Source organism: Actinomadura sp. NPDC049382, assembly GCF_040677125.1.
GTDB classification, from domain to species: domain Bacteria; phylum Actinomycetota; class Actinomycetes; order Streptosporangiales; family Streptosporangiaceae; genus Spirillospora; species Spirillospora geliboluensis.
Map to the genome: position 1 here is coordinate 1 of NZ_JBFARO010000050.1, position 55,884 is coordinate 55,884.

The window sequence follows — 55,884 nt, forward strand, 5'->3', positions numbered from 1 at the left end:
CCCGCGCGGCTGGATGTCGCGCGGTTGGCGCAGGGTGGGGATGTGCCTGCGGTGCTCGGTGCGCTGGTGCGTCCGCGTGCCGTCCGGCGCACCGCCGCCACAGGCGGTCCTGCGGCGGGTGGGCAACGGTTCGCGGGGATGTCGGCGGCCGATGTCGAGCGTGAACTGCTGGAGATGGTGCGGGCCCACGCGGCGACGGTGCTGGGGCATGCGACGCCGGAGGCGGTCCGTCCGGACGCCAAGTTCAAGGAGCTGGGTTTCGACTCGCTGTCGGCGGTGGAGCTGCGCAACCGGCTGAGCGCGGCGATCGGCCGACGCCTGTCCGCCACGGCCGTCTTCGACCACCCCACCCCGGCCGCGTTGGCGCGCTATGTACGCCGTGAACTGCTGGGTGAGGCGGTGCTTGCCGCCGAGCCCGTGGCCGTGGCGGCGGCGTTGGACGAGCCGGTCGCCGTTGTGGGCATCGGGTGCCGCCTGCCGGGAGGTGTCCGGTCGCCCGAAGAGCTTTGGGAGTTGGTCGCGTCCGGCAGTGAGGCGATCTCGGGGATGCCGACCGATCGCGGCTGGGACGTTGACGGGCTCTACGACCCGGATCCAGGACGTCCAGGCAAGACCTATGCCCGCGAGGGCGGGTTCCTCTATGACGCCGGGGAGTTCGACGCGGGGTTCTTCGGGATCAGTCCGCGTGAGGCGACCGCGATGGATCCGCAGCAGCGGCTGTTGCTGGAGACCGCGTGGGAGGCGTTCGAACGCGCGGGCATCGACCCGGCCACGCTGCGGGGCAGCTCGACGGGCGTCTTCGTCGGCGCCGTGTCGCAGGACTACGGCTCGGCGCACGACACCGCCGGATTCGACGGGCACGTGCTGATCGGCAGGACGACCAGCGTGATCTCCGGCCGGTTGGCCTACTTCCTCGGGCTGGAAGGCCCGGCGATCACCATCGACACGGCGTGCTCGTCGTCGTTGGTCGCGTTGCACCAGGCGACGCAGGCGCTGCGCCAGGGCGAATGCACCCTCGCGGTGTCCGCCGGTGTGTCGGTGATGGCCACACCGGGCCTGTTCACCGAGTTCAGCCGGCAACGCGGTCTGGCGGCCGACGGCCGGATCAAGGCGTTCGCGGCATCCGCCGATGGCACCGGATGGGGTGAGGGCGTCGGTGTCCTCCTCCTGGAGCGGCTCTCGGACGCGCAACGCAACGGCCACCAGGTGCTCGCGGTCGTCCGTGGCTCGGCGGTCAACCAGGACGGCGCGTCCAACGGCCTGACGGCCCCCAACGGTCCTTCGCAGGAGCGTGTGATCAGGCAGGCGCTGGCCAACGCGCGCGTCCAGGCCGACGAGGTCGACGCGGTCGAGGCCCACGGCACAGGGACTACACTCGGCGACCCGATCGAGGCGCAAGCCCTCATCGCGACCTACGGCCAGGCACGCCCGGCAGACCGGCCGTTGTGGCTGGGGTCGTTGAAGTCGAACATCGGTCACACCATGGCCGCCGCCGGCGTCTCCGGCGTGATCAAGACCGTGATGGCCCTGCGCCACGGCGTGCTGCCGAAGACCTTGAACGTCGACGAGCCGACACCCCATGTCGACTGGACCTCGGGCACCGTCGAGCTGCTGACCGAGCAGCAGCCCTGGCCGGACACCGGACGTCCCCGCCGGGCCGCGGTCTCGTCCTTCGGCATCAGCGGCACAAACGCGCACCTCATCATCGAACAGGCCCCGGAGGACGGCGACGACTCCGATCACGACGCTCCGGAGCCGGCCGTCGCCACGGACGGGACGCTGCCGTGGCCGCTCTCGGCGAAGTCCGAGACCGCACTGAGAGAGCAGGCACGGCGGCTGCTGGACCACCTCGACCGCAGCCCGGAGGCGGCGCCCGCGCGGATCGGTCACGTCCTGGCGACTGGACGTTCGGCGTTCGACCACCGGGCGGTGCTGATCGGCCGGGAGCCCGCCGACTTCCGGGGTGCGCTCGCGGCGCTGGCCGACGGTGAACCCTCACCGCATGTGGTCACCGGGACTGCGGCGGCCGAGCCGGGCAGGACGGTCTTCGTCTTCCCGGGGCAGGGTTCGCAGTGGGCCGGCATGGGCGTGGAGCTGATGCGCACCTCGCCGGTGTTCGCCGAGCACCTCACCGCCTGCGCGGACGCGCTCGAACCGTTCACCGGCTGGAACCTGATCGACGTCCTCACCCAGACCAACGACGCTCCCGACCTCGACCGGGTGGATGTCGTCCAGCCCGCGCTCTGGGCGATGATGATCTCCCTCGCTCGCCTGTGGGAGCACCTGGGTGTCACCCCCGATGCCGTTGTGGGCCACTCGCAGGGCGAGATCGCCGCCGCCCACATCGCCGGGATCCTCACCCTGGAGGATTCGGCCCGCATCGTGGCGTTGCGCTCCCAGACCATCACCCACATCGCGGGCCAAGGCGGCATGGTCTCCCTGCCCCTCCCCGCGGCCGATGCCGCAGACCTGATCGAACACTGGCGGGGACAGCTGGCGGTCGCCACCGTCAACGGGCCGTCGGCCACCGTCGTCGCCGGCGACGGTGATGCTCTCGACGAACTCCTGGCCCAGTGCGACGCCCAGGGCGTCCGCGCCCGGAGGATCCCGGTCGACTACGCCTCCCATTCGCCGCACGTCCACCCGCTGCATGACGAACTCCTGGAGCTGCTGGCTCCGGTGCGTCCGCAGGACGCGGGCGTGGCGTTCTACTCGACCGTGTCCGCTCACGCCGGCGGTGCGCTGGACGACACGACGGTGATGGACGCCCAGTACTGGTACGACAACCTGGCCACCACCGTCGACTTCCAGGCGGCCACACGTGCCCTGCTGGACGACGGGCACACCCTGTTCATCGAGGCCAGTCCGCACCCCGTCCTGACGCACCCGCTTCAGGAGACGGCCGAAGAGCACGCGAGCACGGCCGAGGTCGCCGTCACCGGCACCCTGCGCCGCGACGAGGACACCTGGCAGCGCGTCCTGACCTCCTTGGCCACCGCTCTCACCCACACCTCCACGTCCTCCCAGTGGGCGGGCTTCTATCCGGGCGCTCATCCCGCGCACCTCGACCTGCCCACATACCCCTTCCAGCACCAGCGCTACTGGATCGACGGCCCCACCATCGCCGCCGACCCCAAGACACTCGGCCTGCACGCCGCCGAGCACGGCCTGCTCGGTGTCGACGTCGCGCTCGCGGACGGGGAGGGCCACCTGTTCACCGGGCACCTGTCGTCGCGCAGCCATCCGTGGCTCGCCGACCACGCCGTCCACGACGTCCCGCTTCTGCCCGGCACCGCGTTCATCGAGCTCGCCCTCCACGCCGGCAGCGTCATCGACGCGCCCCGCCTGGAAGAACTCACCCTCGAAGCGCCCCTCACGCTCCCGTCCCCCGGCGGCCTCCACCTGCAAGTGCGCGTGGCGGCGGCCGACGACGACGGACGCAGGGCCTTCACCGTCCACTCCCGGCCGGACGACGCCGAAGCCGGCGGCGCCTGGACCCGCCACGCCACCGGCGCCCTCGCCTCCGAGGCGGCCCCGGCCGCCCCGCCGGACACGGCCGCCTGGGCGGGGCCGGAGGTCTGGCCACCGGCGGGCGCGACCCCCGTGCCCACCGACGCCCTCTACGACGGCCTCGCCGCACGCGGATACCGCTACGGGCCCGCCTTCCAGGGCCTGACCGCCGCCTGGCGGCACGGCGACACCCTCTACGCCGAGGTGAGCGCCCCCGCCGGAGACACCGTCGGCACCGACCGCTACGGCATTCACCCGGCCCTCTTCGACGCCGCACTCCACGCCATCGCCGCCACCAGCCCCGGGCAGGGCCCGGACGAGGTGCTCCTTCCGTTCGCCTGCTCGGACGTCCGGCTTCACGCGGTGGGCGCGCGGGCGCTGCGCGTCCGGATCGTCCCTTCCGGCGAGGACACGCTGCGCGTCAGCCTCGCCGATCCGGCCGGGCGGCCCGTCGCCGAGGTGGCGTCGCTGGCCATGCGGCCGGTCCCCGCGGACCACCTGGCGAAGGCCGTCTCGGCGAGGCGGCCCGGCCACCTGTTCCGCCTGACCTGGACCCGCACGCCCGGCACGGACGACCTCAGTACCGGTCGCGTGGCGTTCGTGGGCCCGACCGTTCCCGAAGCGCTCGTTGCGGCACTGCCCGACGGAGTCGCGGTCGAGAGCCATCTGGATCTGGCGGCGCTGTCGACGGACGCCACCGCCGCCGTCCCCGACCTGGTCATCGCCACCGGCCTGCTGGGGCGTTCCAGCTCCGCCGAGGACGTCCCCGGCGCCGCGCGGGAGGCCGTCCAGTACGCCCTCGACACGATCAAGTCGTGGCTGGCCGAGGAACGGCCAGCGGATAGCCAACTTGTGTTCGTCACCGCGCGGGCTGTTGCCGTCGATGACGGCACCGAGTCGCCGAACCCTGCGGACGCCGCCGCCTGGGGGCTGATCCGTACGGCGCAGAGCGAGAACCCCGGCCGCTTCACCGTGATCGACCTGGACGACGAGGACCGCGTCCCTCCGGAGGCGTTCCGGGTGGCACTCGCGAGTGACGAGCCGCAACTGGCGCTGCGCGGCGGTGACGAGCCACGGCTCTACGTCCCCCGGCTCGTGCGGGAGACCCCGGTGGACGACGGCACGGCCGCGCCGGACCCGGCCACCGGGGGCACGGTCCTGATCACCGGCGGCACCGGGACCCTCGGCGCCCTGTTCGCCCGCCACTACGCGACGGCCCGGCAGGCCGGGCATCTGCTGCTGACCAGCCGGCGCGGTCTGGACGCTCCGGGCACCGCCGAACTCGCCGCCGAGCTGGCCGACCTGGGTGTGGAGGTCACGGTCGCCGCCTGCGACGCCGCCGATCGCGACGCGCTCGCCGCGCTGCTCGCGGCCGTCCCGGACGAGCACCCGCTCACCGGCGTGGTCCACGCCGCCGGCGTCCTCGACGACGGCACCGTCACCTCCCTGACCGCCGACCGCGTCGACCGCGTGTTCCGCCCCAAGGCTGACGCCGCCTGGCACCTGCACGAACTCACCCGCGACGCGGACCTCACCGACTTCGTCCTTTTCTCCTCCATGGCGGGCGTCCTCGGCAATCCGGGCCAGGGCAACTACGCCGCCGCCAACACCTTCCTCGACGCGCTGGCCCAGCACCGCCGCGCCGAGGGCCTGCCCGCCATCTCCCTGGCCTGGGGAATGTGGTCCGACCGCAGCGGCATGACCGGCCACCTGGACGACGGTCGGCTGGCCCGCCTGACCCGCCTGGGAGGCGAGCCCATCACCGCGGACGAGGGGCCGGCGCTGTTCGAAGCCGCCCGTGCCACAGGCGCCGCATGCCTGGCCCCCGTCAAGATCGTCCCTGCGCTGCTCCGCTCCGAGCTGGAGAGCGACACCCTTCCCGCCGTGCTGAAGGGGCTCGTCCCCGTTCCCGTCCGGAAGGCCGCCGCGGCCGCCGCGACGGCCGACGCCGGTGGCCTCCGCGACCGGCTGGCCGGCCTCTCCGCCGCGGACGCCGTGGAGGCCCTCGCCGCCCTCGTCCGGTCCCACGTCGCCCTCGTCCTGGGGCACGCCACGGCCGACGCGGTCGACCCCGACCAGGCGTTCAAGGACCTCGGGTTCGACTCGCTGACGGCGGTCGAGCTGCGCAACCGCCTCAACGCCGCCACCGGTCTCCGCCTCCCCGCGACCCTGGTCTTCGACCACCCCACCCCGCACCGCCTGGCCGTCCACCTCCACGCCGCCCTCTTCCCGTCCGAGCAGGCGCCCGCCTCCCCGGCCGCGACGGTCACCGCCGCCGCCGACGAGCCCATCGCCATCGTGGCCATCGGCTGCCGCTACCCGGGCGGCGTGTACTCCGCGGACGACCTGTGGACGCTGGTGGCGAGCGGGACGGACGCCGTCGCGGAGTTTCCGGCCACCCGCGGCTGGGACGTCGAGAAGCTCTACGACCCCGAGCCGGGCAAGCCCGGCAAGTCCTACACGCGCCACGGCGCGTTCCTCTACGACGCCGACGCCTTCGACCCCGCCTTCTTCGGCATCAGCCCCCGCGAAGCCCTCGCCATGGACCCCCAGCAGCGCCTCCTGCTGGAGGTCGCGTGGGAGACGATCGAACGCGCCGGCATCGACCCGGCCGCCCTCCACTCCACCCCCACCGGCGTCTTCGCCGGCGTCATGTACGGCGACTACCGCACCCGCCTCAGCGCCGTCCCCGACGACCTGCAGGGCTACATCGGCAACGGCAGCGCGGGCAGCGTCGCCTCCGGCCGGGTCGCGTACGCCCTCGGGCTGGAGGGCCCGGCGGTGACGGTCGACACCGCCTGCTCCTCCTCGCTGGTGGCCGTCCACCTGGCCGCGCAGTCGCTGCGCTCCGGGGAGTGCACGCTGGCGCTGGCCGGCGGTGTCACCGTCATGGCGACGCCCGACATCTTCACCGAGTTCAGCAAGCAGCGCGGCCTGGCCGCCGACGGGCGGTGCAAGGCGTTCGCGTCCGCCGCCGACGGCACCGGCTGGGGGGAGGGCGTCGGCCTCCTGCTGCTGGAACGCCTCTCCGACGCGCGGAAGAACGGCCACCGGGTGCTGGCGGTCGTGAGCGGTTCGGCGGTCAACCAGGACGGTGCGTCCAACGGCCTGGCCGCCCCGAACGGTCCTTCGCAGGAGCGCGTCATCCGGCAGGCCCTGGCCGGCGCCCGCCTCACCCCCGGCGAGATCGACGCGGTCGAGGCGCACGGCACCGGCACCATGCTCGGCGACCCGATCGAGGCGCAGGCGCTGATCGCCGCCTACGGCCGCGACCGCGCCGGGGACCGGCCCCTGTGGCTCGGCTCGCTGAAGTCGAACATCGGCCACACCCAGGCCGCGGCGGGCGTGGGCGGCATCATCAAGATGGTGATGGCCCTGCGCCACGCGGTCCTGCCGAAGACGCTGCACGTGGACGAGCCGACCCCGCAGGTGGACTGGAGCGCGGGCGCCGTGGAACTGCTGACGGAGGCCCGCCCGTGGCCGGACACGGGACGTCCGCGCCGCGTCGGGATCTCGTCGTTCGGCGCCAGCGGCACCAACGCGCACCTCATCGTCGAACAGGCCCCGGAGGACGAGGACCCTGCGACCCCGGGTCTGCCGGAGCCCGTGGTGGCGACGGACGGGACGCTGCCCTGGCCGGTGTCGGCGAAGTCGCCGGCTGCGCTCGCCGACCAGGCGCGGCGGCTGCTGGACCACCTCGACCGCAGTCCGGAGGCGACGCCCGCCGAGATCGGGCACGCGCTGGCCGCGGGACGTTCGGTGTTCGAGCACCGGGCGGTGGTGATCGGCCGGGGGCCCGCCGACTTCCGGGACGGTCTCGCCGCGCTCGCCGCCGGGACGCCCTCCGCCCGCGTGGTCACCGGCACGGCGCCGCCCCGGCCCGGCAGGACCGCCTTCGTCTTCCCCGGGCAGGGCTCCCAGTGGCTCGGCATGGGCGTGGAGCTGATGCGCACTTCGCCGGTGTTCGCCGAACATCTGACTGCGTGTGCGGAGGCGCTGGAGCCGTTCACCGGCTGGAACCTGATCGACGTGCTCGGCCAGGTGGAGGGTGCCCCGAGCCTGGATCGGGTCGACGTCGTCCAGCCCGCCCTGTGGGCGATGATGATCTCCCTGGCGCGCATGTGGGAGCACCTGGGCGTCACGCCGGACGCCGTGGTGGGCCACTCGCAAGGCGAAATCGCCGCCGCCCACATCGCCGGCGCGCTGTCGCTTGAGGACGCGGCACGGCTCGTCGCTCTCCGCAGCAAGGCTCTGCTCAAGATTCGCGGCGACGGCCGGATGCTGACCGTCCTCGCACCCGCCGACCGGGTGCGGGAGATGCTGGCCGACCTGGACGGCGGCCTCGCGGTCGCGGCCGTGAACGGCCCGGCGACCGTCACCGTGTCGGGCTCCGCGGCGGCGGTGGCCGAGTTCAACACCGCGCTGTCCGCCGCCCGGATGATGCGCTGGGAAGTGCCGGGAGTGGACTTCGCCGCCCACTCCTCGCACGTGGAGGGCCTGCGCGACGAGCTGCTGGAACTGCTCGCGCCCGTCCGGCCGCGCCCGGCCGCCGTCGCGTTCTACTCCACCGTCGCCGGCCGCGCCGGCGGGCCGCTGGCCGACACCACCGCGATGGACGCCGGCTACTGGTACGAGAACCTGGCGGCCACCGTCGACTTCCAGGCGGCTGCCCGCGCCCTGCTCGACGACGGGCACACCGTCTTCGTCGAGGTCAGCCCCCACCCCGTGCTCACCAGCGCCTTGCAGGAGACCTCCGAGGACCACGAGGGCAGCGGCGAGGTCGCCATCACCGGCACCCTGCGCAGGGAGGACGGCACGTGGCAGCGCCTGCTGACCTCCCTGGCCACGGTCCAGGTCCACGCCGCCGCTCCGCGCTGGGCGGATTTCTATCCGGCCGCCCCGCCTGCCCGCGCCGACCTGCCCACCTACCCCTTCCAGCACCAGAACTACTGGCTGCTGGACCCCGGCAGGCCCGGCACCGACCGCCCGACCGGCGCTTCCGCCGACCCCGCCGAGGCCGAGTTCTGGGAAGCCGTCGAACGCGAGGACGTGGACGCCGTGATCGGCACGCTGGGCCTGGACGACCCGCCCGGCGAACGCGACGCCGCGGACCCCGCCGTGCCCGCGGTGCTGTCGGCCCTGTCGTCCTGGCGGCGCCGTCGGCGGGAGCAGGCGGTCATGGAGAGCTGGCGCTACCGCACGACGTGGAAGCCGCTGCCCGGTATCGGGACCGCCGGGGCGCCGGGCCTGGAGGGAAGCGCCTGGCTCGTGGTCGTCCCCGAGGCGGTGGCTCCAGCCCCGCTCGCGGACACGGTGCTCGACGCGCTGCGGCGCCGCCGGGCCGAGGTGGTCCGCGTGGACGTCGCACCGGCCGACCTGCGGGACCGCGCCGCGCTCGGCGACCGGCTCGCCGCCGCGCTCGCCGAGAGCGGGGTCGCCGGCCGCCTCTCCGGTGCGCTGTCGCTCCTCGCCCTCGCGGATGACGGCCTGGCCGCCGCACATGAGCCGGTCTCCGACGGCCTCATGGGCACGGTCGCCCTGGTGCAGGCGCTGGAGGACGCGGGCGTCGAGGCCCGGCTGTGGTGCCTGACGAGCGAGGCGGTGACCACCGGGAACGCCGACGCGGTCGCGAACCCGCTGCAGGCCCAGATCTGGGGTCTCGGCGGGGTGGCGGCGCTGGAACGCCCGGAGCGGTGGGGCGGTCTCGTGGACGTGCCCGCCCGGCTGGACGGCCGCACCGCCGAACTGCTGGCGGGGGTCCTCGCCGGCGTCGGCCGAGCGGAGGGCACCGGCGGCGCGGGCGGAGGCCATGGCGAGGACCAGGTGGCGGTGCGTGCTTCGGGAGCGTTCGGCCGGCGCCTGGCGCGGGCACCGCTGGGCGACGCACCGGCGCGGGACTGGCGTCCACGGGGCACGGTCCTGGTGACCGGCGGCGCGGGCGCGGTCGGATCGCACGTCTGCCGCTGGCTCGCCCGCGCCGGAGCACCGCATCTCCTCCTGGTCGGCAGGCGCGGCACGGACACGCCGGGGATCGCGGAGCTGACGGCGGAACTGGCGGAGCTCGGCACGCGCGTGACCGTGGCCGCGGCCGACGCCGCGGACCGGGACGCGTTGCGGGAGGTGCTGGCCTCGGTTCCGGAGGAGCACCCGCTGACGGCGGTGTTCCACGGCGCCGGAGTGCTGGAGGACGGGCTGGTCGAGTCCGCCACCGCGGACCGGCTGGAGCGGGTCCTGCGGCCCAAGGTGGCCGCCGCCGCGGCGCTGCACGAACTCACCGCCGGGCTGGACCTGGAGGCGTTCGTCCTGTTCTCCTCGGCCGCCGGCGTCCTCGGCAGCGGCGGGCAGGGCGGATACGCCGCCGCGAACGCCTTCCTCGACGCGCTGGCCCAGGGGCGGCGGGCGGCCGGACTGCCCGCGACCGCCGTGGCCTGGGGCTCGTGGGGCGGCGGCGGCCTGGTGACCGGCGAGGTGGAGGAGCGCCTGCGCAGGCGGGGCCTGCCCCCGATGGAGCCCGAGACCGCACTGGCGGCGCTGGCCGCCGCGCTGGACCGGGAGGAGGCGCAGGTGACGGTGGCCCGCGTGGAGTGGGCGGACTTCGCGCCCGCGTTCACCGCGGGACGTCCCAGCAGGCTCATCGCCGACATCCCCGACCTCGCCGCGCCCACGGCCGGGCACGCCGCCGGCGGTGACGCGGACGGCGCGGCGGACGGCGACCTGGTCGCCCGGCTGAAGGAGCTGCCGGACGGGAAGCTGGAGAACGCCCTGCTGGACACCGTCCGCGCGCATGCGGCGGCGGTCCTCGGACTGCACGGCCCGGACGCGATCGGTGCCGAGCGGGCGTTCAACCTCGTCGGATTCGACTCGCTGACCGCCGTGGAGCTGCGGAACCGGCTGCGGCGCGCGACCGGCCTGCGCCTGCCCGTCACGCTGCTGTTCGACTACCCGACGCCGGTCGCCGCGGCGCGGTACCTGCGGGCGGAACTGTTCCCCGAGCGGGCGGCCCGCAACGGCGGCGCCGCACCCGGCGGGACGGGCGCGGACATGGACGACGCCGGGCTGCGGAACCTGATGCTGTCGATCCCGCCCGCGCGGCTGCGCGAGGCCGGGCTGCTGGAGCCGCTGCTGACCCTGGCGGGCCGCCCGGCGCCCGGCGGCGCCGAACCGGGCGGCGCGGATCCCGGGCCGGAGAACGGCGGCGGTCCGTCGCTGGACGAGATGGGCGTGGACGACCTGGTGCGCATGGCGATGAGGAACGACGAACCCGACGAGACGCGGAGGTCATGATGGCCGAACCGAACGATGCCGTCGTCGAGGCGTTGCGCGCGTCTCTGAAGGAGACCGAGCGGCTGCGCCGGCTGACCGCCGAGCTGACCGCGGCGCAGCGCGAGCCGATCGCGATCATCGGCATGAGCTGCCGCTACCCGGGCGGCGTGCGCTCGCCGGAGGAGCTGTGGGAGCTGGTCGCCGCGGGGCGGGACGCCATCGCGGAGTTCCCGCGGAACCGCGGCTGGGACGTCGACGAGCTGTACTCGCCGGAGCCGGGCGTCCACGGCAAGTCGTACGTGCGCGAGGGCGGCTTCGTGTACGACGCGGACGAGTTCGACCCGGGCTTCTTCGAGATCAGCCCGCGCGAGGCGATGGCGGTCGACCCGCAGCAGCGGCTCCTGCTGGAGACGTCGTGGGAGGCGATCGAGCGGGCCGGCATCGACCCGACGGCGCTGCGCGGCAGCCGCACGGGCGTCTTCGTGGGGATCGCGCACCAGGACTACGGGCTGCCGATCCACGAGGCGCCGGAAGCGCTCGAAGGCTACCTGGGGACGGGCACCTCGACCGCGGTCGCCTCCGGGCGCATCTCCTACGTGTGGGGGTTCGAAGGGCCGGCCGTCACGGTCGACACGGCGTGCTCGTCGTCGCTGGTGACCCTGCACCTGGCGGTCCGGGCGCTGCGCGGCGGCGAGTGCTCGCTGGCGCTGGCGGGCGGCGTGACGGTCATGGCGAAGCCGGGCGCGTTCATCGAGTTCAGCCGGCAGCGCGGGCTGGCCCCGGACGGCCGCTGCAAACCGTTCGCGTCCGCCGCCGACGGCACGGCCTGGGGCGAGGGCGCGGGCCTGCTGCTCCTGGAACGCCTCTCCGACGCGCGGCGGAACGGCCACCGGGTGCTGGCGGTCGTCCGCGGTTCGGCGGTCAACCAGGACGGCGCGTCCAACGGCCTGACCGCGCCGAACGGCCCCTCCCAGCAGCGCGTCATCCGGCAGGCCCTGGCGGACGCGCGGCTGGCGGGCGACCAGGTGGACGCCGTCGAGGCGCACGGCACGGGCACCGCGCTGGGCGACCCGATCGAGGCGCAGGCGCTGATCGCCGTCTACGGCGGGGACCGGCCCCGGGACCGGCCGCTGTGGGTGGGGGCGGTGAAGTCCAACCTCGGCCACCCGCAGTGCGCGGCGGGCGCGGCCGGTGTCATCAAGATGGTCATGGCCATGCGGCACGGCGTCCTGCCCAAGACGCTGCACATGGACGAGCCGACCCGGCACGTGGACTGGTCGGCGGGCGCGGTGGAGCCGCTCGCGGAGGCGCGGCCGTGGCCGGAGACCGGCGACCGGCCGCGCCGGGCCGGGGTGTCGTCGTTCGGTGTGAGCGGCACCAACGCGCACGTGATCATCGAGCAGGCGCCCGAGGAGGAGGCGGCGGAGGCCGAGCCCGCCGCCGGTCCCCTTCCGGGCGGGCTGGTGCCGTGGGCCGTGTCGGCGCGTTCGGAGAAGGCGCTGCGGGCGCAGGCGGAGAGGCTCCGCGATTTCGCCGCCGCCGACCCGGGCCTGGACCTCGCGGACACCGGCTGGTCGCTGGTCTCGGGCAGGGCGCGGCTCGAACATCGCGCGGTGGTGCTCGGACGCGACCGGGACGAACTGCTCAGCGGGCTGGCGGCGTTGAGTGAAGGCGGCGAGTCCGCCACTGTGCTGCGCGGCATCGCAGGAAAGCCCGGTGACTCCGCGTTCATGTTCCCGGGGCAGGGGGCGCGGTGGGCGGGCGCGGCGGGACGGCTGTACGAGGCGTTCCCCGCCTTCGCGGAGAGCCTCGACGAGACCTGCGGGCACTTCGACGCGCACCTGCCCTTCGCCCTGCGGCCCCTGCTCCTCGCCGATGAACCCGCGGACCGCGAGCGGACCGACGTCGCGCAGCCCGCATTGTTCGCGCTGCAGGTCGCCCTCTACCGGCTCCTGACGCGGTACGTGCCGCGCCCGGATTATCTGATCGGGCACTCCGTCGGCGAGATCGCGGCCGCGCACGTGTCCGGAGTCCTCGACCTGGACTCCGCGACGAGGCTCGTGGCCGCTCGCGGCCGGGTCATGCAGGCGGTCGGCGAGCGCGGCGCCATGCTGGCCGTCCGCGCCTCGGAGACCGACGTCCTCTCCGTGCTCGGCGAGTACGAGCGCGTCGGCCTCGCCGCCGTCAACGGTCCGGAGTCGGTCGTCGTCTCGGGCCTCCGCGACGAAGTGCGCGACCTCCGGGAACGGCTCGCCGCCGGAGGCACGGCGGTGAAGCCGCTCGACGTCGACCACGCGTTCCACTCGCCGCTGATGGACCCGATCCTGGACGAGTTCGCTGGGACGATCGGTGACCTGCCCGCAGGCGAGATGGCGATCCCGGTCGTCTCCACCCGGCTGGGCCGCGCGGCCGAGCCCCGGGAACTGGCGTCCGCCGAGCACTGGGTGCGGCACGTCCGCGAACCCGTGCGCTTCCACGACGCGGTGGAGCACGCTCGCGCGGCCGGCGCGCGCGTCTTCCTCGAACTGGGCCCGGGATCGACGCTCGCGAGCATCACCACGGAGTCCTTCGACACCGCGGGCGTGGACGGCGCGCTCGTCCTGTCGGCGTCGCGGCGGGACCGGGGGGCGGTGGAGGCGCTGGTCGCCGCGCTGGCCCGGCTGCACGCCGGGGGCGGCGCCGTGGACTGGGACGCGCTGTTCGGCGCGCGCCGCCGGGTGGACCTCCCGACGTACGCGTTCGAGAGGGAGCGGTACTGGCTGGACGCCTCGGCGGCCACCGGTCCGGCGGACACGGCGTCCGCCGGTCTCGCGGCCCCGGGGCACCCGCTGCTCGGCGCGATGGTGGACCATCCCGGCACCGGCGAGGTGGTGTTCACGGGCAGGTGGTCGCTGGAGGCCCATGACTGGCTGGCCGACCACGCCGTGTTCGGTGCGGTCGTCGTACCGGCCACGGCCTACCTGGACCTGGCGCTGTCGGTGGGCGACGCCGTGGGATGCCCCGCGATCGAGGAACTCTCCCTGGAGGTCCCCCTGATCGTCCCCGACGAGGGCGACGTGCAGGTACGGGTCGTGGCCGGGGCGGCGGACGAGACGCAGCACCGCACCCTGGAGGTGTACTCCCGCCCCGCTGGCGACAGCCCGACGATGGGCGGCTGGACCCGGCACGCCACGGGCCGCCTGGCACCGACGGCCGCCGCGCCGCCGGACGACGCCCCGCCACCCGCTGCGTGGCCGCCCGCCGGGGCGGTGCGCGTCGACGTCGGCGGTCTCTACGAGAACCTCGCGGACACGGGGTTCGACTACGGCCCCGCGTTCCGCGGGCTGCGCGAAGTGTGGTGGCACGGCGACGACCTCCACGTCCTGGCGACGCTGCCCGAACCGGCGGACGGCGGCCCGCCGAGCAGCGGATACGCGCTGCACCCGGCGCTGATCGACGCGGCGCTGCACGCGGTGGCGGTCAGCGGCGCCGTCGACCCGGACGGCGGCCGGGGCTGGATGCCGTTCTCGTGGGCCGGGGTGGAACCGATCCGGGAGTGCGGCAGCACCGCGCGGGTCAGGATCACCCCGGCGGGCGAGGGCGCCGTGTCCGTGGTGATCGCCGACGAGCAGGGCCGGGAGGCCGCGCGCGTCGCCGCCCTGACGTTCCGGCCGGCGGGCGCCGAGCAGCTGCGCTCGGCACGGGCCGCCCACGAACGATCGCTGTACGAGCTGCGATGGCGGCCGCTCCAGCGTGGCGAGGGGGACACCCGGCACGGGCGGTGGGGGGTTCTCGGAGCGAAGGACGGCCTGGCCGCCCGGCTCGTCGGGGCGAGCGACGAGAACGTCCCGCTCCACGAGTCCATGGACGACGCCCTCGCGGCCGAGCCCGTCCGGCACCTCGTCCTCTGCCTGGACGACCTCCTCACCGCCGGCCCGGACGTGCTCACCGAGGTCGCAGACGCGGACACGCGCGTGCTCGGCTGGATCCGGCGGTTCCTCGCCGAGGAGCGGTTCGGCGGATCCACGCTGGTGTTCCTCACCCGCCTCGCCGTCGGCACCGGGAGCGGGGAGCGCGTCGAGAGCCTCCCCGGCGCGTCCGTGTGGGGCCTGGTCCGGTCCGCCCAGGCCGAGCACCCCGGCAGGTTCCGGCTGGTGGACGTCGACGACGAGGAGGCGTCCTTCGCGCTTCTCCCGGGCGTCCCGGCCATCGGTGAGGACCAGCTGGCCCTGCGCGGCGGCGCGCACCTCGTGCCGCGCATGGCGCCGGCCTCGCTCCCGGACCACCGGCTCGCGGCTCCGGCGGCCGGCGCGCACCGGCTGGGCATCCCGGACAGGGGGACGCTGGAGAACCTGACCTGGGTTCCCTGCCCGGAGGTGGAGGCGCCCCTGGCGAGCGGCCAGGTCCGCGTCGCGGTGCACGCCGCGGGGCTCAACTTCCGGGACGTCACGATCGCCCTCGGACTGGTGGACAGAACGGCCTTCGACGCCGAGATCGGAAGCGAGGGCGCCGGGGTGGTCCTGGACGTCGCGGACGACGTCACCGGGCTGGCACCGGGCGACCGCGTGACGGGCGCGCTCCACGGCGCCTTCGGCCGGGTCGCGGTGGCGGACCACCGTCTGCTCACGCCCTTCCCCGACAACTGGAGCCACGCCGAGGCGGCGTCCGTGCCGACCGCCTTCCTGACCGCCTACTACGCGCTCTTCCACCTGATCAAGCTCCAGAAGGGGCGGCGGATCCTCATCCACGCCGCGGCGAGCGGCGTCGGGATGGCCGCCGTCCAACTGGCGCAGCACGCCGGGGCCGAGGTCTACGCGACCGCGAGCCCGGCCAAGTGGCCCGCCCTGCGCGCCCTGGGACTGGACGACGAGCACCTGGCGTCGTCGCGGGACCTGGCGTTCGCGGACGCGTTCCTGGAGGCCACGGGCGGGCGCGGGGTGGACGTCGTCCTCAACTCCCTCGCGCACGCGTTCGTCGACGCCTCCCTCCGGCTGCTCCCCGAGGGCGGGCACTTCCTCGAAATGGGCAAGACCGACATCCGCGATCCCCGGCGCGTGGCGGCCGACCACCCCGGCGTCGACTACCGCGCCTTCGACGTCTACGGATCGGCGGGCCCCGAGCTGCTCCAGGAGATGACCCGCGCGGTCATGGACCTGTTCGCCGCCGGGAGCCTGCGCCTCAACCCGGTCTCGGTCCGGGACGTCCGCGACGCGCGCAAGGCGTTCCGCGAGATGAGTCAGGGCCGCCACGTCGGCAAGCTGGTCCTCGACGTGGGCGGCGGCTTCGGCGGCGGGACCGTGCTGGTCACGGGCGGGACCGGGGGAGTGGGCTCGCTCGTCGCCCGGCACCTCGCCGCCGAGCACGGCGTGCGGAGCCTGGTGCTCGCGAGCCGCCGGGGGACGGCGGCCGGCGGCGTCCGCGAGCTCGTCGCGGACCTGGAGGCGGCGGGCGCGGCCGTCACGGTCGTGGCCTGCGACGTCGCGGACCGGGCCGCCGTCGCCGATCTGATCGCGGACATGCCGGCGCGGTATCCGCTCACGGCGGTCGTCCACGCGGCGGGCGCGGTCGCGGACGGCACGGTCGAGTCGCTGACCGCCGAGGACGTCGACCACGTGCTGCGCGCCAAGGTCGGCGGCGCGATCAACCTGCACGAGCTGACCAGGGGCCACGCTCTGTCGGCGTTCATCCTGTTCTCCGCCCTCGCGGGCGCGCTCGGGGCGGGCGGCCAGGCGAACTACGCCGCGGCCAACACCTTCCTGGACGGCCTGGCGGCGCGGCGCAGGGCGTCCGGCCTGGCCGGCGCCTCGCTGAGCTGGGGCTGGTGGGAGCGGCGCGGCGGCATGACCGCCGGCTTGGACGAGGCCCGCCTCGCACGCCTGCGGCGGCTGGGCGCCGTCGAGATGCCCGCGTCCGAGGCGCTGGCGCTGTTCGACGCGGCGTGCGACCACGGCGGGCCCCTGCTCATCCCGGCCCGGGTGGACCTCGGCGCGCTGCGCAGCGCGGCCCGCGGCGAGCTGCCTCCCGTCCTGCGCGACCTGGTCCACGGCGGCCGCCCGTCCCGCGGCCGGACGGGCCAGAGCGGCGACGGCCCGCGCGGCCTGACCGCCCGGCTGGCCGCACTGGCGGACGGCGAGGCGGAGGCGGCCCTCCTCGACTGGGTCCGCGAGCAGACCGCCATCGTGCTCGGCCACACCTCCGGCACGAGCGTCGACGCGGACCGGGCGTTCACCCACCTCGGGTTCGACTCGCTGACCTCCGTCGAGCTGTGCAACCGCGTCGCGTCCTCGACCGGGCTGCGCCTCCCGTCCACCCTCGTGTTCAGCTACCCGACGCCCCGCGAGCTGGGCCGGCACATCCTCGGCCTGCTGCGCCCCGCCTCCGCCGCGCCCGGCGCGGGACCGTCCGGCGGCGCGGAGGCCGGCGAGCGGGCACCGGGCCCGGACGCGCGCGCGGGCGGACTCGCGGACCTGGACCTGGAAGGGCTCCTCGATCTGGCGCTGGACGAGAAGGGGAAGTGACATGGACGATGCCGCGGACCGGACGCCGGCGGACGGCGCGGACCGGGTCGAGCGGGCGCTCCGCGCCCTGCTGGAGGAGCGGGACCGCCTCCGGCGGGAGAACGAGGACCTGAAGGCCGGGCGCGGCGAGCCGATCGCCGTGGTGGCGATGGCGTGCCGCTTCCCCGGCGGCGTGTCGACGCCCGAGGGGCTGTGGGAGGCGGTCCGCGGCGGCCGGGACCTGGTGGAGGAGTTCCCCCGGGACCGGGGCTGGCGGGACGTGTTCGACGAGGACCCCGGCGCGCTCGGCACCTCCAGCACCCGGCACGGGGGCTTCCTCGCCGGCGTGGCGGACTTCGACGCCGAGTTCTTCGGCATCAGTCCGCGGGAGGCGCTCGCGATGGACCCGCAGCAGCGCCTGCTGCTGGAGGCGTCGTGGGAGGTCTTCGAACGGGCGGGAATCGTCCCCGCCGACGTGCGCGGCACCGGCGCCGGCGTCTTCTCCGGGGTGAGCTCCCCCGAGTACGGGCTGCGCTTCCTGGAGGTGGACCAGCACGAGCTGGAGGGCCACCTGTCGCTCGGGAGCGCGCTGAGCGTCGCGTCCGGCCGGGTCGCGTACCAGCTCGGGCTGACCGGCCCGGCGATGACCGTGGACACGGCGTGCTCGTCGTCGCTGGTGGCCCTGCACCTGGCGGTGCGGTCGCTGCGGTCCGGGGAGTGCTCGCTCGCGCTGGCGGGCGGGGCGGCGGTGATGACCACCCCCGCCGTGTTCGTGGAGTTCTCCCGGCAGCGCGGCCTGGCGCCCGACGGCCGGTGCAAGGCGTTCGCGGACGCCGCCGACGGGACCGGCTGGTCCGAGGGCGTCGGCGTGCTGCTGCTGGAGCGGCTGTCGGACGCCCAACGCAACGGCCACCCGGTACTGGCCGTCCTGCGCGGTTCGGCGGTGAACCAGGACGGGGCCAGCAACGGGCTGACCGCGCCCAGCGGCCGCGCCCAGGAGGAGGTGATCCGCAAGGCGCTGGCGGACGCGGGGATCGCGGCGTCCGAGGTGGACCTGGTCGAGGCCCACGGCACCGGGACGGTGCTGGGCGACCCCATCGAGGCCCACGCCCTGCTGATGACGTACGGCCAGGGTCGGGCCGAGGACAGGCCGCTCTGGCTGGGGTCCCTGAAGTCGAACCTCGGCCACGCCCAGGCCGCCGCCGGGGTCGCCGGTGTCATCAAGGCCGTGATGGCTCTGCGCCACGGCTACCTGCCGAAGACCCTGCACCTGGACGCGCCTTCGCGGCACGTGGACTGGTCCTGCGGCGCGGTGGAACTGCTGGTGGACGGGCGCGAATGGGAGCGGGGCGACGGTCCGCGCAGAGCCGGGGTGTCGTCGTTCGGGTTCAGTGGCACCAACGCGCACGTGATCCTGGAAGAGGCGCCGCCGACGGGCAAGGCGGCCGAGCCCATCCCGGGCCCGGCCCTCGCCGGTGGACTGGTGCCGTGGGCGGTGTCGGGAAAGAACCCGGCGGCGCTGGCACGGCAGGCGGCCGCGCTCCGCGATTTCGTCACCTCCCCAGCCGGTGCGCAGGCGGACGCCGCGGACATCGGCTGGTCGCTGGTGTCGAGCCGGTCGGCGTTCGCCCACCGCGCGGTCGTGCTGGGCCGCGATCGCGACGAGCTGCTGAGCGGCCTCGCCTCGCTGAGCGAGGGCGCGGAGCCCGCCGGGGTGGTCCGCGGTGTCGCCGGGGAACTCGGGGGAGTCGTCTTCATGTTCCCGGGCCAAGGCTCGCAGTGGGCCGGCATGGGCCGGCGGCTGTACGACGCCTACCCCGTCTTCGCGCGCGCCCTCGACGAGTGCGCGGCCGCGCTCGACGAATGGGTCGGCTGGTCGCTGCTCGCCGTGATCCGGGGCGAGGCCGGGGCGCCGCCCCTGGAACGGGTGGACGTGGTCCAGCCCGCGCTGTTCTCGGTGATGGTGTCCATGGCCGCCCTGTGGCGGTCATGGGGCGTGGAACCGGCCGCGGTGGTGGGGCACAGCCAAGGTGAGATCGCCGCCGCCCACGTCTGCGGCGCGCTGTCGCTGCGGGACGCCGCCAAGGTGGTCGCGCTCCGCAGCAGGGCGCTGGTGGACCTCGCGGGCCACGGCGGGATGGCGTCGGTCGTGGAGTCCGCGGACGCCGTGGCGGAGCAGCTCGCCCCGTGGAGCGGCCGGCTGGGCCTCGCCGCCGTCAACGGGCCCCGCTCGGTGGTGGTGTCCGGAGCGCTGGACGCCCTCGACGAATTCCTTGAGAAGATGAACGCCGAAGGTGTCCGGGCCAGGCGGATATCGGTCGATTACGCCTCCCATTCCCCCGAGGTGGCCCGGGTTCGCGAGCAAGTGGTCGGGCCGCTTTCTGATGTGCGGCCTCGAACGTCGGAACTGCCTTTCTATTCGACCCTGTACGGTGAGGTCGTCGACACCGCCGAGCTGGACGGCGACTACTGGTACACCAACCTCCGTGAAAAGGTGCTCTTCGAATCGTCCGTCCGCAGGCTGGCCGACGACGGTTACCGCGTCTTCATCGAGATGAGCCCGCACCCCGTCCTGACCGTTCCGGTGCAGGAAATGGTCGACGAGGTGGACGGCGCGGTCGTCCTGTCGTCGTCCCGCCGCGACCGCGGGGAGGTCGAGGCCATCGCCGACTCGCTGGCCCAGCTGTACGTGCGGGGCGGAACCGTGGACTGGGCCGCCCTGTTCGGGACGCGCAGGCGGACGGACCTCCCGACCTACGCGTTCCAACGGCGGCGCTACTGGCTGAACTCCTCGCACACGGCGGTGGCGATGGAGATCGCCGCGGACGCGCCGGCCGAAGAGGACGAGCAGGTCACCCCGCTGCCCGAGAGGGTCGCGGCCCTCCCCGAGGGCATCGCGGAGGCGCTCGTCCTGGACCACGTCCTGGAGAAGATCGCCACCGTCCTCGGGCATGCCCCCGGCGAGAGCGTCGACCCCGACCGGGAGTTCAAGGACCTCGGCTTCGACTCGCTGCTGGCGATGGACCTGAGCAGGCGCCTGGCCGCCTCGACGGGGGTCAGGCTGAAGCCGACGCTGGTGCTGCGCCACCCGTCACCGCGGCTGATCGCCGGGCACATCGCGGCCGTGATGCTCGACCGCCGTCCCGCCTGACCCCGCGGTGTCCCGCCGGCGGGACACCGCGCGCCCGGCGCCGGCATCGTGTTGACCGGCCGATCCACGTCCGTGAAAGTGGACATGAATTGGTGGGTCGCTCCGGTTCGCGGTCCCATTGTTGGGGAGTTGATGTCCATGCGTTCGTTCGATGCGTCGGCTGCGCATAAAGGATTGTGGCTGGCGCAGAAAATGATGCCCGACACGCTCAACCACGCCCTGTCCATGTGGGAGGTGGACGGCGAACTGGACGTCGCCGTCATGGAATCCGCATTCCTGCGCGTGATGGACGAAGCGGAGGTGCTGCGAGTCAACTTCGTCGACAACGGCGACGGCGACCTGCGCATCGTGCCGCGCGGCCTGGGGGAGTGGCGGCCGTTCTTCCTGGACGCCGGCGGCGAGGACGATCCCGACCGGGCGGCGCGCGAGGCGCTGTCCGGCATGCTGGCGCAGCCGTTCGACCTGGAGCGGGACCTGCTGTTCCGGCTGGGCGTGGTCAGGCTCGCGGAGGCCCGCTTCCTGGTGGTCCTCGCCTACCACCACCTCATCTCGGACGGCTACGGCGTGGGCGGCCTGCTGTCGCGGCGCCTCGCCGAGGTGTACACGGCGCTGGCGCGCGGCGCGGAGGTGAGCGAACCGCCCCACCCCTGGGACGCCGAGTCGTACGCGGCCGAGGCGTCGGAGTACCTCGCGTCCCAGCGGTTCACCGACGACATGGAGTTCTGGCGCGACTACCTGAAGGACGCGCCCCCGCCCGCACAGGTGCCGCGCCTCGCCGTGCCGGACCCGGACCCGGAACCCGGACCGGGGAGTCCCGCCGACCGCTGGTCGGAGCTGGCCGGCGCCCTCGGCATGGTGAGCCGGACGGTGGCCGTCCCCCGCGCCGAGGCGGACGCGTGGGGCGAGGCCGCCGAGTCCATGGGCGTCTGGACGTCGTCGTTGCTGACCGCCGGCGCGGCGGTGTTCCTCCGGCACCGCTGCGACCACCCGGAGTTCCTCCTCTCGGTGGCGATGGGCAACCGGACCGGGGCCGCGGGCAGGACGCCCGGGCTGGCGGTGAACGTGGTGCCGATCCGCGTGCGGGTCCCGCTCACCGCGACCTTCGCCGAGATCGCCGAGGCGGTGCTCGACGAGACGTACGAGGTCTTCGGCCGGGCCGCCTGCCACTACTCCGACATCCAGCGCGCGAGCGGGACCGTCCTCAGCGGCCGCGGCGGCTTCGGCGCCGTCATGAACGTCGTCGACTTCACGGGCGAACTCGATTTCGGCGGCGGCCCGGCGCGCTACACCGGCGGCACGAACGGGGTCTTCGACGAACTGTCGATCAGCGTCTGCACCGACGGGACCGACGGAAGCGACCTGTACTTCCGGCTCGACGCCCCCGCCGGCCTGTACACCGCGGCCGAGCTGCGCCTCATCGGCGCCGACCTCGTCGCGTACGTCCGGGCTGCGGCCGCCGACCCGAAGCTGCCCGTCGGCGCGCTGGACGTGGTGAGCGGCGCCGACCGGGACCGGGTGCTGGCCGCGCCGAACGACACGGACGCCCCGCTGCCCGGCCTGACCGTCCCGGAGCTGTTCGCCCGCCAGGCGGCGCGGACCCCCGACGCCGCTGCGGTGGTGTCCGGGGACGGCGCGCTCTCGTACCGCGAGCTGGACGAGCGGTCGAGCCGCCTGGCCGGGGCGCTGCGCCACCGGGGCATCGGGCGCGAGACGGTCGTGGCGGTGGCGATGCCCCGCTCGGGGGACCTGGTCGTCGCCCTGCTGGGCGTGGCGAAGGCGGGCGGGGCCTACCTGCCCGTCGACCCCGCGTCCCCGGCGGAGCACATCGCGTCGGTTCTCGGCGGGTCGGCGCAGGTGCTCCTCACGAGCGAGGCGCCGCCCGCCGGCCTGGACGTCCCGACGATCCTCTTCGGCGACCTCGACTCGGACACCGCCGATGGCGCGCGAGCCGTCCGCCCGGACAACCTCCTGGCCGTCACGCACGGTTCGACCGGCGCGGCGGAGGTCGCCCTGACGCACCGGAACCTGGAGCGGTTCGCGATGGACCGCCGGTGGCGGGACGGCGGCGCCGGCACCGTGCTGTGGCACGCGCCGCACACCTTCGACGCGTTCGCCCTCGAAGTCTGGGCGCCGCTCCTGAACGGCGGGCGGGTGGTCGTGGCCCCGCCGGGAGAGCTGGACCTCGACGCGCTCGCCGCCGTGCGGGCCGCGCACGAGATCACGGTGATGTGGGCCCCCGCGGACCTGCTCGCGTCGATCGCCGCGGAGCGCCCCGACGGCCTCGCCGGGATGCGCGAGGTGTGGACCTGCGGCGACCGCGTGTCCGCCGCCGCGCTGCGGCGGGTGCGGGACGCGTGCCCGGAGCTGGCGATCGTCCACGGCCACGGACCGGGGGAGACGGGCGGCTTCGCCGCGTGCCACCGCCTCCCGGCCGGCGAGCCGTCGCTCGGCATGACGCTGATCGGCCGCCCCATGGACAACACCTCCCTCTACGTCCTGGGGCCGGGCCTTGCGCCCGTCCCCGCCGGCGTTGCCGGAGAGCTGTACGCGGCCGGGCCCGGCGTGGCGCGCGGCCTCCACGGCCGGCCGGGGAGGACCGCCGAGCGCTTCGTGCCCTGCCCGTTCGGCCCGCCCGGCGCCGTCATGCACCGGACCGGGGACCGGGCGCGGTGGGCCGCCGACGGCCGCCTCGAACACCTGGGCCGGGCCGGCGCCCGCGCGCGGATCCGCGGCGTCCCGGTCGAACCGGCCGAGGTGGAGGCGGTCCTGGCCGACTACCCCGGGCTGGCGAGGGCGGCGGTGGCCGTCCGCGAGGACGGCTCGGGGCAGCGGCGGCTCGTGGCGTACGCGGTCCCGCTGGCCCCGCAGGCCGGCCTCTCGGAGGAGGAGCTGCGCAGGTTCGCCGCGGGACGGCTGCCGGAGCCCCTCATGCCGTCGGCGTTCCTGGTCGTGGACCGCCTCCCGGCGACGGCGGGCGGCTGGGTGGACAGGGCGTCGCTTCCCGAGCCCGCGTCCGGCGAGGGGAGGTACCGCGCACCGCGCAACGCCGTCGAGGAGGCCCTGGCCAGGGCCTTCGCCGAGGCGCTCGGGCTGGAGCGGGTCGGCGTCGACGACGACTTCTTCGACCTCGGCGGCAACTCGCTGCGCGCGATCAGGCTCGCCGCCCTGATCCGGGACGAGCTGAACCAGGAGGTGTCCATCCGGACGCTGTTCGTGGCGCGCACCGTGACCGGGCTGTCCGGCATGTGGCAGGACCTCGCCCGGTCCAGCAGGCCGGCCCTGCGCAGGAGGACGAAGGACGGCGAACTCCTCTGAGCGCCGGAAGGAACGCGGATCCATGGCAGCGGGAGAATTCACCATGAACGGTCGTGACAACGAGATCTACGACGTGGTCGGCATCGGATTCGGTCCGTCCAACCTGTCGCTCGCCATCGCCATGGAGGAGTACCGGGCGGACGGCGCGCGGGACGGGATGAGGGCCCTCTTCCTCGAACGGCAGCCGTCCTTCGGCTGGCACCGCAGCATGCTGCTGCCCTCGGCGACCATGCAGATCTCCTTCCTCAAGGACCTGGTCACCTTCCGCAACCCGACGTCGAGCTTCAGCTTCATCGCGTATCTGCACGCCTCGGGGCGGCTCCCGCGGTTCGTCAACAACCAGGACTTCTTCCCGACGCGCGAGGAGTTCCACCGGTACCTGGAATGGGCGCAGGCGCGGGTCGCCGACCGCATCGCCTACGGCGCGGAGGTGACGTCGGTCGGGCTGCCGCCGGGCGCCGTCCCGGAGACCTCGGACCGGCTGCGCCTCGAAGTCGCGGACGGCCGCGTCGTCGAGGCGCGGAACGTGGTGATCTCCACCGGCCTGGTCCCGAGCATGCCGGACGGGGCCGTCCGCGACGAGCGGGTGTGGCACAGCTCGGAGTTCCTGGAGAAGTACCGCCGGGCGGACCCCGCGCAACTGCGCCGGGTGGCGGTGGTCGGCGCGGGCCAGAGCGCCGCCGAGATCGCCAGGTTCCTGTACGACGAGCTCCCGCACGCCCAGGTCTGGGCCGTCATCCCGTCCTACGGCTACTCGGTCGCGGACGACACCCCGTTCGCCAACCAGGTCTTCGACCCCGGCGCCGTCGACGACTACTACTACGCCACCGAGCAGACGCGCGAGGCGTTCTGGCGGTACCACCGCAACACCAACTACTCGGTCGTCGACGGCGACGTCATCCGGGACCTGTACCGCAGGGCGTACGAGGACGAGGTCCGCGGGGCCCGGCGCCTGGAGTTCCGCAACCTCACCAGGGTCACCGGCGTGAAGCGGTCCGGCGCCGAGACCCGCGTCTCGCTGCAGACGGGCTCCGACGGCGAGGTGCGCGAGATCGACTTCGACGCGCTCGTCTGCGCGACCGGCTACGACGCGATGGAGCCGGCGCACCTCCTCGGCGACCTCGACCGCCACTGCCTGCGCGACGAGTCCGGCCGCTACCGGGTCGAGCGCGACTACCGCATCGCGACCGACCCCGGGATGCGCTGCGGCATCTACCTCCAGGGCGGCACCGAGCACAGCCACGGCCTGAGCTCGTCGCTGCTGTCGAACATCGCCGTACGGAGCGGGGAGATCGCCGACTCGATCGCCGCCCGGCGGGAGGAAGGGGAGTTCCAGGATGAGGAGTCCGGCAGAAGAGCGGTGGGTACGCCCCTTCCGCGATGACGACGGCTGCGCGACGAAGCTCGTCTGCCTCCCGCACGCCGGCGGCTGGGCGAGCGCGTACCGCACCTGGCCCCGGGGGCTGCCCTCGGACGTCGGCGTCCTCGCCGTCGTGTACCCGGGCCGCGAGGACCGCTGCCGCGAGCCGTTCGCGACCGCGCTGGAGACCCTCGCCGACGACATCGCCGACGCCCTCGGCGGGCTCTCCGGGCACCGGCTGGTGCTCTTCGGCCACAGCATGGGCGCCTCGGTCGCGCACGAGGTGGCGCTGCGCCTGCACAAGCGCGGGCGCCCGCCCGCGGCCCTGTGCGTGTCCGGCAGGCGCCCGCCCCACGCCCTGGACGGCCGGCGGACGTTCTCCGGCACGGACGAGAAGATCATCAGGGATCTCGGGCGCTTCGACGCGAGCAGCGCCGAGGTCTTCGCCGACCCCGACCTCCGGGAGATGCTGCTCCCCGCCATCCGCGCGGACTACCGGCTGGTCGACGCGTACCCCGGCGGCCACCGGCCCCCGCTCGACTGCCCCGTGTACGCCTACACCGGTGCCGACGATCCCGAAGTGGCCCCGGAGCAGATGCGCGCCTGGGGGGACGTGACGCACGGCGCGTTCCGGCTGCGGGTGCTGCCCGGCGGCCACTTCTACCTGAAGGCCGAGGAGTCCGCCCTGCTCGCCGACCTGACCTCGGTGATCGAGACGGCGGCCGCCGGGAGGTCGTGACGGCCGCCGCCGAGTCACCCGAACCAGCTGGCAAGCGCGGTCCGGAGGGACGCCGTGTCGGGCGTCCCTTCGGCGGCCCAGGCGACATGGCCGTCCGGCCGGATGAGGACCGCGGACGGAGCGGCGACCTCACCGGCGCCCGGCACGGGCCAGTGGTCGTCCTCGCTCCGCGCCTCCACGACGTCGACGCGATCGGCCCAGTCGTCCGCCCCGGCCACGTTCCCGCGCAGATCGAGCAGCACCGGACGGGCGTCGTGCAGCAGCTCGTACACCCGGACCGGGCCGTCGGCCGTCTTCAGGTCGGCGTCCGGGACCCGGCGGCCCGCGAGCGGATGGTCGCACTCGACCGGGTACCGGATGTCCAGCCCGGTGAGCATGCCGCACAGGTACCGGTTGACGTCGTCGAACACGATCAGGGACGCGAAGACGTCGCGCAGCGCGTCGGTCTGCGGACCGGGAAGGGCCAGCGCCGACTGCGCCCGCGTGTTGTGCAGGACGGCCTCCCCGACGGGATGGCGCTCGGTGTGGTAGGTGTCCAGCAGGCTCTCCGGCGCCCGTCCCCGCGCCACGGCGCCGAGCTTCCAGCCCAGGTTGACCGCGTCCTGCATGCCGAGGTTCAGCCCCTGCCCGCCGAGCGGGAAGTGGATGTGCGCGGCGTCGCCCGCCAGCAGCACCCGGCCCCGCCGGTACCGGTCGGCCTGCCGCGCGGCGTCGGTGAACCGTGAGATCCAGCGCGGGTTGCGCATGCCGTAGTCCGTGCCCGCGACCCTGAGCAGCGACTCGCGGAGCCGGTCGAACGTCACCGGCCCGCGATCGGCGACCCGCGCGTAGTCGGACGTGATCAGCCGGTACCACCCGGGCTCGAACGCGATCACCGAGTAGCCGCCGTCCGGCGTGCGCCGTCCCCAGATGTAGTCCTCGGTCAGCTCGGGGAGCTCGACGTCCCCGATCAGCGCGTTCATCGTCGCCGGCGTCCCCGGGAACCCGAAGCCCGCCAGCTTGCGCACCGCGCTGCGTCCCCCGTCGCAGCCGACGAGGTAGCGGCCGCGGACCGTCTCGTCCCCGGCCTGGACCGTCACGCCCTCCGCGTCCTGCTCGACCCCCGTCACCTCGGACGACCACCGCACCCGGACACCGAGCCGCGCGGCCCAGTCCTCCAGCAGCGTCTCGATGGTGGACTGCAGGATCATCAGCGGCAGCGGATGCCTGGACTCGAACTCGTCGAAGTTGAGCCAGAGCCCGGAGAAGTGCCCCACCCCCTGGATCTCCCCGAGCGCGAGGAAGGAGTCCAGGACCCCGCGCTGGTCCAGCACCTCCAGGGTCCGCGAGTGCATCCCGCCGGCCCGGGACTCGCCCGTCCGCTCCGCGAGCCGTTCGAGCAGCACCACGTCGGCGCCCGCCAGCCGCAGCTCGCAGGCGAGCATCAAGCCCGTCGGCCCCGCCCCCGCGATCACGACGTCCGCGTCCATCCCGGCGTGTCCCACGTCGTCTCCCGTCACTCGCCGCACAGTCCCTTCACGCTCACCGAAGAGAGATCCGCCGACAAGGCGCCGCACGACCGGGAGGGCGCCACCGGCCTACCCCTTGTCCCGCCGGCGAGACAAGCCCTCAGGCCGCGGGTGGTCCTGCCCGCGTCCGGGCACGGCTACGGCCGGCGCGGTCCGTTCCGGCTCCCTGGGGCTTTGACGCTTTCGCTGAAATTCCCACGGCCGGGCTGTCGTGCCTTAAGAAGAAAATCTCACGGGCGCCGCTCACTTGATGGTTTTGAAAACTTCGTCGGAGCAGGTTTAAACCCGCTTTGGGGTGGCCGTTGGATGGGTTCCTGGGAACGGCCTCAAAACGGGGCCTTGACAGACGATCATGGCAGGGTGATGATCAACTCACCCCCGATCCCCTGAAGGGAGCCCGAATGCAAAAGGTGGGCAATCGAGTCATGTCCATGGCGGCCGCGGTCATCACGGCGGCTGTGGCGCCTGTCGTGGTCGCCATTCCGAGCGCGTCGGCGAGCGAGACGGATGTCCGGCCCATGGCCTCCTGCTCGGACTGGACGCCGCACATCCGGCGGGTCATCGTCGGCTCGGCGGCCGTGCACACCAGCTATTCGGGGTCGTCCCCGGTGATAGCCAAGTGGAAATCCAAGACGCTTTTCCGCGTCGACAAGCGATGCGTGAACGACGCCGGCAACCTGTGGTGGCACTCGGACTGCTGCACCGGCGTCAAGGGCTGGATCTGGAACGACTACACAGAGTTCGCCCACTACAACTAGCGGACCTCGCCCGGCGGTCCGCAGGGCTTCCCGCCCCCGGTTCCCGGCCCCCCGCGAGTCGATCACCCTTTCGCGCGAATCCGGCAGACATGGCGTCTGGCCCTTCGCGCGAAAGGGCACTTCGGTCTTTGCGTAAGTCCCTGTGCATGGACGATGTGGTGGGGATCGCTCGTTCTCTACGAAGTTGATGCCCATTGAATATGGCAAAGTTCCCGGATGTGCGAGTTGCTCTCGAATTCGGTTGCTGGGCTCACTTGTGACTGTGCGACGCTCGGTACCGGACCGGCCTCGCCGTGGTGTCACTCTCCTGCGTTGATTATTGAGTTCTGCTGACTGCGCGTCTACCAAGCCCTGCTGCATGTATCAAGCGCCACACCCGCCCCCTCGAATTGCTCTTCGAGGGGGACTTTTGGCGTGTCGTCGCCTCATTCCCTGGCACTGATCTCGCCGTCCTCGACATGGCCCCGGCTTGCGCGTTGAAGGGCTGTTGCTCTCCGTGGATGCGCAGGTTCCCGTGCGGCCGCTCTGAGCGGCATCGGTGGTGAACCTGGCCCGCCGGCTGCGCGGCCACCTCGCGTGGGCTCGCTGAGACCTCGCCGGAGTCTCCGGTGACCAGGCGCGTCCCACCGCGGCCTTGAAGACGCCGGGCGGCCCCCACCTCGTAGGCCCGGCGCCGGGCGCGGGGGGCCGGGACCCTCTGACCTGCACTCCGCTCACACGACCTTCGTTTCTGATAGTTGACATTTGATATGAGATATCGGCAAGCTTCGGGTCCGTGAGGGGTGGAGTGATACATGAGTGATTCGAGCCAGCGGGGCCGCGGGGAGCGCGTGCCCGTCGACGGGCTGCGGCGCACGGTCGGCGCGGTCTTCCGCGCCGTCGGGTTCAGCGAGGCCGCGTCGTCGACGGTGGCCGAGGCCCTGGTCGACGCCGACATGCGCGGCGTGGCCTCGCACGGGAGCATGCTCGTCCCGATGTACGTCGACCGGGTGCGGGCCGGTTCCGTCAGCCGCAGGGAGCGGGCGGAGGTCGTCGTGGATCTCGGCGCGATGGCCGTCCTGGACGCGGGGCACGCGCTCGGCCAGCTCACGGGGGACCAGGCGATGGGGATCGCCGTCGCCAAGGCGAAGAGCTTCGGCGTCGGGGTGGTGGCGGTCCGCAACGCCTTCCACTTCGGGGGCGCGTTCCGCTACGTCGAGGCGGCGGCGCGGGAAGGCTGCGTCGGGCTGGCCGCGGCGAACACCCGGCCGCTGATGCCCGCCGTCGGCGGGGCGGCTCCCGTGGTCGGCAACAACCCGCTCGCCGTGGGCGTGCCGATGCCCGACGGGCCTCCCGTCGTGCTGGACATGGCGCTGTCCGAGGCGGCGCTCGGCAAGATCCGCATCGCGGCGGCGGAGGGCCGGGAGATCCCGTCCACCTGGGCCTCGGACGCGGACGGCCGGCCCACCACCGACCCCCGCGCGGCCCTGGGCGGCATGCTGCTGCCCGCCGCCGGGCACAAGGGCTTCGCGCTGGCGCTGGTCGTCGACGTTCTCACCGGCGTGCTGTCCGGCGGAGGGTTCGGCCAGGCCGTGCAGGGGCTCTACAGCGACGTCACCGTCCCCAACAACTGCGCCCACTTCTTCCTGGCCGTGGACGTGGCGGCGTTCGGCGATCCGGCGGACTTCGCGGAGCGGATGAGCCGGCTGGCCGCCGAGGTCACCGGCTCTCCCGCCGCGCCCGGTGTGGAGCGGCTGTACCTGCCCGGCCAGATCGAGGCGGAGAACCACCGGGCCGCGCTCGCCGGCGGCGTCCGGGTCGAGGACAGCGTCCTGGAGGCGCTGCGCCGCACCGCGGACGAGGTCGGCGCCGTCCTGCCGGACTCGCTGGCCCTGGCCGGGGCCGGCGGCGACGTGCCGGCCCGCGCGACGGGAGGCACCCCGGCATGAAGGCCAGCTTCGATGCGACCGGGCAGGTCGTCATCGTCACCGGAGGCGCCAACGGGATCGGCGCGGCCCTCGCGCGCGGCGTCGGCGCCGCGGGCGGGACCGCCGTGGTCTTCGACATCGCGCACGCGGCCGACCTGGACGCGGCGCCCGGGGTCGAGCAGGTCGCCGTCGACGTGGCCGACCGCGACGCGGTCTTCGCGGCCGTCGAGCAGACCCTCGCCCGGCACGGCCGCGTCGACGGCCTCGTGGCGGGCGCGGCCGTCCAGCCCCGCGCCGCGGTGGCCGGCATGGCGGCCGACGAGTGGCGCCGGGTCCTCGGCGTGAACCTCGACGGCGTCGTCTGGTGCTGCCAGGCGGTGCTGCCCTCGATGGCCGAGCGCCGGTCCGGGTCGATCGTGGTCTTCAGCTCCGGGCTGGCGCACATGGGACGGGCCGAGGCGTCCGCCTACGCGGCCAGCAAGGGCGCGCTGGTCTCCTTCGCCAAGTCGCTGGCCGCCGAGGTGGCCGAGCACCGGATCCGGGTGAACGTCCTCGCCCCCGGCGTCATCGACACCCCGCAGTTCCAGGCCGCCAACCCGGCGGGCGGCGAGCGGGAGCACTGGGCGCGCACCACGGGGATCGGCACCCCCGAGGACGTCGTCGGCCCCCTGCTCTTCCTGCTGTCCGACGCGGCGACCATGACCGGCTCGCAGCTCACCCGCGATCGCGCCTACCCGAAGGAGTGACCTCCCCATGACCGAGACGACGACGCCCGAGGGGGAGATCCTCCCCGTCGCGGTCGTGGGCGCCGGGCCCATCGGCCTGATCACCGCCCTCGGGCTGACGCGCTACGGCGTTCCGGTGGCCGTGTTCGAGGAGGACGACCGGCTCTCGCTGGACACCAAGGCGGGCACCGTCCTCACCCGGACCCTGGAGGTCCTGCACCGGTACGGCGCGCTGCCGGAGGTGCTGCGCGCCTCGCTGCGGATCGACGAGATCGGCGAGATCGACCGGGTCACCAACGAGCCGACGCTGAGCGTCCGCACGGGCGAGCTCACCGAGGACACCCGGTTCCCCTTCGTCATCAACATCCCGCAGCACCACCTCGAACCGGTGCTGCGCGACAGCTTCACCGGACGCGAGCACGGCTCCCTGCACATGGGGCACCGGCTGACCGCGTTCAAGCAGCACGACGACCACGTCGAGCTGACGTTCGACACCGCGCAGGGCGAGCGGCACGTCAAGGCCCGCTACCTGCTGGCCTGCGACGGCGGACGCTCGCAGGTGCGCGAGCAGCTCGGCATCACGGTGGAGGGGCGCACGCTCGACGAGCGCTACATGCTCGTCGACCTCAAGGCGGACCTGGACGTCGCCAACCCGCGCGACTACCCCTACCTCGCCTACTTCTCCGACCCGTCGGAGTGGATGATCCTCGTCCGCCAGCCGCACTGCTGGCGCTTCCTCTACCCGCTGGCCAAGGGGGCGGGGGAGCCGACGCACGAGGAGCTGCGCGACAAGGCACTGCGGTTCATCGGGGAGGTCGAGGGCATCGAGGTGCTCGGCACGAACGTCTACACGGTCCACCACCGGGTGGCGGAGCAGTGGCGCGACGGCCGCGTGTTCCTGATGGGCGACGCCGCGCACCTGATCACGCCGATGTGGGCGCTCGGCCTCAACACCGGGGTGCTGGACGCCTCCAACCTGCCGTGGCGGCTCGCCTGGGTGCTGCGCGGCTGGGCCGACGACTCGCTGCTCGGCGGGTACGAGGTGGAGCAGGCGCCGGTCGCGGTCAAGGGCTCGGGCCAGATGGCCGAGGCCGCCCGCTCCTACATGAGCCGGCGGGGCCGGGCCGTCGACGCGATGACCGACGGGAACTGGGGCAACGCGTTCACCCGCGGCCTGCTGGGCGTCCGGCTCGACGTCGACGACACCGGCGACTGGTCGATGGTGAGGACGGGCTCGGCGCCGCCGCCGGTGCGCACCGGCGACCGCGCGCCCGACCTGCCGCTGTTCGGCCCGGAGGGCCCCGTCCACCTGCACGACCTGGCCGCCGAGTCCTTCGTGGCGCTGTACTTCACCGACACCAGGCGGCGGCCGCGGATCCCCACCGAGACGGGCCCGGCGCTGCGCCGCTTCGCGGTGTCCCGCTGGGACGCGCCGCACGACTCGGGCCTGCGCGACCTGGCCCTGTTCGACCCCGGCGACCGGGTGCGCCGCCGGTTCGGCGTGGACGGCGACACCGTCGTGCTGATCCGGCCGGACGCCCATGTCGCCGCGATCCTTCCGTTCGACCCCGCCGCGGACGAGGACCCGGCGGCGGCCGTCTACCAGCGCATCTGCGGACGCGCTCCGATCACCGCACAGGAGTAGGGCATGACCGATGGCAAGACCGCGACCGGACCCGACGGGCGCCCCGTGGAGCTCGGCCCCGTCGGCCAGGAGATCGTGTTCGAGAACGAGCAGATCCGGGTCTGGGAGATCGAGCTGGAGCCGGGCGACGCGCAGCCCTGGCACCACCACCAGAACCCGTACGTGGTGATCGCGCTGGAGGCGGCCGACAACCGCATCGACTCGATCAAGGGCGGCGACCCGCGCCTGGTGCACGAGCCGGTCGGCGGCGTCGTCTACCGCGAGCCCGGCGAGATCCACATGCTCACCAACCGGGGCGAGAGCCGCTACCGCTGCCGTCTCGTCGAACTCAAGTGCCTGGGAGAGAACCTTGTCTAAGCAGCCGTGCCCTCCGGGCGTCCCCGAGGAGGAGTGGGAGAACAACCTCTCCGAGCCCGCCGCCTACAGCGGTGAGGCACCGGACCGCTCGCGCGAGCAGGACGTGACGGGTCCCGAAGGCGAGGCCATGGGCCGGTTCAGGGAGATCCTCCTCAACACCGGCGACCTCGACTGGATCGACAAGACCCTCGCCGGCCTGTCGCAGAAGATGCTGTGGCGCGACGACGAGACGGGGGCGTCGATCGCCCTGGTCCGCTTCAAGAAGGGCGCGGGCATCCCGTCCCGGCACTCGCACGCCTCGAACCAGTTCATGTTCTGCCTGCAAGGCCGCTACACCTACGTGCCGACCGGGCTGACCCTCACGTCCGGGTCCTTCTACTGGAACCCCAAGGGCAGCCTGCACGGGCCCACGCTCGCCGAAGAGGACACCGTCCTGCTCGAGGTCTACGACGGCCCCCACTACCCGACCCAGCCCGACTGGTACGACAGCGCGGCCGACGCCCGCTGACGTCCGAGGCTGATCCGACCCCCCGGCGGCCGGCACCGCCCCGCCGCTCACCCGACACCAGAGGAGGGCCCATGCCCAAGCAAGAGATCAGGACCGCCGAGCTGGCTCCGCCCAACGGCCACTTCGCGCAGGCGACCATGGCCGAGGCCCGCGGCCGCCTGGTCTTCATCTCCGGGATGACCGCCCGCAACAAGGACGGCGGCGTCACCGGCGTGGGCGACGTCTCCGCCCAGACGCACCAGGTGTGCCAGAACCTCAAGGCCGCGGTCGAGGCCGCCGGAGGCACCCTCGACGACATCGCCCGGGTCGACGTCTACGTCCGCAACATGGAGGACTTCGCCGCGATCCACGAGGTCCGCCGGCAGTACTTCACCGGGGTGTCGCCCGCGTCGACGCTGGTCGAGGTGGCGAAGTTCGTCAACAAGGACTACCTCATCGAGATCAACGCGATCGCCGTGGTCGCGGACGGGGACGGCTGACATGCGGCTGGCCGCGATCCGCTTCGAGGGCGGGATCCGCACCGCCGTCGTGGAGGGCGACCACGCCGCGGTGCTGCCCGCCACGGCGCCCACCCCCGACGACGTCGTGCGCGGTGGCGCCGAGGCCCGCGAGGCCGTCTCCGCCGCGGCGCAGGTCGCGCCGCGGACGCCGCTGGACGGCCTGGACCTGCTCGCGCCGCTGCGCCGGTTCAACCGCGACGTCCTGTGCACCGGGTGGAACTACTGGGACCACTTCGAGGAGTCCACGGGGAAGCGGGAGGGGCAGGACCCCAAGGAACGCCCGTCCCACCCGACCTTCTTCACCAAGGGGCCCGACACGGTGATCGGCCCGCGCGACGCCATCGCGTGGGACCCGGACCTGTCCCGGAAGTGGGACTACGAGGCGGAGGTGGCGCTGGTCATCGGCCGCGACGGCAGGTCGATCCCGGAGGAGCGGGCGCTCGACCACGTGGCGGGCTACCTCGTCGCCAACGACGTCTCGCAGCGCGACCTGCAGCGGGCGCACGGCGGCCAGTGGCTGAAGGGCAAGAGCATCGACCGCACGATGCCGCTCGGGCCGTGGCTCACCACCGCCGACGAGGTCCCCGACCCGCATGACCTGGCGATCACCTTCGACCTGAACGGCAGGCGGCTGCAGCAGGCGAGCACGGCGCAGACCGCGTTCTCCTTCGCCCGCATCATCGCCGAGCTCAGCTGGGGGATGACGCTGCGCGCCGGGGACGTCGTGCTGACCGGCACGCCCAGCGGCATCGGCAACGCGCGCGAGCCGCAGATCTTCCTCGCCGAGGGCGACGAGCTGGTCACCCGCGTCGAGGGGCTCGGGGAGCTGCGCAACCGCGTGGCCCGCGCGTCCCTCACGTCCTGACCGTCCCGGCACCACCCAGTCCGACGACCACTCCGAAGGAGGCCGGCCTCACCGATGGGCGGCATCGATCTGCACACCCACCTCGCGCCCGTGCTGAGCGAATCCGAGATCGCCGGGCTGCCCGGCGTCTCGCTCGACGGCGGACGCCTCGCGGTGGACGGCTCGCACGGCGGCCCGCCGCGGCTCGACCGGCCGGACGCCCTGGAGGCGTGGCTCGGTGAGCGGTCCCTGGACGCCGCGGTGGTCTCCGCGCCGCCGCCGTTCTTCCGCCAGCACCTGCCCGGCGACGAGGCCGCGCGCTGGGTGCGGGCGCTGAACGGCGGCATGCGGCGGGCCGTGGCGGGGCGGCCGGCCCTGCTGCCGATGGCCTACCTCCCGCTGGAGCACCCCCGGGTCGCGGTGGCGGAACTCGGCCGCCTCCTGGCCGAGGACGGCTGGGCCGGGTTCGCCGCCTCGGCCGGCGGGCGGTCGGTCAGCCTGGCCGACCCGTCGCTGGAGCCGCTGTGGCGGCGCCTGTCGGACGACGGCCGGCCGGTCATGCTGCACCCGGGGCACAGCCCCGACGACCGGCTGGGCGAGTTCTACCTCGCCAACCTGCTGGGCAACCCGTCCGAGACCGCCCTCGCGGTCGCGCAGCTGCTCTTCGGCGAGGTCGTCGACCGGCACCCGGGGCTGCGGTTCCTCCTGGTGCACGGCGGCGGCTGCGTGCCCGCGGTCCTCGGACGCTGGCAGCGGGGCGCGGACACCGACCGGCCGGGCGTGCCCGCGCTCGCCCGGCCGCTGCGCGAGGTGCTCCGCGGCAACTTCTATGCGGATTGCCTGACGCACGATCCCGACGTCGTCGATCTCGCGGTGCGCGTGTTCGGCGCGGACCGCGTGGTCCTCGGGAGCGACTGGCCCTTCCCCATGGGCAGCGACGACCCCGTCGCGCTGCTGTCGCACCGCGACGCCGGCTTCGTCCGGCAGGTCGGTGAGGACAACGCCAGGTCCCTTCTAGGAAAGCCCGGACACACGGCGGCGGAGATCTAACCGCAGTCATGAGTGCGCAATGTGCTCGTCGGCGTCATCGGCTCGGCCGCGCCGGAGAGCACGGATAAGGAGTAGCAATGAAGGTCACCTGGTTCGCCAGGAGCGTCGCGGTCGGCGGCGTCGTGCTCATGGCCGCCGCGTGCGGCGGTGGAGGCGACGGCGAGTCCGGCGGCTCCACCGACACCGTCCACTACCTGACGTCGTTCAACACCTTCGGCCGTGACGCCTTCGCCTACGTCGCGGAGGAGAAGGGGTACTTCAAGGAGGCGGGGCTCGACGTCGACATCAAGCCGGGGAGCGGCACGGTCGACGTCATGAAGCTGCTGGCCGGCGGCCGCGCCGACTTCGGCGCCGGCGACTTCACCACCGCGCTGATCACCATCGCCAAGCAGAAGCTGCCGGTGACCGCGGTCGGCATGGTGCACCAGAAGTCGCTGGCCGCGGTCGTCGCGCTCGAGGGCGGCGGCATCGCGACGCCGAAAGACCTGGAGGGCAAGACCATCGGCGACCAGCCGGGGTCCACCAACCAGGTGACGTTCCCGGTCTACGCCAAGGCGGCCGGGATCGACGCGGGCAAGGTCAAGTTCGTCCCGTCCGCACCGCCCGCCCTGCCGCAGCTGCTCGCGACCGGCAAGGTCGACGCGATCGGGCAGTTCGTCGTGGGCCGGCCGCTCGTCGAGAAGGCGGCGCAGGGCAAGAAGGCCGTCATCCTGCCGTACGGCGACGTCCTGCCCGACCTGTACGGCAACGCGCTGCTGGCGTCCAGCAAGGTCGCCAAGGAGAAGCCCGAGCTGGTGAAGAAGTTCTCCGCCGCGCTGTTCAAGGGCCTGCAGTACTCCATCGCCCACCCGGAGGAGACCGGCGAGATCCTCAAGAAGCGCCAGCCGACCCAGGACGCGGCCGTCGCCGCCGCGGAGGTCCGCGCGATGGCGCCCTACGTGGCGCCGCAGGGGGCCACGGTCGGCGCGGTCGACAAGGCCCGGGTCGAGGAGAACATCCGGCTGCTCGGCGAGGCCGGCGCGATCTCCGCGAAGCCGGCCACCGACCAGGTCGTCGACTTCGGCGCGGCGGCACAGGGCTGAGGAGGGGACGTGATCGAGCTCAAGCACGTCTCGCAGGTCTTCGCCGGACGCAAAGGCGAGGTCCACGCGCTGGACGACATCAATCTCGAGGTCCGCCGCAACGAGTTCGTGACCCTGGTCGGCCGCTCCGGCTGCGGCAAGTCGACCATGCTGCGGCTGATCGCCGGGCTGCTGCGCCCGACGTCCGGGACCGTGACGGTCGCGGGCGAACCGGTGACCGGGCCCAGGCAGGACGTCAGCTTCATGTTCCAGCGCTCGGCGCTGCTGCCGTGGCGCAGCGTCCTCGACAACATCATGCTGCCGGTGGAGATCCTGCGCCTGGACAAGCGGGCCATGCGCGAGCGCGCGCACGAACTGCTGCACCTGGCCGGGCTCGCCGGCTTCGAGAAGCGGCTGCCGCACGAACTGTCGGGCGGCATGCAGCAGCGCGTCTCGCTGTGCCGCTCGCTGATCCAGAACCCGAAGGTCCTGCTCATGGACGAGCCGTTCTCCGCGCTCGACGCGCTGACCCGCGAAGAGCTGTCCATCGAACTGCAGCGCATCAAGATGGAGCAGGAGACGACCATCATCTTCGTCACCCACTCCATCGAGGAGGCCGTGCTGCTCGCCGACCGGGTCGTGGTGCTCAGCCCCCGGCCCGGACGGCTCCGCAAGATCGTCGACGTGGACATCCCGCGGCCGCGCACGCTCGGGCGCAACGCGCACGCGGACCGGGTCGCCGAGGTCAGCGCGGAACTGCACGAGCTGCTGATGCCGACGCCCGCCGCCGCCGAGGGGGCCTCATGACCGCCGCGTCCACCGGCCGGCGCCACGTCCGCCGGACCCGTCCCGCCCTCCGGCTCAACGGGCGCGCGGCCGACTGGGGCCTGCCCGTCCTGGGGCTGGTCGCCGTGGTCGCCCTCTGGTGGCTGGCGACGATCGTCTTCTCGATCGAGAAGCTGCTGGTGCCCTCGCCGAAGGACGTGTTCGACTCCTTCACGGCCCAGTCCGGGTACCTGCTGGAGCAGACCTGGGTGACCCTGCTGGAGACGGTCGAGGGCTTCGCGGTCGCGGTCGTCGTCGGCATCCCCATCGCGATGCTGATCGCCGGCTCGCGGCTGCTGGAGAAGATGATCTACCCCTTGCTGCTGGCGGTGAACGCGGTGCCGAAAATCGCGATCGCCCCGATCCTGGTGGTCTGGATGGGTTTCGGGCAGCTCCCGAAGGTCGTCATGGTCTTCCTGCTATGCTTTTTCCCCGTCGTGATCTCCACCGCCGTCGGGCTGAAATCCACCCCATCCGAGCTGACCGAGCTGGTCCGCTCATACGATGCAGGTCACATGCAGGCATTCTTCAAGGTCCGGTTCCCCTACGCGCTGCCGCAGGTGATGGTCGGTCTCAAGACGGCGATCTCGCTGGCGGTCATCGGGGCGGTCATCGCCGAATTCGTCGGCGCCGACTCCGGGCTCGGCTTCGTCATCGTGCAATCCGGCTCGAGCGCGGACACCCCGCTGGCCTTCGCCGCGATGGTGCTGCTCGGCATCATCAGCATCGTCCTCTTCTACGGGCTCGTCGCGCTGGAGAAGGTCCTTCTCCCCTGGGCAGAGGCGAACCAGTGAGCACGAGCGGACGCGGCATATTCGAACTCTCCCCGGACAATCCCGGCTCGCGGCGCACCCTCGCCGACACGGCCGCCGCCGAACTCCACCGGATGATCCTGGCCGGCGAACTGCCGGCCGGGTCGCCGCTGCGGCTCACCGATCTCGCCGGGCAGCTCGACATGAGCCCGATGCCGGTGCGCGACGCGATGCGCCGGCTGGAGGCGCTGGGCCTGGTGGAGATCATCCCCCACAAGGGGGCCAAGGTCCGCGAGCTCAGCGAGGCCGACCTCCGCGACACCTACGAGGTCCGCGTCGAGCTGGAGTCCCTCGCGGTGGGACGGGCGGCCCTGCATTTCGACGCGGAGGCGGCCGCCCGCGCGGAGCGCGCGCTCGAAGAGCACGAGTCGCTGCTGGCCAATGGCGACGTGGAGGGCGCACGGCGCGCGCACACCGAATTCCACTTCACCATTTACCACGCGTCCGGTTCGCGCTGGCTTCCCAGGGCCATCGAGCCGGTGTGGCAGAACAACGAACGGTACCGATTCGCCTCCAAACCGGATGCGGAGCGGCGCCGTCTCAGCCACGCGGAGCACCGCGCGATCCTCGACGCGTGCATCGCGGGGGACCCCGACCGCGCCACCGCGGCCCTGCGCGACCATTTGGAAGGGGCCGTGCGGAGGATCCTCGCGGGCATGACCCGCCCGACCTCCTGACCGCGCGACGACCGATGGGTTCCCGCCCGCCGACCCGGCCGGGCGGGAACCCGCCGGCCTCCGAGAGCCCGGCGAGCAGGCCGGCCCGGCCACGACCGGCAGCGCCGGGCCGCCGCGCCCGTGCATGGAGCGACGCCGCCCGCCGCATGCGATTTTGAGCGTTGTTTGCCGGTGCCGGAGCGTTGCGGCGATGGCTCCGGGCAGGCACCACGCAAGCGTGGTGGGAGGTATCGAATGCCGTCGACCCTGCTCAGCGGCGCGAAGGTGTGGGACGGCCTCGCCGACGAGCCGGCGGGCCCGCAGGACGTGCTGGTGCAGGACGACCGGATCCGGCAGATCGCGGCGGGCATCGAGGCGCCGCCGGGCGCCGAGGTGGTCGATCTGGGCGGGCACACCCTGACGCCGGGCTTCATGGACTGCCACACCCACGTCACCATCACGCCCGACATCATGTCCGTGTTCACCGGGTCGCCCACGGCGATGGCGCTGCGGTCGCTCTCGGTCCTGCGGACCCTGCTGATGAACGGGTTCACCACCGTCCGGGATCTGATGTGCGCCGATGTCGGCTACGGCATCGTCGACCTGCGCGACGCGGTCGAAGCGGGCTGGATCACCGGGCCGCGCATGCGGGTGGCCCCGCACCTGATCTCGGCACGCGGCGGGCACGGCGACTTCAGCACGGTGCTGGCCGGCCAGTTCCAGGGAACCCCGCCGCCGTTGGAGCTGGCGTCGGCGGACGGCTGCGACGAGATCCGCACCCGCGTGCGGCAGGAGGTCCGCGCGGGCGCCGACTGGGTCAAGTTCGCCGCGACCGGCGGGTTCTCCAGCCCCGGGGACGATCCGGGGCGGACGACCTACTCCGAGGAGGAGATGACCGCCCTGGTCGCGGCGGCGGCCGACCTCGGCGTCCCGGCCACGCCGCACTGCTACGGCGACGAGGGCGCGCGGCGGGCGGTGCGGGCGGGCGTCCGCAGCATCGAGCACGCCAACCTGGCCTCGGCGGAGACGCTGAAGATGATCGAGGACGCCGGCGTCTTCGTGGTCCCGACCCAGTACACGATCATCACCGACGCGCGGAACGCCTTCAACGAGGGGCACTGGAGGGGCGCGCCCGCCTTCAAGCCCCGCAAGTTCCAGAAGTACCAGCAGGCGCTGCTCGACAGCGCCGAGAACCTCGCCGCGAGCGAGATCCGGATCGCCTTCGGGACCGACGCCGGCATGTTCCCGCACGGCGACAACTGGCGGGAGTTCCCGATGATGGTGTCCAACGGCATCCCGCCCGCCCGCGCGCTGAAGGCCGCCACCAGCGTCGCCGCCGACCTCCTCGGACTCGACGACCTCGGCGTCCTCGCCGAGGGCAAGATCGCCGACATCGTCGCCATGCCCGGCGACCCGTTCACCGACATCCAGGCCACCGGGCAGGTCGACTTCGTCATGAAGGCGGGCGAGGTCTGCAAGCGCCCCGGCAGTGCGCCGGGTTAGGCGCGTTACCTGCCGGGTTAGGCGCGTTACCTGTAAGTGTGCTCCGGGGCGGGGAAGGCGCCGGTGGCCACGTCATCGGCGTAGGCCCGCGCGACGTCGCCGAGGCTCCGGCGGACGTCGGCGTACCGCTTCACGAAGCGCGGCGCGCGTCCCTCGGTCATCCCGGCGGCGTCGGTCCACACCAGCACCTGGGCGTCGCAGTCCGGACCCGCGCCGATGCCGACCGTCGGGATGCCCAGAGCCGAGGTGACCTCGGCGGCCAGCGTCCCCGGTACCGCCTCCAGGACGACCGCGAACGCGCCGGCGTCCTGCACCGCCCTGGCGTCCCGGAGCAGTTGCCGCGCCGCGGTCTCGCCGCGTCCCTGGACCCGGTGGCCGAGCGTGTTCACCGACTGGGGCGTCAGCCCCACGTGCCCCATGACGGGAATGCCCGCGCCCACCATCAGCGCGATCTGCGCCGCGCTGCGCTCCCCGCCCTCCAGCTTGACCGCGCCGACCCCGGCCTCCTTGACGAGGCGCGTCGCGCTGCGCAGGGCCTGGGCGGCGTCGCGCTGGTAGCTGCCGAACGGCAGGTCGCCGATGACCAGCGCGCGCCGGGTACCGCGCACGACGGCCGCCGCGAGGAAGAGGACCTCCTCCAGGGTGACCGGGACGGTCGAGTCGTATCCCAGATGGTTGTCGCCCATCGTGTCGCCGACCAGGAGGACGGGGATCCCCGCCTGGTCGAAGGCCGACGCGGTCATGGCGTCGTAGGCGGTGAGCATGGACCACTTCTCGCCCCGCCGCTTGGCGGCGGCGAGGTCCCGTACCGTCACCCGGCCGGTGGGCGTCCCCGAGTACTGCGAGGTGCCGGTCCCGTCGGGCTCCGCCGGTTCGAGGGCAGGCCAAAGACGCGTCATGACGACTCCGTTCACCATCTCGAGGCGCCCTGGCGGCGTCCCCGGACTCCCGGTCATCGTGACACGGCCCCCGGGGCCTGTACAGTCACGCGATTGACCCCGCAGGGTCAGGCGCTCGGCCGGGTCGCGAAGAGGTGCTGGTCGGGGGCGGGGAGCCATTGGCGGTCCGGGTCGAAGGGCTCGAACTCGGCGCGGACATGGCGGGTGAGCAGGTCCAGCGCCGGGTGCCGGCCGTCGCGGGGGTAGAGCAGCGACCAGGGGTAGACCGGGATGGGATCGACCAGCGGGATCCTGACGGTGTCCGGATGCCACTGGAGCCGCGACCGCTCGCCGACGATGCTCGCGAGGGCTCCGGCGGCGACCTCTCCGACGAAGTGCTCGTAGCCGAAGTCGGGCCCGGTGGTGTCGATCCGGATGTCGAACGCGGCGCCGAGAAAGCGGTGGTACTCGGCCCACTCGCTCCCTTCTGCGTTGCCGGGCATCCACACGGTGGTGCCGGCGAGCCGGGCCGTCTCCACCTGCCGCAGCCCGGCCAGCGGGTGGTCGCGGCCGACCAGGAGCTGCGCCGGCTCCAGGTAGGCCGGCAGGCACGCCAGTCCGGCCTCCAGGGTGCCGGTGACCCGGCAGAAGGCCGCGTCCACCGATCCGCGGGTGAGCGCGCCGCGCGCGGACCGGAGCCCGTTCGAGGTGATGATCTCGATGTCGACGTCGGCACGGGCGTCGTAGAACGCGCGGACGAGGTCGATGGCGGCCGTCCGGGTGTCCAGCACGTCGACGCGGAGCGCGCGGCGCCGGCCGCGCAGCGCCGCCACCGCCTGGTCGGCGGTGCCGACCAGGGCCCGCGCGTGGGGGAGGAGGATCCGGCCGTCGTCGGTGAGGTCGGCGCCGGTGTGGGAGCGGGCGAACAGCCGCGCGCCGAGGGCGGCCTCGAGGGCGGCGATGCGCTTGGAGACGGCCTGCTGGCTGATGCCGAGCCTGACCGCGGCCTCGCTGAAGTACCGGTCCTCGGTGACCGCGACGAAGGCCCGCACCGCGGCCAGGTCCAGGTCCACCGCACCTGCGCGCACAACTGATGGTTGTGCCGATGCGGCGTGTTGATTGTTGGACACTGCTGCTCGCTCTCCGGTCGAATGCTCGGGTTCCCGGCCGAACCTACAACCGAAGGGCGTGGTCGCCGTGCGGTCGTTCGTGCATCTCCACGTGCACACCGAGTACAGCATGCTGGACGGCGCCGCCAAGATCGGCCCGCTGATGGACGAGGTCGCGCGGCGGCGGATGCCCGCGGTGGCGATGAGCGACCACGGCAACGTGCACGGCGCCTACGAGTTCTTCCACGCGGCGGCCGCCGCCGGCGTCAAGCCGATCATCGGGACCGAGGCGTACGTCGCGCCGGCGTCGCGGTTCCACAGGCAGGCGGTGTACTGGAGCGACGACCTCGCGCTGCGCCGGTCCGACGACGAGACCGGCGAGGGCGGCGACGTGTCCGGCCGCGGCCTGTACACGCACATGACGATGTGGGCGGCGGACGCCGGCGGGCTGCGGAACCTGTTCCGGCTCCAGTCGCGGGCGTGGCTGGAAGGGCACGTCCAGAAGTACCCGCGGATGGACGACGAACTGCTCGCCGAGCACGGCGCGGGCATCATCGCCACGACCGGCTGCCCGTCCGGCGCGGTGCAGACCCGGCTCCGCCTCGGCCAGTACGACCGGGCCGTCGAGGCGGCCGCGCGCTACCGCGACATCTTCGGCAGGGACAACTACTTCCTGGAGCTGATGGACCACGGCCTGGCCATCGAGCGGCGCGTCCGCGACGACCTGCTGAGGCTGGGCGAGCAGCTGAAGCTGCCGCCCCTGGCCACCAACGACTCGCACTACGTGACCGAGGACCAGGCGGCGGCGCACGACGCGCTGCTGTGCATCGGCACGGGGAAGCAGCTCGCCGACCAGAACCGGTTCCGGTTCTCCGGGTCGGGCTACTTCGTCAAGAGCGCCGCGCAGATGCGGGAGCTGTGGGACGGCGAGGTCCCCGGCGCGTGCGACAACACGCTGCTGATCGCCGAGCGCGTGGGCGACTACGGCGAGGTCTTCGCCCACCGCGACCTGATGCCCCAGTTCCCCGTCCCCGACGGGGAGAGCGAATCGTCGTGGCTGCGCAAGGAGGCCCTGGCCGGCGCGCGGCGCCGCTACGGCGGCGACCCGCCGCGGGACGTCCTCGACCGCATCGACTACGAGCTGTCGGTGATCGACGGGATGGGGTTCCCGGGGTACTTCCTGGTGGTCGCCGACATCTGCCGGCACGCCCGCGCCGAGGGGATCGGCCTCGGCCCGGGCCGCGGGTCGGCGACCGGGTCGATGGTGGCGTACTGCACGGGCATCACCGAGCTGGACCCGATCGAGCACGGGCTGATCTTCGAGCGGTTCCTCAACCCCGAGCGCGTCACGATGCCCGACGTCGACCTCGACCTCGACGACCGCCGCCGCGACGAGATGATCGACTACGTCACCGCGAAGTACGGCGGCGACCGGGTGTGCCAGATCGTCACGTTCGGCACCATCAAGGCGAAGGCCGCGGTGAAGGACGCCGGCCGGGTGCTGGGCTACCCCTACGCCCTCGGCGACCGGATCACCAAGGCGTTCCCGGCCGCCGCCGGCGGCAAGGAGATCCCGCTGTCGGCCATCCACGACCCCGCCCATCCCCGCCACGGCGAGGCCACCGAACTGCGGAAGATGTACACCGAGGACCCTGACGTCCGCCGGGTCATCGACACCGCGATGGGCGTGGAGGGCCTGACCCGCGGCACCGGCGTCCACGCCGCCGGAGTGATCCTGTCGTCCGAGCCGCTGATCGACGTCCTGCCCCTGGTCAAACCCAAGCAGGACGGCCCGGTCATCACCGGGTTCCCCTTCACCCAGGCCGAGGAGATGGGCCTGCTGAAGATGGACTTCCTCGGGCTGCGCAACCTCACCGTCATCAACGACGCGATCGCCGGGGTGAAGGCCAACAAGGGGATCGACATCGACATCCTCACGGTCCCGCTCGACGACGCCCGGACCTACGAACTGCTCGCCCGCGGCGACACCCTCGGCGTCTTCCAGCTCGACGGCGGCGGGATGCGCACCCTGCTGCGGCTGATGCGCCCCACCGAGTTCACCGACATCGCGGCGGTCTCCGCCCTGTACCGGCCGGGGCCGATGGAGATGAACGCCCACACCAACTACGCGCTGCGCAAGACCGGCAGGCAGAAGGTCGAGCCGATCCACCCCGAGCTCGAGGACGCGCTGGAGCCCATCCTGGGCGACACCTACCACCTGGTGGTCTTCCAGGAGCAGGTCATGGCGATCGCCCAGCAGCTCGCCGGGTACTCCCTCGGCGCCGCCGACATGCTGCGCCGCGCGATGGGCAAGAAGAAGAAGGAGGTCCTGGACGCCGAATGGGGCAGGTTCTCCGCCGGCATGCGGGACCGCGGCTTCTCCGACGAGGCGGTCAGGGCCGTCTGGGACGTGCTGGTCCCCTTCTCCGGATACGGCTTCAACAAGTCCCACACCGCCGGATACGGCGTCGTGTCGTACTGGACGGCCTACCTCAAGGCCAACCATCCCGCCGAATACCTCGCCGCGCTCCTCACCTCGGTCGGCGACGACAAGGACAAGATGGCGGTGTACCTGGCCGACTGCCGCCGCCTGGGGATCAAGGTGCTGCCGCCCGACGTCAACCAGAGCGAACTGGACTTCACCGCCGTCGGGCACGACATCCGCTTCGGCCTGGGCGCGATCCGCAACGTCGGCGCGGGCGTCGTGGACGCCATCGTCGGCACCCGCCGGGAAGGCGGTGCCTACGGCGGCTTCAACGACTTCCTGGCCAGGGTCCCGCAGAGCGTCTGCAACAAGCGGGTCATCGAGTCGCTGGCCAAGGCGGGCGCCTTCGACGGCCTCGGCCACCGCCGCAAGGGCCTGCTCATGGTCCACGAGCAGGCCGTCGACGCGGTCATCGACCTGAAACGCAACGCCGCCCGCGGCCAGGACTCGCTCTTCGGCGCGTCCACGGAGGCCGCCGGGACCCTCGCGGTCGAGGTCCCCGAGGAGGAATGGGACAGCGGCACCCTGCTGGCCTTCGAACGCGAGATGCTCGGGCTGTACGTGTCGTCCCACCCCCTGGACGGCGCCGAACCGATCCTTGAGGCCAACCGCGACACCACGATCGCCGACCTGCTGGCCTCAGCCCGCGCCGACGCGTCCGTGCGGGTGGCGGGGATCATCTCCGGCCTGCAGCGCAAGGTCACCAAGCAGGGCAACCCGTGGGCGATCGTCACCCTCGAAGACCACGACGCCGCCGTGGAATGCCTCATCTTCCCCAAGACCTACACGCTGTACGGGCAGACCCTTGCCGAGGACCGGGTGATCTCCGTGCGCGGCCGGACGAACGTCCGCGACGAGGTGCTCAGCGTCTACGGGGAGGACATCGTCACCCTCGACCTCTCCCAGGCGGCCACCGAACCGCCCGTCGTCATCCACGTCCATGAGGACCGCCTGAACCCCCGGCTCGTCCAGGAGCTCAAGCAGGCCCTCACGGCCCACCCCGGGCGCACGCCCGTCCACCTCTTCCTGCACCGCCACGGGCCCAAGAGCGTCCTGTTCGACCTGCGCCCCTTCCAGGTCGCTCCGGGCCCGGCCTTCTACGGTGACATCAAGGCTCTGCTCGGCCCCGGGTCTCACACCTAGCCGAGGCGAAGTGAGTTGTTGAGTCGGCGGCCGGCCTCCGACCGGTCCCTGGGCGGTCGGAGGCGGCTTTGCTCGAACCGGCAGAGTCAGAACTCGGCTCGTGCAGGCTGCGAAAGGCGCTGCAAAAGCCGCGTCGACTCTCTTTTCTTTGTTCGGCTCGCGTGCGGCAATTCTCACGCAGGGAGCTGAAAAGCCGCAGTTATGGCGACGGCGTGTGCTTTACTCCGGGGCTGTCCGCGCCGGAAAGAACGCCCGTTCAGCAGGCGATGACCGACCAGGTCTCGGGGTGGTCGTCGGTCGGGATGATCCAGCCGACGGTCTTGCCGGCATAGACGGTCTTGCAGCTCCCCAGACTGCCGTAGAGAGCGCTGAAGGGCTTGCGCTTCTGCGTCCCGCTCGTGCAGTTGTGGTAGTGCAGCGACAGTGTGCCGTCGCCCTGCCTGGCGTAGGAGACTCCGCACGGGAACGTCGGGTCGGCGTGGGCGGGGGAGGTGGCCACGAGGCCGGCGGCCGCGGTCAGCCCCGCGACCAGCACGGAAGCGGTCGTCTTCTTCATCGCTCTTCCTTTCGCCGGCGGATGGGGACGGCGGCGGCGTTGCTCAATTGCCGGGGCGGTCGATTGAGTAACCCGCCGAGTGGCGATTGAGTCATCGTATTTCCGTGGCCGTCCCTTCTGTGGGAACGTTTTAGCAATGTAACACCCTCGCCCATCCATGACTAGATCAACTACGCCGGAAAGTCGCCATTAAGCCTTTCCGACTTGATCACTGCTGGTCACATGATGTTCTGCGGCGGGCCTACCGGAGTGGACGTCGTGCCACGCGGCCGGGCGCCTTGCTCGGGGAGGGCGGTGACCTGGGTGAGGCCGGTGCGGGGGTGGGGGCGGACGTCGGCGTCGACGCGGTAGACCTCGGCGAGCAGGCCGGGGGTCAGCACCTCGGCGGGCGTCCCGGACGCGACCAGGCGTCCGGCGTGCAGGACGCAGAGGCGGTCGCAGTGCGCGGCGGCGAGGTTGAGGTCGTGCAGCGCGATGACGGCGGTGGCGCCGAGGCGGCGGACGAGGCGCAGCGCGTCGATCTGGTGCCGGAGGTCGAGGTGGTTGGTGGGCTCGTCCAGCACGAGCGTCCCGGTCCGCTGGGCGAGCGCGCGGGCGATCAGGACGCGCTGCTTCTCACCGCCCGACAGGCGGTCGAACGGCGCGTCGGCGAGGTGCGCGGCCTCCAACTCGGCCAGCGCTTCGGTGATGACGGCGCGGTCCGCGGCGTCGTCGCCCTGGAACGCGCGCTTGTGCGGGGTGCGTCCCATCGCGACGACGTCGCGGACGGTCAGCTCGAAGTCGCCGGGAGTCTCCTGGAGGACGGCCGCCAGCCGCCTGGCCAGGTGCTTGCCGGGCATCCGCCAGATGTCGTCGCCGTCCAGCAGGACCCGCCCGGAGGTGGGACGCCGCGCGCGGTAGAAGGTGCGCAGCAGCGTCGATTTCCCGGCGCCGTTGGGGCCGACCAGTCCCACGACCTCGCCCGGGGCCGCGGTCAGGGAGACCCGGTCGACCAGGGGGCGCCCGCCGATGACGACCGAGACCTCCTCGGCGCGCAGGCTTCCGGGCGCGGCGCTCGCCGGGGTCATCGGGCCGCCCTCCGGCGCATCAGGTACAGGAAGAACGGCCCGCCGACCAGGGCGGTGAGGATCCCGACCGGGATCTCCTCGGGACTGATCAGGGTCCGCGCGGCCAGGTCGGCGGCGATGAGGAAGGCCGCGCCGAGCAGCGCCGCGGCGGGCAGCGCGCGGCGGTGGTCGGCGCCGACCAGCAGCCGGACGGCGTGCGGCATGATCAGGCCGACGAAGCCGATCGAGCCGCTGACCGCGACGACCGTGCCGATCATCAGGGCGACCAGCACGAACGCGGCCGCGCGGAAGCGGTGCACGTCCAGGCCGAGGGACGCGGCGGCCTCCTCCCCGGCCAGCAGCAGGTTGAGCGGCCGGGACAGCCCGAGCAGCACCGCCGTCCCGGCGAGCACCGCGGCCGCCGGGATCCACAGGACGGTCCAGGTGGTGCCGGCCAGTCCGCCGAGCGTCCAGCGCAGCGCCGCCTCGGCCCCGCGCGGGTCGTCGGACGTGATGATCAGGTAGCTGGCCACCGCCGACAGCACCTCCGCCGTCGCGACGCCGGCCAGCACCAGCCGCACGGTCGTCATCCGGCCGCCGGAGCGGGCCAGGGAGTACACCAGGAGCAGCGCGAGCAGCGCGCCGCCGAACGCGGCCAGCGGCAGCGAGAACATGCCGAACCAGGCCACGTGCAGCACCACGACCAGGACCGCCCCGACCGTCGCGCCGGACGACACCCCGAGCAGCATCGGGTCGGCGAGGGGGTTGCGCACCAGCGCCTGCAGCGCCGTCCCGCACACCGACAGGCCCGCGCCGACCACCCCGCACAGCAGCACGCGGGGGAGCCGGACGTCCAGCACGATCGTCTCGCGGACGGGCGGCCAGGCCGGGTCGGCCAGCGCCGGATGCAGGCGGTGCAGCAGGATGCCCCAGACCTGCCCAGGCGGCAGCCGCACCGAGCCGGCCGCGATCCCGGCCGTCGCCGCCGCCAGCACCAGCGCCGCCAGCAGCGCCAGCACCAGCGCGTAGGGGAGCCGGCGGCGCGGACCGGGCGCGGCCGGCGCCGTCCGGACGCCGGAGCCGCGGGCCTCGGCCAGGCCGGTCACGCGAAGCGGTCCGGATGCAGTTGCCGGGCCAGCGAGTCCACCGCGTCCGCGACGCGCACCCCCGTCACCGTGGACGACAGCGGCAGCACCGCGAACCGCCGGTTCTTGATGGCGGGGACGTCCTTGATCGCGGGAGTGCGCAGCAGGAACGTTTTCTTGTCCTCGGCGGACTGCTCGCCGTAGTCGTAGATGAGGACGACGTCCGGCGCGCGCTCGGCGAACTGCTCGAACGAGACGTCCCCGTACGGTTTGTCCACGTCGGCGAACAGGTTGGCGCCGCCCGCGAGCCGGATCATCTCGTTGCCGATCCCGGCGCCGCCCGCGGTGAAGACGGTCTTGTCGCCGCTGTCGTAGACGGCCACCTTGACCGGGGCAGCGCCCGCCAGCCTGCGCTTCACCCCGTCCAGGACGGCGCGCATCGAGGCGAGCCGGCGTTCCGCCCGGTCCGGGACGCCGAAGATCTTCGCGACGGTCCGGATCTCCTGCTCGACGGTGGCCATGGTCACCGGCCCCTCGGGGCATTCCTCGATGTTCAGGCGGGTGGCGATGCCGGCCTTCCGCAACGCCGCCCGGCCGCGGCCCTCCTTCTCGTCGAAGGCGCTCGTCCAGCCCCCGTACACCAGGTCGGGTTCGGCCGCGAGCAGCGTCTCGTAGGAGGGGTACTCCTTGGAGAGCACCTTCACCCCGTCGTAGGCCCGCCGGAACTCCGGCAGGACCGCGTCGTCGAGGTAGCCGGTGCCGACCATCGACTTCTCCAGGCCGAGCGCCAGCATCACCTCGGTCGCGTGCTGGTTGAGCGAGACCGCCCGCTGCGGCGGCCGCTGATAGGTGGTGGTCACGCCGCAGTTGGCGTCCGTCACGGGGAAGCCGGGAGGCGCCGCGCCGGCCTGCCCGTCGGCGGTGCCCGCCGCGCCGCCGCATCCGGCCGACAGCAGCACCAGTGCCATCAGCGAAGCCAGGGCCCGCCTACCGCGCGCCCGCGTCGCCCTTACCGGCGCGGACTCGCGCAGCCGTGCGGGGAACGCTGAACCCATGGGCATACAGCCCCTCCTCCCTGGGGAGATCCGCCCCAGTTGTTCCGAGGAGGCGACCGCGTGAGTCTCCTGGCTCTCGGGTCAACGCTCGTCCCGGCCTTCCCACCCGCAGGCGCGGGCAGTGGCATGGTTCGGGATCCGCTCGCCGATCACAGTGGCGGGACCGCGCCGGATTCGCACCGGCTTCCTCGTTCCGCCGTCGCCTACTCCGCACATCGTGACACATGCGGCGCGCGTGCCCGGTCCCCGGCCGGGCGCCCGCCCGGTCCGCCGGGCCCTTTGCGCCGGTCGGCCTCCGATGAGCGGTTCGTCACACGATGATCTTCCTTGACAGATCACTACTGCATGTTCTTAGTTACTGCATATAACTTGCAATAACTGAGGGGATGCATGACTCCGTCACCGGTGGCCCCGTCCGCCGCGGCCGTGGCCCCCGACCTCGACGACCTGGGCGCGTCCTCCCGCCGGCGCCGGTACCTGCTGCTCCTGCTCGGGCTCCTGGCGGTCTTCCTCGCCACGGCCGTCGCGGCGGTCGGGACGGGCGCGGTGGTGGTGCCGCCGGCGACCGTCCTCGACGTCGTCGGCCACCACCTGATCGGCGCCCCGGCCGAGGTCACCTGGCGACCGGCGCACGACTCGATCGTGTGGCGGGTCCGGCTGCCGCGCGTCCTGCTGGGGGCGGCGGTCGGCGCCGGGCTCGCCGTCACCGGCATGGCGCTGCAGGCGATGGTGCGCAACATGCTCGCCGACCCGTACCTGCTGGGGGTCAACTCCGGCGGCTCGACGGGAGCCGCCGCCGCGATCCTGTTCGGGTTCGGCGCGGGCTGGGGCGAGCACGCGCTGCAGATCGCGGCGTTCCTGGGCGCGCTGGCCGCCGCGCTGCTGGTCTTCGTGATCGCCCGCGTCGCCGGGCGGATCACCTCGACCCGGCTGCTGATGACCGGGGTGGCCGTCGGCTACGCGCTCTACGCGCTGACCAGCTTCCTGATCTTCGCGTCCGATTCGGCCGAGGGGTCGCGGTCGGTGCTGTTCTGGCTGCTGGGCACGCTGGCGCTCGCGCACTGGTCGGCGCCGCTGTTCGTGGTCGTGGCGGCCGTCGTCCTCGTGACCGCCCTGCTCACGCTGTGGGGGCGCCGCCTGGACGCGCTCGCGATCGGGGACGAGACCGCGCACACCCTGGGCGTCGCGCCGGCGCGGTTCCGCCTGGTGCTGCTGGTCCTGGTGTCGCTGGCGGTCGGGGTGCTGGTGGCCTCGTCGGGCAGCATCGGCTTCGTCGGGCTGGTGATCCCGCACCTGGCGCGGCGCATCGTGGGGGCCACGCACCGGAGGGCGGTCCCGGTCGCCGCACTGATCGGTGCGACCTTCCTGCTGTGGGCCGACCTGGCCGCCCGCATGGTCCTCAGCCCGCAGGAACTGCCGATCGGCATCATCACCGCGCTGGTCGGGGCGCCGTTCCTGCTCATCCTGGTCCGCCGCCCGCACGCCGGAAGCGAGTGAGACAGCCATGATCGAAGGACGCGGGCTCAGCTACGCCTACGGCGCGACGACCGTGGTGCGCGACATCGACGTGCGGGCCGAATCCGGCCGGGTCCTCGGGCTGCTCGGTCCCAACGGCAGCGGCAAGACCACCGTGGTCCGGATGCTCACCGGGATCGTGCCGCCCCGCAGCGGGCAGGTGCTGCTCGATGGGCGCCCCCTGGACTCCGTGCCCCACCGCGAACTCGCCCGGCGGGTCGCCGTCGTACTGCAGGAGCCGGGAGGCGACCTGCCGATGACCGTGGCCGACATGGTCATGCTCGGCCGGGCCCCGCACCAGTCGACGTTCTCCCGCAACGGCGCCGACGACCACCGGATCGCGGCGGCCGCGCTGCGCAGGGTCGGCGCCCGGCACCTGGCGGACCGGATCTTCGTCCGGCTGTCCGGCGGCGAGAAGCAGCGCGTGATGATCGCCCGCGCGCTGGCGCAGCAGCCCGCGCACCTGGTGCTCGACGAGCCGACCAACCACCTTGACATCCGGTTCCAGCACGAACTGCTCGCCATGGTCCGCGGGCTCGGCATCACCACGGTCATCGTCCTCCACGACCTCAACCTGGCCGCGCGGTACTGCGACGACGTCCTGGTCCTCCAGCGGGGCAGGGTCCTCGCGCACGGCCCGTGCGCCGACGTCCTGACGCCCGAACTCCTCGAAGGCGTCTACGGCGTCGGCGTCGAACGCCTGGAGACCTCCCGCGGCATCCAGTTCCTCTTCCACCCGCTCGACGCCGCGGCCGCCGCGCCGTCCCCGACCACCCGTTGACCAGAACGCCGGACGACCACCGCAAGGAGCGATGCGCCAGATGAAGCGATTCCTCGCCTGGGCCGGGGCCGGACTGCTGGCCGCCGCGCTGGCCGGATGCGGCTCGGCCGGCCCGGAGGCGGACGGCCGGGGCGGCACGGCCGTGAGCTACCCCCTCACCGTCAAGAACTGCGGGGTGGACGTGAGGGTGGACAGGGCGCCCACCCGCGCCATGATCGTCAACAGTGCCCCGCTGCAGTACCTGTCCTCGCTCGGCGTCCTGGACCGGCTGGGCTCGCGGGCCGGGAAGTTCCCCCCGGAGTACTACTCCGAGCAGACCCTCGCGGCGGTCGCCAAGGTCCCGTCCCTCACCGACCGGCTCGGCTCCGACGGGCACCTGAGGATTCCACCGAGGCGATCATCGCGCAGGAGCCCGACCTGCTGCTCGGCCTGCCGGAGGGCGTCACGCGGGAGTCGCTCGCCGCGGCCGGCATCCCCGTCCTCCTCGAACCCAGCTTCTGCCCGGACGGGATCGAGGACCCCGGCTACGAGACGATCTACGACCAGATGCGGCTGTACGGCACGGTCTTCGACCGGCGGGCCGAGGCCGAGCAGGCGGTAGCGGACCTCCAGAAGCGCATCAAGACCGTCGAAGCGGGCCTGACCGGCCAGAAGGGCCGCAAGGTGGCCGTCCTGTGGCCCTACCGGGGCGAGGGCACCGTCGGCGCCTACGGCAGCCGGAGCATGGCCACGCCGCAGCTCGAGACGCTCGGCGCCCGGAACGTGTTCGCCGACGTCGACAAGCGCGTCTTCGAAGTCTCCATGGAGGAACTGCTGGGACGCGACCCCGACACCATCGTCCTGCTGCACACCGACGGCACCGACCAGGAGATCGAGCAGGCCCTGCTCGACATCCCCGGCGCCGAGGACCTGCGCGCCGTCGAGAACGACGCCGTCATGGTGCAGCTGTTCAACTTCACCGAACCGCCCACGCCCCTGGTCCTCGACGGCCTGGAGCGCCTCGCCGCCCACTTCAAGGGAGAGTGAACGCCATGTCCCCGCACTCGCCGATCCAGGACCGGATCACCTGGTACTGGGACCAGCACGCCCCCGCCTACCAGCAGTTCCAGGAGCAGCGGCTGGCCCACCCCGACTACAGCGCGGCCTGGACGCGGGTCTGGCGGGACGCGCTGCCCGGCGACGCCGAGACCGTCCTCGACGTGGGCACCGGGACCGGTCACGCCGCACTGACCATCGCCGCCCTCGGCCGCCGCGTGACCGGCGTCGACATCGCACCCGCCATGCTGGACTTCGCACGCGACAACGCCCGGCGCCGCGGGCTCGACATCACCTTCGTCCAGGGCGACGCGGTCGAGCCCGACGTGCGGGGCGCCCCCTTCGACGCCCTCGTCAGCCGCTACCTCCTCTGGACGCTGCCCGACGTCGACATCGCGCTGGGCAACTGGCGCCGCCTGCTCCGCCCCGGAGGCCGCCTCGCCATCGTCGACGCCCCCTGGCACGCCGGCGGGATGCGCCACTCCGACACCGACCCCAGGGCCCGCGCCTACGACGACGAGGCCCGCCGCGCCCTGGTGCTGGCCGAGGCGGAGACCATCACCGCCTGGCAGGACCGGATCACCGCCGCCGGCTTCGCCGACGTCGAGGTCACGCCGCTGACCGAACTCTACGAACTCGACGGCGTCCACGGCGTCGCGGCCGACCACCGCCGCACCCTGCAGCACCTGATCACCGCACGGAACCCGGAAACGGACGCGCCCCGCTCCCAGGACGGGGCATAGACCGTAGCCTCGCCACGCAGACCGCACACCAACCGCCGGAGAGACCATGGACAGTGAAGTCCGCTTCGAGAATGTGGCGCCTGTGATCCCGGTCCGGGACCTGGCCTCCGCCCTCGACCGCTACCGCGCCCTCGGATTCACGGCGCGGCGATCCGAGGACGACCACCACTACGGCTTCGTCGACTGGGGGCCGGTCTCGCTCCACCTCACCCAGTGGGACGAGCATGACCCCGCCCGCACCGGCGCGGCCGTCTACCTCTACGTCTCGGACGCAGCCGCCCTGCACGCCCAGTGGGCCCGGACCGGCGTCCCCGGCCGCCTCGGCGAGCCGGTCGACACGCCCTACGGGCTCCGGGAGTTCGCCTACGTCGACCCCGAGGGGACACTGCACCGCGTCGGCTCACCGATCCCCTGACGGCAGACGCGGGGCCGGACCTCGCGACTCAGGACGGCGGTGCGAAGGTCCCGGCCGTGGCGGACGTTCGTCCCTGCAGGTCACCCCGTTTCCGGGGAAGGAACGGGAGGCAGGAGACCTGAGAAGGGAGGGACCATGCAGTACGGCAACCCGGCAGGACCGTCCGAGCAGATGTCGGCCGATGCCCGCAAGGCCGTCGAGGACGCGGTGTGGGCTCCCTCGGTGCACAACACCCAGCCGTGGCGGTTCGCCCTGCACGGGACCCGGATCAGCCTGAGCGCGGACATCGACCGCCGCCTCGACGTCGCCGATCCGGACGGCCGCGAGATGCTGATCAGCTGCGGCGCCGCGCTGTACAGCCTGAGGTGCGCGCTGCGCGCGCTCGGCTACGCGGCGGACGTGCAGTTGCTCCCCGACCCCGATCGCCCGTTCCTGCTGGCGGACGTCGATGTGAGGCCGGGGGAGCACCCCAAGCAGGAGATCCTGCGCGAGCACGCGCAGATCCGGCGTCGCCGCACCCACCGGGGCGGGTTCCTCCAGGACCCGGTGCCCGCGGGGGTCCTGGCGGCGATGCGGCAGGACGCCGAGCGCGAGGGCGCCCGGCTGGTCGAGGCCGTCGACGCGCACGTCAAGGGGGCGCTGGCCGCGTTGACCGACGCGGCCGAGCACGTCCAGCGGCGGTCGGCGGCGTACGCGGCGGAGATCGCCCGGTGGGCGCCCTCGCCGCGGACGGCCCGGTCGGACGGCGTCCAGGAACGCGCCTACCCGCGGCGGACTCCGCAGACCACGCCGCATTTCCCGGCCCGGGACTTCGCGCGCGGCCACGGATGGGGAGCACAGGACGCGCACGAGGGCGAGACTGCGTCGGCCGGACTGACGCTGGTGCTGGTCTCCGGCGGCGACGCACCCGCCGATTGGCTCCGGGCGGGGCAGGCGCTGCAGCGCGTGCTGCTGAGGGCGATGGAACGTGATCTGTCCGCGGCCTTCCACACCCAGGCGCTGGAAGTGCCCGAGCTGCGGGAGTTCATCAGGGCCCGGTTCTGCGGCGGCGCCCACCCGCAGATGCTGCTGCGCCTTGGCTTCACCGAGGGGGAGGAGCTGGGCACGGTGCGCCGCCCGGTCGGGGAGGTGCTCGACGAATCATGACCGGGCGGCGGGCGCCCTCGGCCGAAGGCTGACATCACGGATGTTGCCGGAGATACTGGGGTAATGGCCGACGGATCCCAGGCCGGTGACGATCGGGCCAGGCTCGTGCTTCCGCAGTTGCAGCTTGACGACCTGTTGACGGAGTTGCAGACGCGGTTGGAGGCCGCGCGGGCGACTCGTGATCGTGTGCATGCGCTGCTGGAGGCCGTGGTCTCGATCGGCAGTGAGCTGGACTTGGAGTCGGTGCTGCGGCGGATCACCGAGGCGGCGACGACCCTGGTGGACGCGCGGTACGGCGCCCTCGGCGTCATCGCCGAGGAAGGGGAGCGGCTCGTCCAGTTCATCACCGTGGGGGTGGGCGAGGACGAGATCGAGGCGATCGGGCACTGGCCGCAGGGGCACGGCATCCTCGGGCTGCT

Annotated in this window: 34 protein-coding genes, 1 pseudogene and 1 riboswitch; of the genes and pseudogenes, 28 read left to right on the plus strand and 7 right to left on the minus strand. The window is 73.3% G+C overall.

Going from position 1 to position 55,884, the window contains the following annotated elements; translation table 11 throughout:
• Positions 1-138: 138 nt before the first annotated feature.
• The 6 genes from AB0K34_RS26105 (at position 139) to AB0K34_RS26130 (ending at position 25,814) form a co-directional block, all read left to right on the plus strand.
• The gene (locus AB0K34_RS26105; protein ID WP_364551386.1) at positions 139-10,794 is read left to right on the plus strand and encodes a type I polyketide synthase; all 10,656 of its coding nucleotides are present in this window, start codon (positions 139-141) and stop codon (positions 10,792-10,794) included.
• Entirely contained in the window at positions 10,791-17,270 is a 6,480-nt protein-coding gene (locus tag AB0K34_RS26110; protein ID WP_364551388.1) for a type I polyketide synthase, read from the plus strand. Before AB0K34_RS26105 ends, AB0K34_RS26110 begins: the two co-directional genes overlap by 4 nt.
• Position 17,271: 1 nt before the next feature.
• The gene (locus AB0K34_RS26115) at positions 17,272-20,400 is read left to right on the plus strand and encodes a type I polyketide synthase (protein ID WP_364551391.1); all 3,129 of its coding nucleotides are present in this window, start codon (positions 17,272-17,274) and stop codon (positions 20,398-20,400) included.
• 138 nt (positions 20,401-20,538) lie between these two features.
• Complete coding sequence (locus AB0K34_RS26120) at positions 20,539-23,715, plus strand: AMP-binding protein (RefSeq protein ID WP_364551393.1); 3,177 nt, start codon at positions 20,539-20,541, stop codon at positions 23,713-23,715.
• A gap of 43 nt (positions 23,716-23,758) precedes the next feature.
• Positions 23,759-25,099, plus strand: a complete 1,341-nt coding sequence (locus AB0K34_RS26125) for a lysine N(6)-hydroxylase/L-ornithine N(5)-oxygenase family protein (protein WP_138635121.1) — start codon at positions 23,759-23,761, stop codon at positions 25,097-25,099.
• Entirely contained in the window at positions 25,053-25,814 is a 762-nt protein-coding gene (locus AB0K34_RS26130) for an alpha/beta fold hydrolase (RefSeq protein WP_364551395.1), read from the plus strand. The genes AB0K34_RS26125 and AB0K34_RS26130 overlap by 47 nt, the downstream gene beginning before the upstream one ends.
• A 14-nt stretch (positions 25,815-25,828) precedes the next feature.
• On the opposite strand, the gene AB0K34_RS26135 is transcribed toward AB0K34_RS26130, so the two are convergent.
• The gene (locus AB0K34_RS26135; RefSeq protein ID WP_364551397.1) at positions 25,829-27,313 is read right to left on the minus strand and encodes an FAD-dependent monooxygenase; all 1,485 of its coding nucleotides are present in this window, start codon (positions 27,311-27,313) and stop codon (positions 25,829-25,831) included.
• Between the two features lie 410 nt (positions 27,314-27,723).
• On the opposite strand from AB0K34_RS26135, the gene AB0K34_RS26140 reads away from it, so the two are divergent.
• From AB0K34_RS26140 to AB0K34_RS26205, 14 genes are all read left to right on the plus strand, one after another.
• Positions 27,724-28,080, plus strand: coding sequence for a hypothetical protein (locus AB0K34_RS26140; RefSeq protein ID WP_138635115.1), 357 nt, complete (start codon positions 27,724-27,726; stop codon positions 28,078-28,080).
• A gap of 794 nt (positions 28,081-28,874) precedes the next feature.
• Complete coding sequence (locus AB0K34_RS26145; RefSeq protein WP_364551400.1) at positions 28,875-30,008, plus strand: Ldh family oxidoreductase; 1,134 nt, start codon at positions 28,875-28,877, stop codon at positions 30,006-30,008.
• On the plus strand, positions 30,005-30,733 hold the full coding sequence (locus tag AB0K34_RS26150) for an SDR family oxidoreductase (RefSeq protein ID WP_364551402.1): 729 nt from the start codon (positions 30,005-30,007) through the stop codon (positions 30,731-30,733). Before AB0K34_RS26145 ends, AB0K34_RS26150 begins: the two co-directional genes overlap by 4 nt.
• A gap of 7 nt (positions 30,734-30,740) precedes the next feature.
• Positions 30,741-32,357: an FAD-dependent monooxygenase gene (locus AB0K34_RS26155; protein ID WP_364551405.1), complete on the plus strand. Its 1,617-nt coding sequence runs from the start codon at positions 30,741-30,743 to the stop codon at positions 32,355-32,357.
• 3 nt (positions 32,358-32,360) lie between these two features.
• The gene (locus AB0K34_RS26160) at positions 32,361-32,714 is read left to right on the plus strand and encodes a hypothetical protein (protein ID WP_138635101.1); all 354 of its coding nucleotides are present in this window, start codon (positions 32,361-32,363) and stop codon (positions 32,712-32,714) included.
• Entirely contained in the window at positions 32,707-33,222 is a 516-nt protein-coding gene (locus tag AB0K34_RS26165; RefSeq protein ID WP_364551408.1) for a cupin domain-containing protein, read from the plus strand. Before AB0K34_RS26160 ends, AB0K34_RS26165 begins: the two co-directional genes overlap by 8 nt.
• A 71-nt stretch (positions 33,223-33,293) precedes the next feature.
• Positions 33,294-33,701 carry a RidA family protein gene (locus AB0K34_RS26170; RefSeq protein ID WP_138635098.1) on the plus strand — a complete coding sequence of 136 codons (408 nt, stop codon included), beginning with the start codon at positions 33,294-33,296 and terminating at the stop codon, positions 33,699-33,701.
• A 1-nt stretch (position 33,702) separates the two neighbouring features.
• Positions 33,703-34,587: a fumarylacetoacetate hydrolase family protein gene (locus tag AB0K34_RS26175; RefSeq protein WP_364551411.1), complete on the plus strand. Its 885-nt coding sequence runs from the start codon at positions 33,703-33,705 to the stop codon at positions 34,585-34,587.
• 54 nt (positions 34,588-34,641) lie between these two features.
• A complete protein-coding gene (locus AB0K34_RS26180; protein ID WP_364551413.1) occupies positions 34,642-35,616 on the plus strand; it encodes an amidohydrolase family protein in 975 nt (324 codons plus the stop codon).
• 77 nt (positions 35,617-35,693) lie between these two features.
• On the plus strand, positions 35,694-36,698 hold the full coding sequence (locus AB0K34_RS26185) for an ABC transporter substrate-binding protein (protein ID WP_138635089.1): 1,005 nt from the start codon (positions 35,694-35,696) through the stop codon (positions 36,696-36,698).
• Between the two features lie 9 nt (positions 36,699-36,707).
• Positions 36,708-37,484: an ABC transporter ATP-binding protein gene (locus AB0K34_RS26190; protein WP_138635086.1), complete on the plus strand. Its 777-nt coding sequence runs from the start codon at positions 36,708-36,710 to the stop codon at positions 37,482-37,484.
• Complete coding sequence (locus tag AB0K34_RS26195) at positions 37,481-38,296, plus strand: ABC transporter permease (protein ID WP_138635083.1); 816 nt, start codon at positions 37,481-37,483, stop codon at positions 38,294-38,296. The genes AB0K34_RS26190 and AB0K34_RS26195 overlap by 4 nt, the downstream gene beginning before the upstream one ends.
• Positions 38,293-38,991 carry a GntR family transcriptional regulator gene (locus AB0K34_RS26200; RefSeq protein ID WP_364551415.1) on the plus strand — a complete coding sequence of 233 codons (699 nt, stop codon included), beginning with the start codon at positions 38,293-38,295 and terminating at the stop codon, positions 38,989-38,991. The genes AB0K34_RS26195 and AB0K34_RS26200 overlap by 4 nt, the downstream gene beginning before the upstream one ends.
• 234 nt (positions 38,992-39,225) lie before the next feature.
• Positions 39,226-40,473: an amidohydrolase family protein gene (locus AB0K34_RS26205; RefSeq protein ID WP_301176633.1), complete on the plus strand. Its 1,248-nt coding sequence runs from the start codon at positions 39,226-39,228 to the stop codon at positions 40,471-40,473.
• A gap of 26 nt (positions 40,474-40,499) precedes the next feature.
• Here the strand turns inward: AB0K34_RS26205 and panB are convergent, their stop codons facing one another.
• Complete coding sequence (panB, locus tag AB0K34_RS26210; RefSeq protein ID WP_301176634.1) at positions 40,500-41,372, minus strand: 3-methyl-2-oxobutanoate hydroxymethyltransferase; 873 nt, start codon at positions 41,370-41,372, stop codon at positions 40,500-40,502.
• 107 nt (positions 41,373-41,479) lie between these two features.
• Positions 41,480-42,424: a LysR family transcriptional regulator gene (locus AB0K34_RS26215; protein ID WP_364551418.1), complete on the minus strand. Its 945-nt coding sequence runs from the start codon at positions 42,422-42,424 to the stop codon at positions 41,480-41,482.
• 115 nt (positions 42,425-42,539) lie between these two features.
• Here AB0K34_RS26215 and dnaE point away from each other — a divergent pair, with 115 nt between their 5' ends.
• Positions 42,540-46,088: a DNA polymerase III subunit alpha gene (gene dnaE / locus AB0K34_RS26220; protein WP_364551420.1), complete on the plus strand. Its 3,549-nt coding sequence runs from the start codon at positions 42,540-42,542 to the stop codon at positions 46,086-46,088.
• A 256-nt stretch (positions 46,089-46,344) separates the two neighbouring features.
• Here dnaE and AB0K34_RS26225 read toward each other — a convergent pair whose 3' ends face one another.
• The 4 genes from AB0K34_RS26225 to AB0K34_RS26240 all read right to left on the minus strand — a co-directional run bounded on the left by AB0K34_RS26225 (position 46,345) and on the right by AB0K34_RS26240 (position 49,836).
• Entirely contained in the window at positions 46,345-46,644 is a 300-nt protein-coding gene (locus AB0K34_RS26225; protein WP_301176637.1) for a hypothetical protein, read from the minus strand.
• Positions 46,645-46,862: 218 nt separating this feature from the next.
• The gene (locus tag AB0K34_RS26230; RefSeq protein WP_364551422.1) at positions 46,863-47,711 is read right to left on the minus strand and encodes an ABC transporter ATP-binding protein; all 849 of its coding nucleotides are present in this window, start codon (positions 47,709-47,711) and stop codon (positions 46,863-46,865) included.
• A complete protein-coding gene (locus AB0K34_RS26235; RefSeq protein ID WP_301176647.1) occupies positions 47,708-48,787 on the minus strand; it encodes an iron ABC transporter permease in 1,080 nt (359 codons plus the stop codon). Before AB0K34_RS26235 ends, AB0K34_RS26230 begins: the two co-directional genes overlap by 4 nt.
• 5 nt (positions 48,788-48,792) lie before the next feature.
• Complete coding sequence (locus AB0K34_RS26240) at positions 48,793-49,836, minus strand: ABC transporter substrate-binding protein (RefSeq protein WP_364551424.1); 1,044 nt, start codon at positions 49,834-49,836, stop codon at positions 48,793-48,795.
• Between the two features lie 56 nt (positions 49,837-49,892).
• Positions 49,893-50,023: riboswitch (cobalamin riboswitch) on the minus strand.
• A gap of 197 nt (positions 50,024-50,220) precedes the next feature.
• Here AB0K34_RS26240 and AB0K34_RS26245 point away from each other — a divergent pair.
• The 7 genes and pseudogenes from AB0K34_RS26245 to AB0K34_RS26275 all read left to right on the plus strand — a co-directional run.
• Positions 50,221-51,327, plus strand: coding sequence for an iron ABC transporter permease (locus AB0K34_RS26245; protein ID WP_364551427.1), 1,107 nt, complete (start codon positions 50,221-50,223; stop codon positions 51,325-51,327).
• 7 nt (positions 51,328-51,334) lie between these two features.
• Positions 51,335-52,126 (plus strand): ABC transporter ATP-binding protein, encoded by a 792-nt coding sequence (locus AB0K34_RS26250; protein WP_364551429.1) that lies wholly within the window; start codon positions 51,335-51,337, stop codon positions 52,124-52,126.
• Positions 52,127-52,222: 96 nt separating this feature from the next.
• On the plus strand, positions 52,223-53,152 hold the full coding sequence (locus AB0K34_RS26255) for an ABC transporter substrate-binding protein (protein ID WP_364551431.1): 930 nt from the start codon (positions 52,223-52,225) through the stop codon (positions 53,150-53,152).
• Between the two features lie 5 nt (positions 53,153-53,157).
• On the plus strand, positions 53,158-53,904 hold the full coding sequence (locus AB0K34_RS26260; protein WP_301176643.1) for a class I SAM-dependent methyltransferase: 747 nt from the start codon (positions 53,158-53,160) through the stop codon (positions 53,902-53,904).
• Positions 53,905-53,950: 46 nt separating this feature from the next.
• Positions 53,951-54,319 carry a VOC family protein gene (locus tag AB0K34_RS26265; RefSeq protein ID WP_301176644.1) on the plus strand — a complete coding sequence of 123 codons (369 nt, stop codon included), beginning with the start codon at positions 53,951-53,953 and terminating at the stop codon, positions 54,317-54,319.
• Between the two features lie 135 nt (positions 54,320-54,454).
• Positions 54,455-55,465: a hypothetical protein gene (locus AB0K34_RS26270; RefSeq protein ID WP_364551433.1), complete on the plus strand. Its 1,011-nt coding sequence runs from the start codon at positions 54,455-54,457 to the stop codon at positions 55,463-55,465.
• A gap of 63 nt (positions 55,466-55,528) precedes the next feature.
• A pseudogene (locus tag AB0K34_RS26275) lies at positions 55,529-55,884 on the plus strand (histidine kinase); the annotation flags it as partial.

Excerpts from the sequence above, each read along its gene's own strand:
- AB0K34_RS26175 (WP_364551411.1), top strand. The coding sequence starts at position 33,703 with ATGCGGCTGGCCGCGATCCGCTTCGAGGGCGGGATCCGCACCGCCGTC.
- AB0K34_RS26170 (WP_138635098.1), top strand. The coding sequence starts at position 33,294 with ATGCCCAAGCAAGAGATCAGGACCGCCGAGCTGGCTCCGCCCAACGGC.
- AB0K34_RS26205 (WP_301176633.1), top strand. The coding sequence starts at position 39,226 with ATGCCGTCGACCCTGCTCAGCGGCGCGAAGGTGTGGGACGGCCTCGCC.
- AB0K34_RS26240 (WP_364551424.1), bottom strand. The coding sequence starts at position 49,836 with ATGCCCATGGGTTCAGCGTTCCCCGCACGGCTGCGCGAGTCCGCGCCG.
- AB0K34_RS26120 (WP_364551393.1), top strand. The coding sequence starts at position 20,539 with ATGCGTTCGTTCGATGCGTCGGCTGCGCATAAAGGATTGTGGCTGGCG.
- AB0K34_RS26150 (WP_364551402.1), top strand. The coding sequence starts at position 30,005 with ATGAAGGCCAGCTTCGATGCGACCGGGCAGGTCGTCATCGTCACCGGA.
- AB0K34_RS26195 (WP_138635083.1), top strand. The coding sequence starts at position 37,481 with ATGACCGCCGCGTCCACCGGCCGGCGCCACGTCCGCCGGACCCGTCCC.
- AB0K34_RS26105 (WP_364551386.1), top strand. The coding sequence starts at position 139 with ATGTCGGCGGCCGATGTCGAGCGTGAACTGCTGGAGATGGTGCGGGCC.
- AB0K34_RS26160 (WP_138635101.1), top strand. The coding sequence starts at position 32,361 with ATGACCGATGGCAAGACCGCGACCGGACCCGACGGGCGCCCCGTGGAG.
- AB0K34_RS26230 (WP_364551422.1), bottom strand. The coding sequence starts at position 47,711 with ATGACCCCGGCGAGCGCCGCGCCCGGAAGCCTGCGCGCCGAGGAGGTC.
- AB0K34_RS26180 (WP_364551413.1), top strand. The coding sequence starts at position 34,642 with ATGGGCGGCATCGATCTGCACACCCACCTCGCGCCCGTGCTGAGCGAA.
- AB0K34_RS26245 (WP_364551427.1), top strand. The coding sequence starts at position 50,221 with ATGACTCCGTCACCGGTGGCCCCGTCCGCCGCGGCCGTGGCCCCCGAC.
- AB0K34_RS26185 (WP_138635089.1), top strand. The coding sequence starts at position 35,694 with ATGAAGGTCACCTGGTTCGCCAGGAGCGTCGCGGTCGGCGGCGTCGTG.
- panB (WP_301176634.1), bottom strand. The coding sequence starts at position 41,372 with ATGACGCGTCTTTGGCCTGCCCTCGAACCGGCGGAGCCCGACGGGACC.
- AB0K34_RS26225 (WP_301176637.1), bottom strand. The coding sequence starts at position 46,644 with ATGAAGAAGACGACCGCTTCCGTGCTGGTCGCGGGGCTGACCGCGGCC.
- AB0K34_RS26255 (WP_364551431.1), top strand. The coding sequence starts at position 52,223 with ATGCGGCTCGGCCGGCCCGGAGGCGGACGGCCGGGGCGGCACGGCCGT.
- AB0K34_RS26250 (WP_364551429.1), top strand. The coding sequence starts at position 51,335 with ATGATCGAAGGACGCGGGCTCAGCTACGCCTACGGCGCGACGACCGTG.
- AB0K34_RS26260 (WP_301176643.1), top strand. The coding sequence starts at position 53,158 with ATGTCCCCGCACTCGCCGATCCAGGACCGGATCACCTGGTACTGGGAC.
- AB0K34_RS26125 (WP_138635121.1), top strand. The coding sequence starts at position 23,759 with ATGAACGGTCGTGACAACGAGATCTACGACGTGGTCGGCATCGGATTC.
- AB0K34_RS26270 (WP_364551433.1), top strand. The coding sequence starts at position 54,455 with ATGCAGTACGGCAACCCGGCAGGACCGTCCGAGCAGATGTCGGCCGAT.
- AB0K34_RS26130 (WP_364551395.1), top strand. The coding sequence starts at position 25,053 with ATGAGGAGTCCGGCAGAAGAGCGGTGGGTACGCCCCTTCCGCGATGAC.
- AB0K34_RS26140 (WP_138635115.1), top strand. The coding sequence starts at position 27,724 with ATGCAAAAGGTGGGCAATCGAGTCATGTCCATGGCGGCCGCGGTCATC.
- AB0K34_RS26155 (WP_364551405.1), top strand. The coding sequence starts at position 30,741 with ATGACCGAGACGACGACGCCCGAGGGGGAGATCCTCCCCGTCGCGGTC.
- AB0K34_RS26115 (WP_364551391.1), top strand. The coding sequence starts at position 17,272 with ATGGACGATGCCGCGGACCGGACGCCGGCGGACGGCGCGGACCGGGTC.
- AB0K34_RS26145 (WP_364551400.1), top strand. The coding sequence starts at position 28,875 with ATGAGTGATTCGAGCCAGCGGGGCCGCGGGGAGCGCGTGCCCGTCGAC.
- AB0K34_RS26265 (WP_301176644.1), top strand. The coding sequence starts at position 53,951 with ATGGACAGTGAAGTCCGCTTCGAGAATGTGGCGCCTGTGATCCCGGTC.
- AB0K34_RS26110 (WP_364551388.1), top strand. The coding sequence starts at position 10,791 with ATGATGGCCGAACCGAACGATGCCGTCGTCGAGGCGTTGCGCGCGTCT.